44 protein-coding genes (2 of these 44 cut by a window edge) are annotated in these 57,671 nt (G+C 45.2%); 41 read left to right on the forward strand and 3 right to left on the reverse strand.

Going from position 1 to position 57,671, the window contains the following annotated elements; translation table 11 throughout:
- The 3 genes in view from BMW45_RS27770 to BMW45_RS07625 are tightly spaced (at most 1 nt apart) and all read left to right on the forward strand, a layout consistent with a single transcriptional unit that may run on beyond the window.
- Nucleotides 1-154 carry the 3' portion of a hypothetical protein gene (locus BMW45_RS27770; RefSeq protein ID WP_166433300.1) on the forward strand. Its footprint begins 14 nt before the window's first position, so 154 of the gene's 168 nt are visible here — the last part of the coding sequence; its start codon lies beyond the left edge, outside the window; the stop codon is at nucleotides 152-154.
- Nucleotides 147-896, forward strand: a complete 750-nt coding sequence (locus tag BMW45_RS07620; protein ID WP_092241879.1) for an energy-coupling factor ABC transporter permease — start codon at nucleotides 147-149, stop codon at nucleotides 894-896. Before BMW45_RS27770 ends, BMW45_RS07620 begins: the two co-directional genes overlap by 8 nt.
- 1 nt (nucleotide 897) lies before the next feature.
- Nucleotides 898-1,218, forward strand: coding sequence for an energy-coupling factor ABC transporter substrate-binding protein (locus BMW45_RS07625; protein WP_092241882.1), 321 nt, complete (start codon nucleotides 898-900; stop codon nucleotides 1,216-1,218).
- Nucleotides 1,219-1,304: 86 nt separating this feature from the next.
- Here the strand turns inward: BMW45_RS07625 and BMW45_RS07630 are convergent, their stop codons facing one another.
- Nucleotides 1,305-2,207, reverse strand: coding sequence for an ROK family protein (locus BMW45_RS07630; protein ID WP_025230427.1), 903 nt, complete (start codon nucleotides 2,205-2,207; stop codon nucleotides 1,305-1,307).
- 157 nt (nucleotides 2,208-2,364) lie between these two features.
- Between BMW45_RS07630 and BMW45_RS07635 the strand changes: the two genes are divergently transcribed.
- The 14 genes from BMW45_RS07635 to BMW45_RS07705 all read left to right on the forward strand — a co-directional run bounded on the left by BMW45_RS07635 (nucleotide 2,365) and on the right by BMW45_RS07705 (nucleotide 21,554).
- Complete coding sequence (locus BMW45_RS07635) at nucleotides 2,365-3,120, forward strand: exodeoxyribonuclease III (protein ID WP_092241885.1); 756 nt, start codon at nucleotides 2,365-2,367, stop codon at nucleotides 3,118-3,120.
- A 30-nt stretch (nucleotides 3,121-3,150) separates the two neighbouring features.
- Entirely contained in the window at nucleotides 3,151-4,965 is a 1,815-nt protein-coding gene (locus tag BMW45_RS07640) for an ABC-F family ATP-binding cassette domain-containing protein (RefSeq protein WP_092241888.1), read from the forward strand.
- Nucleotides 4,966-5,031: 66 nt separating this feature from the next.
- On the forward strand, nucleotides 5,032-6,867 hold the full coding sequence (locus BMW45_RS07645) for an alpha amylase C-terminal domain-containing protein (protein ID WP_092241890.1): 1,836 nt from the start codon (nucleotides 5,032-5,034) through the stop codon (nucleotides 6,865-6,867).
- 204 nt (nucleotides 6,868-7,071) lie between these two features.
- On the forward strand, nucleotides 7,072-9,144 hold the full coding sequence (locus BMW45_RS07650; protein ID WP_166433301.1) for a BglG family transcription antiterminator: 2,073 nt from the start codon (nucleotides 7,072-7,074) through the stop codon (nucleotides 9,142-9,144).
- Nucleotides 9,145-9,164: 20 nt separating this feature from the next.
- Nucleotides 9,165-9,446, forward strand: a complete 282-nt coding sequence (locus tag BMW45_RS07655; RefSeq protein ID WP_025230422.1) for a PTS sugar transporter subunit IIB — start codon at nucleotides 9,165-9,167, stop codon at nucleotides 9,444-9,446.
- A gap of 23 nt (nucleotides 9,447-9,469) precedes the next feature.
- Entirely contained in the window at nucleotides 9,470-10,822 is a 1,353-nt protein-coding gene (locus BMW45_RS07660; protein ID WP_092241899.1) for a PTS ascorbate transporter subunit IIC, read from the forward strand.
- A gap of 85 nt (nucleotides 10,823-10,907) precedes the next feature.
- Nucleotides 10,908-11,747, forward strand: a complete 840-nt coding sequence (locus BMW45_RS07665) for a transketolase (RefSeq protein WP_092246273.1) — start codon at nucleotides 10,908-10,910, stop codon at nucleotides 11,745-11,747.
- Entirely contained in the window at nucleotides 11,732-12,679 is a 948-nt protein-coding gene (locus tag BMW45_RS07670; RefSeq protein WP_092241901.1) for a transketolase family protein, read from the forward strand. Before BMW45_RS07665 ends, BMW45_RS07670 begins: the two co-directional genes overlap by 16 nt.
- A gap of 319 nt (nucleotides 12,680-12,998) precedes the next feature.
- Nucleotides 12,999-14,684 carry a potassium-transporting ATPase subunit KdpA gene (kdpA, locus tag BMW45_RS07680; protein WP_092241904.1) on the forward strand — a complete coding sequence of 562 codons (1,686 nt, stop codon included), beginning with the start codon at nucleotides 12,999-13,001 and terminating at the stop codon, nucleotides 14,682-14,684.
- A 15-nt stretch (nucleotides 14,685-14,699) separates the two neighbouring features.
- Nucleotides 14,700-16,757, forward strand: coding sequence for a potassium-transporting ATPase subunit KdpB (gene kdpB, locus BMW45_RS07685; protein ID WP_092241906.1), 2,058 nt, complete (start codon nucleotides 14,700-14,702; stop codon nucleotides 16,755-16,757).
- A gap of 14 nt (nucleotides 16,758-16,771) precedes the next feature.
- Nucleotides 16,772-17,347, forward strand: a complete 576-nt coding sequence (locus BMW45_RS07690) for a potassium-transporting ATPase subunit C (RefSeq protein WP_092241909.1) — start codon at nucleotides 16,772-16,774, stop codon at nucleotides 17,345-17,347.
- A gap of 29 nt (nucleotides 17,348-17,376) precedes the next feature.
- Complete coding sequence (locus BMW45_RS07695) at nucleotides 17,377-20,070, forward strand: sensor histidine kinase (protein ID WP_092241911.1); 2,694 nt, start codon at nucleotides 17,377-17,379, stop codon at nucleotides 20,068-20,070.
- Between the two features lie 2 nt (nucleotides 20,071-20,072).
- Nucleotides 20,073-20,783, forward strand: coding sequence for a response regulator (locus BMW45_RS07700; protein WP_092241914.1), 711 nt, complete (start codon nucleotides 20,073-20,075; stop codon nucleotides 20,781-20,783).
- Between the two features lie 105 nt (nucleotides 20,784-20,888).
- Nucleotides 20,889-21,554 (forward strand): DedA family protein, encoded by a 666-nt coding sequence (locus tag BMW45_RS07705; protein ID WP_092241917.1) that lies wholly within the window; start codon nucleotides 20,889-20,891, stop codon nucleotides 21,552-21,554.
- Between the two features lie 91 nt (nucleotides 21,555-21,645).
- Here BMW45_RS07705 and BMW45_RS07710 read toward each other — a convergent pair whose 3' ends face one another.
- A complete protein-coding gene (locus BMW45_RS07710; protein ID WP_092246276.1) occupies nucleotides 21,646-22,128 on the reverse strand; it encodes an S-ribosylhomocysteine lyase in 483 nt (160 codons plus the stop codon).
- A gap of 207 nt (nucleotides 22,129-22,335) precedes the next feature.
- Here BMW45_RS07710 and BMW45_RS07715 point away from each other — a divergent pair, with 207 nt between their 5' ends.
- The 24 genes from BMW45_RS07715 to BMW45_RS07830 all read left to right on the forward strand — a co-directional run bounded on the left by BMW45_RS07715 (nucleotide 22,336) and on the right by BMW45_RS07830 (nucleotide 56,756).
- Nucleotides 22,336-23,118: a GntR family transcriptional regulator gene (locus BMW45_RS07715; RefSeq protein WP_242882949.1), complete on the forward strand. Its 783-nt coding sequence runs from the start codon at nucleotides 22,336-22,338 to the stop codon at nucleotides 23,116-23,118.
- Between the two features lie 95 nt (nucleotides 23,119-23,213).
- Nucleotides 23,214-24,575, forward strand: coding sequence for an NCS2 family permease (locus BMW45_RS07720; protein ID WP_092241923.1), 1,362 nt, complete (start codon nucleotides 23,214-23,216; stop codon nucleotides 24,573-24,575).
- 13 nt (nucleotides 24,576-24,588) lie between these two features.
- Entirely contained in the window at nucleotides 24,589-26,352 is a 1,764-nt protein-coding gene (gene ade / locus BMW45_RS07725) for an adenine deaminase (protein WP_092241932.1), read from the forward strand.
- A 272-nt stretch (nucleotides 26,353-26,624) separates the two neighbouring features.
- Nucleotides 26,625-27,677, forward strand: coding sequence for a siderophore ABC transporter substrate-binding protein (locus BMW45_RS07730; protein WP_092241935.1), 1,053 nt, complete (start codon nucleotides 26,625-26,627; stop codon nucleotides 27,675-27,677).
- Nucleotides 27,678-27,699: 22 nt separating this feature from the next.
- Nucleotides 27,700-28,710 carry an ABC transporter permease gene (locus tag BMW45_RS07735; protein ID WP_242882951.1) on the forward strand — a complete coding sequence of 337 codons (1,011 nt, stop codon included), beginning with the start codon at nucleotides 27,700-27,702 and terminating at the stop codon, nucleotides 28,708-28,710.
- On the forward strand, nucleotides 28,707-29,747 hold the full coding sequence (locus tag BMW45_RS07740) for an iron chelate uptake ABC transporter family permease subunit (RefSeq protein ID WP_025230407.1): 1,041 nt from the start codon (nucleotides 28,707-28,709) through the stop codon (nucleotides 29,745-29,747). Before BMW45_RS07735 ends, BMW45_RS07740 begins: the two co-directional genes overlap by 4 nt.
- On the forward strand, nucleotides 29,744-30,493 hold the full coding sequence (locus BMW45_RS07745) for an iron ABC transporter ATP-binding protein (protein ID WP_025230406.1): 750 nt from the start codon (nucleotides 29,744-29,746) through the stop codon (nucleotides 30,491-30,493). Before BMW45_RS07740 ends, BMW45_RS07745 begins: the two co-directional genes overlap by 4 nt.
- Nucleotides 30,494-30,685: 192 nt before the next feature.
- Nucleotides 30,686-33,292, forward strand: a complete 2,607-nt coding sequence (locus BMW45_RS07750; protein WP_092241938.1) for a cation-translocating P-type ATPase — start codon at nucleotides 30,686-30,688, stop codon at nucleotides 33,290-33,292.
- A 425-nt stretch (nucleotides 33,293-33,717) separates the two neighbouring features.
- Entirely contained in the window at nucleotides 33,718-36,402 is a 2,685-nt protein-coding gene (locus tag BMW45_RS07755) for a calcium-translocating P-type ATPase, PMCA-type (RefSeq protein WP_092241942.1), read from the forward strand.
- A 234-nt stretch (nucleotides 36,403-36,636) separates the two neighbouring features.
- On the forward strand, nucleotides 36,637-38,136 hold the full coding sequence (gene glpK, locus BMW45_RS07760; RefSeq protein ID WP_092241946.1) for a glycerol kinase GlpK: 1,500 nt from the start codon (nucleotides 36,637-36,639) through the stop codon (nucleotides 38,134-38,136).
- A gap of 18 nt (nucleotides 38,137-38,154) precedes the next feature.
- Entirely contained in the window at nucleotides 38,155-38,847 is a 693-nt protein-coding gene (locus BMW45_RS07765) for an MgtC/SapB family protein (protein ID WP_092241949.1), read from the forward strand.
- A 194-nt stretch (nucleotides 38,848-39,041) separates the two neighbouring features.
- Nucleotides 39,042-40,478 carry an NAD(P)/FAD-dependent oxidoreductase gene (locus BMW45_RS07770; protein ID WP_025230401.1) on the forward strand — a complete coding sequence of 479 codons (1,437 nt, stop codon included), beginning with the start codon at nucleotides 39,042-39,044 and terminating at the stop codon, nucleotides 40,476-40,478.
- Between the two features lie 13 nt (nucleotides 40,479-40,491).
- Nucleotides 40,492-41,757 carry an NAD(P)/FAD-dependent oxidoreductase gene (locus BMW45_RS07775; protein ID WP_092241952.1) on the forward strand — a complete coding sequence of 422 codons (1,266 nt, stop codon included), beginning with the start codon at nucleotides 40,492-40,494 and terminating at the stop codon, nucleotides 41,755-41,757.
- Nucleotide 41,758: 1 nt separating this feature from the next.
- Entirely contained in the window at nucleotides 41,759-42,121 is a 363-nt protein-coding gene (locus tag BMW45_RS07780; protein ID WP_092241955.1) for a DUF1667 domain-containing protein, read from the forward strand.
- A gap of 176 nt (nucleotides 42,122-42,297) precedes the next feature.
- On the forward strand, nucleotides 42,298-43,029 hold the full coding sequence (locus BMW45_RS07785) for a glycerophosphodiester phosphodiesterase (RefSeq protein WP_092241958.1): 732 nt from the start codon (nucleotides 42,298-42,300) through the stop codon (nucleotides 43,027-43,029).
- Nucleotides 43,030-43,265: 236 nt separating this feature from the next.
- Nucleotides 43,266-44,165 carry a fumarylacetoacetate hydrolase family protein gene (locus tag BMW45_RS07790; RefSeq protein ID WP_092241962.1) on the forward strand — a complete coding sequence of 300 codons (900 nt, stop codon included), beginning with the start codon at nucleotides 43,266-43,268 and terminating at the stop codon, nucleotides 44,163-44,165.
- 279 nt (nucleotides 44,166-44,444) lie between these two features.
- Nucleotides 44,445-45,092, forward strand: a complete 648-nt coding sequence (locus tag BMW45_RS07795) for a TetR/AcrR family transcriptional regulator (RefSeq protein WP_025230396.1) — start codon at nucleotides 44,445-44,447, stop codon at nucleotides 45,090-45,092.
- Nucleotides 45,085-46,383 (forward strand): MFS transporter, encoded by a 1,299-nt coding sequence (locus BMW45_RS07800; RefSeq protein WP_092241965.1) that lies wholly within the window; start codon nucleotides 45,085-45,087, stop codon nucleotides 46,381-46,383. The genes BMW45_RS07795 and BMW45_RS07800 overlap by 8 nt, the downstream gene beginning before the upstream one ends.
- Nucleotides 46,368-48,689, forward strand: coding sequence for an FtsX-like permease family protein (locus tag BMW45_RS07805; RefSeq protein ID WP_092241966.1), 2,322 nt, complete (start codon nucleotides 46,368-46,370; stop codon nucleotides 48,687-48,689). The genes BMW45_RS07800 and BMW45_RS07805 overlap by 16 nt, the downstream gene beginning before the upstream one ends.
- A 3-nt stretch (nucleotides 48,690-48,692) precedes the next feature.
- Nucleotides 48,693-49,451 carry an ABC transporter ATP-binding protein gene (locus BMW45_RS07810; protein ID WP_092241968.1) on the forward strand — a complete coding sequence of 253 codons (759 nt, stop codon included), beginning with the start codon at nucleotides 48,693-48,695 and terminating at the stop codon, nucleotides 49,449-49,451.
- Nucleotides 49,452-49,749: 298 nt separating this feature from the next.
- Nucleotides 49,750-50,523: a DUF2087 domain-containing protein gene (locus tag BMW45_RS07815; RefSeq protein WP_242882953.1), complete on the forward strand. Its 774-nt coding sequence runs from the start codon at nucleotides 49,750-49,752 to the stop codon at nucleotides 50,521-50,523.
- A gap of 298 nt (nucleotides 50,524-50,821) precedes the next feature.
- A complete protein-coding gene (locus BMW45_RS07820; protein ID WP_092241970.1) occupies nucleotides 50,822-53,674 on the forward strand; it encodes a glycoside hydrolase family 3 N-terminal domain-containing protein in 2,853 nt (950 codons plus the stop codon).
- A 50-nt stretch (nucleotides 53,675-53,724) separates the two neighbouring features.
- Entirely contained in the window at nucleotides 53,725-56,148 is a 2,424-nt protein-coding gene (locus BMW45_RS07825) for a glycoside hydrolase family 3 C-terminal domain-containing protein (protein ID WP_092241972.1), read from the forward strand.
- 14 nt (nucleotides 56,149-56,162) lie between these two features.
- Nucleotides 56,163-56,756 carry a hypothetical protein gene (locus BMW45_RS07830; RefSeq protein ID WP_025230389.1) on the forward strand — a complete coding sequence of 198 codons (594 nt, stop codon included), beginning with the start codon at nucleotides 56,163-56,165 and terminating at the stop codon, nucleotides 56,754-56,756.
- 152 nt (nucleotides 56,757-56,908) lie between these two features.
- On the opposite strand, the gene BMW45_RS07835 is transcribed toward BMW45_RS07830, so the two are convergent.
- Nucleotides 56,909-57,671, reverse strand: partial view of an ATP-binding protein gene (locus tag BMW45_RS07835; RefSeq protein ID WP_092241975.1) — the 3' portion only. The gene runs 569 nt beyond the window's last position; the window shows 763 of its 1,332 coding nt (coding positions 570-1,332); its start codon lies off the right edge, out of view; the stop codon is at nucleotides 56,909-56,911.

Raw genomic sequence — 57,671 nt, forward strand, 5'->3', positions numbered from 1 at the left:
ACCCTGTGAGCGCCGGTCTGATGAGTGGGAATCATCGGAATCAGGTGCTTATTTTATTGGAACACCCTTCGGGTATACCTTTACACCCGATAAAGCGGGGTGGCCCACCCAGAAAACTGTGTGGGAAAACAGAAAGGAGAATGAAAATGAGTAAGAAAGAAAAAAGAGTCATGAAACTAGTCATTGCATTTGCTCTGGCCTTTGGAATTGTTCCAAGCGCCTATGGAATGCACATTATGGAGGGGTATTTACCGGTGGGATACTGTATCGCCTGGGGGGCCATTTGCGTGCCATTTCTGGCAGCGGGATTTTTCTCCATCAGGAAGAGGCTTCAGGAGAACAGGAAAACCATCACCATACTGGCCATGTCGGGAGCCTTTATTTTTGTCATATCATCTTTAAAGATCCCGTCTGTAACCGGAAGCTGTTCCCATATGACAGGAACCGGCCTTGGGGCACTTTTATTCGGGCCGTCCGCAGTCAGCATTCTGGGAATGATCGTGCTGATATTCCAGGCCATATTACTGGCACACGGCGGTCTTACGACGCTGGGCGCCAATACCTTTTCCATGGCAATTGCAGGACCGTTCGTGTCTTTTGGAATTTATAAATTATTAAAAATGCTGAAGGTAAATAAAATGGTCAGCATTTTCCTGGCAGCGATGATCGGTGACCTGTTTACATATTGTGTGACTGCCATTCAGCTTGCACTTGCTTATCCTTCGGAAACAGGCGGCGTATTTGCTTCTGCCGTTAAATTTTTAGGGGTATTTGCACCGACTCAGCTCCCCCTTGCAATTATTGAAGGAATCCTCACCACAGTGATCATCATCACCCTTGAAACATATGCCCTTCCGGAACTGAAGGCAGTTGGATTCTCAAAGGAGGTTCAGTAATATGACCAGTAAAAACAAAACGATCGTAGCAACTCTCCTGATTTTAGCTTTCCTGATTGCAGCGGTTCCCCTCTTTGCCTTAAAGGGAGCCGAATTCGGCGGTTCTGATGATGCAGGAAGCCAGATGATATCGGAGATCCAGGGAACGGAATATGAGCCATGGTTTACACCGGTAATGGAAACCTTCATCGACGGGGAACTTCCCGGAGAAGTGGAAAGCCTGCTTTTTTGCATCCAGACCGGTATCGGTGTAGGTGTTCTTGCCTTTTTCATGGGACGGTTTGTGGAACGGAAGAAGTGGCAGGAAAAAGGGAAATCATGAGATAAGATATGAACCTAATAAGATAAGATCCTGATAGAGGGTGTCTTAGAGGAAAAACACCTTTAAGACACCCTCAAATTACAATGTTATATAAGCATTTCATTTACATGAATGATTGCTCCTAATATATTAGAATCATTGTTATAGCTGCATTTATCAATTTTGGTTGTTATAAATTTCTCGCCTTTAAAATAGCTCTTGCATGTGCTCTGAAACTTTTCTCTGACAGCTTCAATAAACCAGGATTCTTCTGATATTCCTCCGCCGATGCATATGATTTCCGGATTATAAAATACAGCGATTGTCAGCAATTGGATGGATATATAATTAATCCATTCATCAACTGCTTCTATGGCGGTTCTGTCCCCATTTAAATATTTATCACATACTTCATTTCCATAGACAGCCTTATCTTCTAAAGTTAACTTACTGTTGTATATTTTAATTAGAGCTGTCATAGAGCAATAATCCCCTTGACAGTCAAGGGCTCCAGTTTTAAAATTCATGAATGGCAAGTGGTGAAATTCTCCTGCATAGCCATCCTTCCCATAGATAACACCTTTCTCATCACATAAGCACCCACCGGTGCCTGTTCCGATGATTAAAAATGCAGAAGAACGGCTCCCTTTTGCATTTCCCATTTTAAGTTCACAAAGGCCGGCGGCTTTGGCGTCATTGATTGTTGCCACCTTCTTATTTGTCCTTTTTCCTATTTCACAATTAACATTGCTTTCCTTCATGATACATACATTTGCCGCAGCATAAGATTTTACATTGGAATTTTCATCAATGAGCCCTGGAGCACTTACTCCTATATTCTTTATTGAGTTAAGGTCTTTGATATTTAAACATATGTAATCATAAAATTCATGTATGTTGTCAAACTTTTTGGTTTTAGCTTTCCAACGGTCAACAATATGGTACGTTTCATCTGCTAATGCATATTTAATAAATGTTCCGCCTATGTCAATCCCTAAACAATATTCCATATCCCTCTCCTTAGCCCACTGATTATTCTTTTATTCTGTGAAACGAATACTATGGAAACGCCTTTCCCTTCATTATTATTAGAATATCTCAAAAGATGTGGATTCGTCAACGGGAAAATGATATACTATTTCTATCTTTTATACGAGGTGAAAAACAATGAAAAAACTGATTTCTTGGAATGTAAACGGCCTTCGCGCCTGCGTGGACAAGGGCTTTTTGGATTATTTTAATGAAGTGGATGCGGATGTATTCTGTATCCAGGAAAGCAAGCTTCAGGAGGGACAGATCGAACTTGAACTTCCCGGATATCATCAGTACTGGAATTATGCGGAAAAGAAAGGCTATTCAGGGACTGCCATATTTACGAAGGAGATGCCTTTGTCAGTGGCTTATGGAATCGGCGTTGAGGAGCATGACAGGGAAGGCCGGGTGATCGCAGCTGAATATCCGGAATACTATGTGGTTACCTGCTATACCCCTAATTCCCAGAATGAGCTGGCCCGTCTGCCTTACCGGATGACATGGGAGGAGGCCTTCTTTTCCTATTTAAAAAAGCTGGAGGATAAAAAGCCGGTGATTTTCTGCGGAGACTTAAATGTGGCTCATAAGGAAATCGATTTAAAGAATCCTAAAACCAACCGGAAAAATGCAGGCTTTACCGATGAAGAAAGGGAGAAGTTTACCCTCCTTTTGAAAAATGGTTTTATTGACACATACCGTTATTTCAATCCGGAGCTGGAAAGCGTATACTCCTGGTGGTCTTACCGGTTTAGTGCCAGGCAGAAAAATGCAGGCTGGCGCATTGACTATTTCTGCGTATCTGAAAGCTTAGAGGACAGGCTCATAAGTGCGGACATCCATACCGAGGTCTTAGGCTCCGACCACTGCCCTGTGGAGCTTGTGATCCGTTAGAGAGTACCAGACAGGAGAGAACGATAAGGAATGAATTTACTGACGATTGAACATTTAATAAAATCATATACGGAACGTCTGCTTTTTGATGATACCAGCTTCAGCATTAATGAAGGGGATAAGATCGGGCTAATCGGCATTAACGGAACCGGGAAATCCACTTTGCTACGGATCGTGGCAGGTCTTGAAGAGCCGGATCAGGGGACTGTGGTAAAGGGACGGAATTTAGATATCCGTTTTCTGTCTCAGAATCCAGTCTTCCATGAAGGTGATACCATTTTAGAGAGCATTGTCCGGGACAATGAAGGGCATGAGCATGTCTGGGACCTGGAAAGCCAGGCAAAGGCCATGCTGACCAGACTGGGATTTTCGGACTTTGATTCCAAGGTGGAGACCTTGTCAGGAGGACAGAGAAAACGGGTGGCATTAGTCAGCGTCCTTCTTGGGAATACCGACTTACTGGTCCTTGACGAGCCAACCAACCATTTAGACAGCAGCATGGCAGACTGGCTGGAGGACTATTTAAAGCGTTTTAGAGGGGCGTTATTGATGGTAACCCATGACCGGTATTTTTTAGACAGCGTTACCAACCGGATTGTGGAGCTGGATAAGGGAAAGCTTTACAACTATCAGGAGAATTATGAAGGCTATTTAAAGCTGAAGGCAGAGCGTATGGACATGGAGGCGGCCTCAGAGCGGAAACGCCAGTCCATCCTTAAAGTGGAGCTGGAATGGATGCAGCGGGGCGCCAGAGCGCGTTCTACCAAGCAGAAGGCTCATATCCAGCGCTATGAGAATCTCCGTGACCAGGAGGGGATTAAGATCGATCAGACGGTGGAACTGGATTCTGTTTCAAGCCGTCTGGGGCGTACCACAGTGGAGCTTAATGAGATCAACAAAGCCTTTGGGGAAAAGGTTCTGATGAAGGACTTTACCTATGTATTCTTAAAAAATGACCGAATCGGCATCATCGGGCCCAATGGAAGCGGTAAGTCCACGTTGATGAAGATCACTGCAGGGTGGCTGGAGCCTGACGCTGGGACGGTTACCATAGGGCAGACCGTGAAAATGGGATATTTTTCTCAGGAAAGCGAAGACATGGATGGCAGTGTAAAGGTCATTGACTACATCCGGAATGTGGCGGAGTATGTAAAGACAAAGGATGGAAGTGTCAGCGCCTCTCAGATGCTGGAACGCTTTCTGTTTCCCTCAAGTGTTCAGTACACTACCGTCAGCAAGCTGTCCGGTGGGGAGAAAAGAAGGCTATATCTGCTCCGGATCCTGATGGAAGCGCCGAATGTGCTTTTGCTTGACGAGCCGACCAATGATCTGGATATCCAGACTTTAACGATCTTAGAGGATTATCTTGACAGCTTTCAGGGGATTGTAGTCACGGTTTCTCATGACCGGTATTTTCTGGACCGGGTCGTGCGCCGGATCTTTGCTTTTGAGGGCCAGGGCCGGGTGACCCAGTATGAGGGAGGCTTTACCGATTATCAGGCGGCATTTGAGGAGAAATATCCGGAAGGTCTTTCAGGCCAGGCTGAGGAAGCTGCAAAAAGTTCAGAAGCCACGGAAAAGAAGACCAAGGAAAAGCCAAAGGGAGAGAGGAAGCTAAAATTTTCCTTTAAGGAACAAAGAGAATGGGAAACCATAGAGGAGGATTTAGCGGCCCTGGAAGAAAAGATCGAAGCCCTGGACAGGCAGATGGGAGAAGCTTCCAGTGATTACAGCAAGCTGAATGCGCTGATGGAAGAAAAGACAGAGCAGGAAAAGCTGCTGGAAGAAAAAATGGAGCGCTGGATGTATCTAAACGATCTGGCAGAACAGATTGAGAACCAATAAGATGAACGATAAAAGTCAGCAGAAACTATTCCGGGATCGGACCAAGAGACGGAGGAGATAAGCGATATGGTACAGTACAAGATTGCAAAGCACGAGATGGGATCCTATTCTATGGGGCTCTCAAGGGTATCCGGCGGGATCCGCCTGTGTGTGGCTGCGCAAGGAGAGGAATGCAGGGTCCATATCTATAAGGCCGGAGAAGAAACACCGGTTCAGGCCCTTTCCTTTCCTGCAGAGGCCAGAAAAGGCGATGTATGGAGCATGACCATTCTGGGAGAGGATTTTGAAAATCTGGAATACTGCTTTGAAATCGATGGAAAGCTGTTTTCTGATCCTTATGGAACACGTTTTACAGGATGGGAGATATGGGGGGATCTTGAACACGCTTCCACTCATTTAAAAACTCCCATCGAGTTTTCTGATTTTGATTGGGAAGAGGATAAGCCTCTTCAAATTCCATATGAGGACAGTATCATATACCGGCTCCATAACCGGGGTTTTACTAAGCACGCCTCTTCCAAAGTAAAGAGCAGAGGGACCTTCGATGCCATACGGGAAAAGATCCCTTATTTGAAGGAACTGGGCATTACTGCGGTGGAGCTGATGCCAGTGAATGAATTTTCCGAGGTCATCATGCAGGAACCTGTGTATGGAAGCCCTTTTGGTGTGGATAAACCTGTTGGAAAATTGAATTATTGGGGATATACGTCAGGCTGTTATTTTACTCCAAAGGCTTCCTACGCCTCTATAAAGGACCCGGCTTTGGAGTTTAAAAGCCTTGTGAAGGCTCTTCATAAGGAGGGGCTTGAGTTGATCGTGGAGCTTTTCTTTACCGGAAAGGAACCGCCCTCTTTTGTTCTTGATGTGGTTCGGTTCTGGGCGGATGAATTTCATGTGGACGGGATTCATCTGGTAGGAGACCCGCCCTTAGACCTCCTTGAACGGGATCCTTATTTAAGCCGGATCAAGCTGTTTGCGGTTTCCTGGGACCCGGCCTTTGAAGGAAAGGTTAAGCACTTAGGAGAGTATAATGACGGCTTTCTGGTGGATATGCGCCGGGTATTAAAGGGAGACGAGGAACAGATGAAAAACCTTGCATTCCACACCAGGAGTAATCCATCGGGGTACGGCGTCATTAATTATATGGCCAATACCAACGGATTTACCATGATGGATATGGTATCTTACGATACCAAGCATAATGAGGAAAACGGGGAGAAAAACCAGGATGGCAATCCCTATAATTATTCCTGGAACTGCGGAGTCGAAGGGCCGACGAAACGGAAAAAGGTGGTGGAACTTCGGAAAAAGCAGCTGCGAAACGCATTCCTTCTTTTGCTTTTGAGCCAGGGAACGCCCCTTATTATGGCTGGAGATGAATTCGGCAATTCCCAGTCAGGCAATAATAATGCATATTGCCAGGATAATGAAGTGTCGTGGCTGAACTGGAATCTGGTTAAGACCAATCAGGATATTCTGGAGTTTGTGAAGGCAGTGATTGCATTCCGGAAATCTCATCCGGTGTTCCATATGCCGAAGGAGCCAAGGATCATGGATTATCTGGCATGCGGGTTCCCCGATGTTTCCTATCATGGAGTAAAGGCATGGTGCCCTGAATTTGATAATTTCCGGCGTCAGCTTGGAATCTTTTACTGTGGGGAATATGGAAGAAAACCGGATGGGACTGCGGATAACAATTTCTATGTGGCTTATAACATGCACTGGGAGCCACACGAATTTGATCTTCCTAATCTGCCTAAGAAGGAGCAATGGCATGTGGTCTTTCATACGGATAAAGGGGAAGAAAACGGCATGTACCCGGAAGGTAAGGAGCCTGCAGCAGAAGGGAAACGGTTTCTGATTCCACCCAGGTCCATCGTGGTGTTTATGGGAAAGAAATGATCCGTGGTATTTGAAAAAGTTATTTACGGTTATGATGTTTTTGAGGGCAATCAATCGATTGCCCTCATTTTTTATGTATTTTTTATGAGCACATTTTTGTATATTTTTAAATGACAAATTTAGGTATCAATTAAGATAGAAAATAAAGCTTAATTATAATAATTAATGAAAGTCAGTGATATATTGCATAAAAGAGGTGGGGCAATGCAAGTTATTGAAAAGCGCGCGTTCAATTTATTGCAGTATCTGCTGAGTGACAGAAATTTTACTGTTAACAAAGCCATGGATTTATTAGGATGTTCCAAAAGGCAGATTGAATATGATGTGAGTAAGATCAATGAACTGCTGAAAGAAAATGAGATTGATTTAATCAGATTGTCAAGAGGGAGATTTCTGATTAATAAGGAGACAATCGACAAAGTAACGAGGCTAAACCTGCCCCATCAGAAATTCATTGTTAATGGGGAAAATAAAATCTGGATGATCTGTATTCAGATTTTTTGTACAAGGGAACCTTTGGGGTTGAATCACTTTATTACGAAGCTGCAATCAAGCAAGAATACGGTCTTAGGTGATTTAAGAAAAATTGCAAGCATAGGCAGCCAGTACAAGGTGGAATTAAAATACTCACGAAAATCAGGTTATTACTTTGAAGGTGAGCCCATTAAAATCCGATCTCTGGTATTACTGTCAATTATTAACTTAAAAGACAACTTTTTATGTAAAGAGCTGATCTCATTGGCAGTGTCGGACAATTCCTATGCTGCTATATTTGAAGAAACAAAAGACAAGGTAGAGTCCCTGATTAAGGAATTTAATCTGCCGATTATGAAGGAATATCTAATCCTGGTGATCTATTTTATCAGTTTACTGCCCTATCACTGTCAGTCAATTACATACGAATCCCCACTGATCCATGAACCCATGTGGAACCACCTCCCTCTTTATGAAGCTGTAACAGATTTTTATGAGTCACTGACGTTTCATTTGTCCAAAGAAGAGATTGACTATTTATTTGTACTTTTGTTAAGCATGACTTTGGGAGATAACATGTATTTCCAGCTTTACGATCAGGAGAGCATATTTTTACAGGAGATGTGCCAAAGCCTGATTAAACGTTTTGAAGTAATCACAGGAACCGTGGTGCAGAAGAAGGCGGGCATATCAGAAAACATGCTGATGCATTTACGTTTGGCCTATTTTCGGCTGAAGTATGGGATACCGGTAGTGAATCCTGCATTGATGCAGGTTAAAAAAGAGTACGGAGAGGTATTTGACATATGCAGATTCGTACTGGAGCCCTTTGGGGATTATTTGGACTGCTTGATTCCCGATGATGAGATTGCCTATATTGCCTTGCATTTTATGACGGTAATGGATTTACCGGATCAGGATAAGATCAGAAAAAGGGCGATTATCGTTTGCCAGAACGGACTTGCAAGCTCTGTTATGATGAAAAACCAATTAATAAAAATATTTCCCGAAATACACTTTGTGGCTACCTGCAATGCAGAAGAATTCAAAGGGATTCCGCTTGAAACTTATGACATGGTTTTTTCCACTACCGAGGGGATCGATGTGCCTGAAGATAAGTATTTGTTCCTGTCCTCCCCCATTTTAACGGTGGAAGAAAAATTTATAATAAGTGAAGCGGTATATTCTTCGGTATTTGGAATCAAATCAGAAGCTAATTTATCAGTTCATTCCATTTTGGAAATCGTAGAGAAATATGCAGTGATTCATGATCAGAAGGGATTAAGCAGCGACTTAAAGAACCTCTTGCAGAAGAAATATAAAAAAGAAAGCAACAGAGAAGGAGGATTACCTGTGATAAAAGACCTTCTTACGAAGGAAACCATACAATTTGCTTCCCGTGTGAACAGTTGGGAGGAAGCAATCTGGCTGGGAGCAAGGCCTTTATTGGAGAATGGTTCCATAACAAAAGATTATATCAATGCAATGATAGATAATGTAAAGGGCTTTGGTCCCTATATCGTAATATGTCCCTATGTTGCGATCCCCCATGCACAGAATCAAACAGGGGTCAATAAACTGGGAATGAGCTTTTTGAAGCTGGAAGAAGAGGTTTGCGTGCTGGATAATCCCCAAAAGCCGGTTAAGGTATTCATTACCATGGCGGCGATTGATAATCGCACACATTTAAGAGCGCTTGCCCAACTATCTAATATTTTAACCAATGAAGATACCAGGGAACAATTCGTAGCTTGTAACTCAGTGGAGGATGTCATCAAATTGCTTGATATTGATGAGGAATAAAAAAACGAGGTAAATGTCATATGAAGATATTGGCGGTTTGCGGTTCAGGGCTTGGAAGCAGTTTTATGATGGAAATGAATATAAAAAATGTGTTAAAGGAGATTGGGGCAGCAGGAATTGAGGTGGATCACAGTGATTTAGGGGGTGCGACACCGGGAGCGGCAGATATCTTTATTGCAGGAAGAGATATCGCTATGGCAATGACCCATTTGAAAGGGGTCGTAGAGCTTGATAACCTGCTGGATAAAAAAGAACTGAAGGAAAAATTGGAAGAGTCCTTAAGGAAACTGAATGTAATCTAATTGCGCAAAGAGAGGAGAAGACAATGGCTGTTTTAAATATAATACAGGAAATTCTTTCGACCCCTGCAGTATTAGTGGCATTAATTGCATTGATTGGCTTATTGCTTCAAAAGAAACCTGCAGCAGATACCATCAGAGGTACGATAAAGTCATTTCTTGGTTTTATCGTGTTATCGGCAGGAGCAGATGTAATCGTCACATCCCTGGCCCCATTGGGAGGAATGTTTCAGGAAGCATTTCATACGGCAGGAGTTGTGCCAAATAACGAGGCCATTATTGCGGTGGCATTAAAAGAGTATGGCCAGGTTACTGCCCTGATCATGTTTTTCGGAATGTTCGCCAATATCTTAATTGCCCGTATTACCAGGTTTAAATATGTTTTTCTCACAGGACATCATACTCTTTATATGGCTTGTATGATTGGTGTTATCTTGATTACCATTGGCATGTCTACCGCTGCGACAGTCGTAGTGGGAGCGGTTGCCCTTGGAATTGTTATGGTGCTGTTCCCTGCCCTGGCACAGCCGACGATGAAAAAGATAACGAAATCCGATGATGTGGCTTTCGGACATTTCAGCACCATCGGTTATTGGTCTTCTGCAATGATCGGTAAATTAGTAGGGAAAAATTCTAAGTCCACGGAAGAGATAGAATTCCCGAAATCACTTGCATTTTTAAGAGACAGTTCCGTTTCTATTTCCCTGACTATGGTTATCTTTTATCTGATCCTTGCACTCTTTTGCGGACCGGACTATGTAAAGAATAACTGGTCAGACGGAACAAATTACATTATGTTTTCCATTACAAAAGGGATTCAGTTTGCGGCAGGAGTATTTATCATTTTACAGGGTGTGCGTCTGATCCTTGCAGAAATTGTGCCTGCATTCAAGGGTATTTCGGAAAGGCTGATTCCCAATGCGAAACCGGCGTTAGACTGCCCGATTGTGTATACCTTTGCGCCAAATGCTGTATTAATTGGTTTCTTCTCCAGTTTTGTAGGCGGGATCGTAGGTATGATAATGCTTATTCTTACCGGAGGAATCATCATATTGCCGGGAGTTGTGCCTCACTTCTTCTGCGGCGCTACGGCGGGAGTTTTCGGCAATGCCAACGGAGGGGTAAAAGGAGCTGTATTTGGATCCTTTATAAACGGTTTAATGCTGACCTTTGCTCCGCTTCTTTTAATGCCATTGCTTGGTGATCTGGGTTACCAGGGAACAACCTTCTCTGATCTGGATTTTATAGCTTCCGGATTCTTAATCGGCAAAGCCGGGCAATTAGGACCTATAGCTGCCACCATATTCGTATTCGGAGTATTGGCAGTCATGATCGCTGTCTCAATTAAGAAACCTGGGAGAAAAGAATCAGAATCATGATACATAGAGAGGAAGGCTGTAATGCTTGATGGTAGGTTCAGGCATTACAGCTCTTCTGTCAGAGATTAAAGAAAGAGGGATTGGAATGGAGTATAAGGAGCTGCAATTAATAGCCAATGATATCCGCAAGGGAATCATTGAGGCCGTATATAGTGCAGGCTGCGGACATCCGGGAGGGTCTTTATCCGCAGCAGAAATACTGGCATACCTGTTTTTTAAAGAGTTGAATATTAATGAAAAAGACCCGGGAAAGGAAGACCGTGACCGGTTTATCTTATCCAAGGGTCATATAACGCCAGGGTACTATGCAGTACTGGCTAACCGTGGATTCTTTCCTGTGGATGAATTATCGACTTTTCGGAAAATAGGTTCCAGGTTACAGGGGCATCCGGATATGAAGAAAACGCCTGGCGTGGATATGTCCAGCGGATCTTTGGGACAGGGTATCTCCGTTGCTGCCGGGATGGCTTTGTCAGGGAAGCTGTCTTCTAAAAACTACCGTGTCTACGCGCTTGCAGGTGACGGGGAAATACAGGAAGGGCAGGTATGGGAAGCAGCCATGTTTGCAGCCCACAGAGAATTAGACAATCTGGTCGTGATTGTAGATAATAATAATCTCCAGATAGACGGAACCGTTGAGGAGATCTGTTCTCCCTATCCCATTGACAAGAAGTTTGAGGCTTTTGGGTTTCATGCCGTGACAGTCAACGGCCATAACTTTGAGGAACTGGAAGAAGCCTTTCTGACGGCAAAGCAGGTAAAAGGAAAACCAACGGTCATTATTACGAAGACAATAAAGGGAAAAGGCATCTCATTTATGGAAGATAATTTGTACTGGCATAGCGGTGTACTGAATGAAGAACAGTATCAGCTTGCTATGGACGAATTGGAAAGGGAAAGGAAGTTGTTATGTCAGGGATCATAAAGAAGGCAACCAGAGACAGTTATGGCGAAGCATTAGTGGAATTAGGTAATATCCATGAAGATTTACTTGTATTGGATGCTGATCTGGCTTCTGCGACAAAGACCGCTTATTTTAAAAAGGCATTTCCTGACCGACATATCGACTGCGGGATTGCAGAGTGTAATATGATGGGGGTTTCTGCAGGCTTATCTTTAACAGGTAAGATCCCCTTTGCCAGTTCCTTTGCCATGTTTACGGCAGGTCGTGGGTTTGAACAGATACGCAATTCCATTGGATACCCTGGTTTAAATGTAAAAATCGGAGCCACTCACGGAGGGATCTCTGTAGGAGAGGATGGAGCCACGCATCAATGCAATGAGGACTTTGCTATCATGAGGACCATACCGGGAATGGTTGTCATATGTCCTTCGGATGACATAGAAACAAAAGCATCGGTAAAGGCAGCATATAACCATAAAGGGCCTGTTTATTTAAGATTTGGAAGAGTCCCTGTTCCTCCTGTTAATCAGAGGGAAGACTATCATTTTGAGATTGGGAAAGGTGTCGTATTAAAAGAGGGCAGAGATATTACTGTCATTGCAAATGGGATTCTGGTAAATGAAGTGCTTGAGGCAGAGAAGGTATTGGCGGAAAAAGGGCTTCAGGTACAGATAATAAATATCCATACCATTAAGCCCTTGGATAAGGATTTAGTGATACAGTCAGCAAAAAAGACAGCGAAAATAGTAGTAGTGGAGGAGCATTCCATTATCGGCGGTTTAGGAAGCGCGGTGTGTGATGCACTGTCTGAAAATTATCCGGTCCCAGTTTTAAAAATAGGCGTGAATGACGTCTATGGTAGATCCGGCTCTGCAAGGGAACTCCTAAGAGAGCATGAACTGGATTCAGAAAGCCTGGCAAATCGCATACTTAATTTTTATAATCGGAAGTAATACTCTTTTACAATATTTAAAGAAGACACACCGTGGAGGAAGATAGCCTTGGTGTGTTTTCTTATGCAGTTTTTTCGGGGAAGGCTGCATGGAAGCGCTTGACTGAGGGGTGCCGTGTAATCTTGACAACTTCTTGACATGGCACCTTTTCATTTTAACACCGTCTTGATTTTTTCTCTGATATGATTGTGAGCATAGGGAGAAGAAAAATAAAAGGATCAGGAGAGGATATCATGGGAGCTATTTTGATGCTGGTAAGCATTATCGGTGTTTCATTGCTAATTTATTTATTTTATATTTTATTTCGAGGTGATCAGTTATGAGCCAAATTGTTTTGCAGGATATATTTTATATTGCTGTTTTAGTTGGATTGTCCATACCTTTAGGCATTTATATATACAAGGTTATGACAGGGCAGAGGGTATTATTGACACCTGCCCTTGCCCCTGTGGAAAAGGGGATTTATAAGCTTATGGGCATTGACGCCGAGGATGAGATGAACGCAGGGAAGTATGCACTCTCCGTTTTTCTATTCAGCGGGGCAGGCTTTGTTTTTCTTTTCGGTTTGCTGATGCTGCAGGGGATTCTGCCATTTAATCCGGAGGGAATGAAAGGAACCAGCTGGCATCTGGCTTTTAACACAGCCGCCAGTTTTATCTCCAACACCAACTGGCAGTCCTATTCAGGCGAATCCACCCTGTCCTATTTCACCCAGTTTTCAGGCCTTGCCGTCCAGAACTTCGTGTCGGCTGCTACGGGGATTGCCGTCCTCTTTGCCTTAATCAGAGGCTTTGTCCTGAAACAGAAAAAAACCATCGGGAATTTTTGGGCGGACTTAATAAGGTCCTCGCTTTATATCCTGATCCCGATTTCTTTTCTCGTGGCTTTGCTGCTTGTTTCCCAGGGGGTGGTACAGACGTTTGGCCCCTATAAAGAAGTTGCCATGCTGGAAAATGGAGCCTTGCAGACAATCCCCTTAGGTCCTGCGGCAAGCCAGATCGCGATCAAGCAGCTTGGAACGAACGGAGGCGGCTTCTTTGGGATGAACTCCGCGTTTCCGCTTGAGAATCCAACTGCCTTCTCGAACCTGATACAGGTTCTATCCATTCTACTGATTCCTGCGGCGCTTTGCGTAAGCTTTGGAAGGGCAGTAAAAGACGGCAGGCAGGGGCGATCAATTTATATTACTATGATGATCTTCTTTGTCGCAGCTCTTGCTGCCATAACCGTCAGCGAGCAGTTTGCGGCTCCTGTGTTTGAACACGCAGCAGTTTCCGGCAGCATGGAGGGCAAGGAGGTAATTCATGGTGTCGGTGCTTCCTCTTTATGGGCAGTGGTGACCACGGCGGCATCAAACGGCTCCGTGAACGCAATGCACGACAGCCTTACTCCCCTTGGAGGAATGGTTTCCATGTTCCTTATGCAGCTGGGTGAAATTGTATTCGGCGGTGTGGGAAGCGGACTTTATGGAATGCTTGCATTTGTACTCCTTACCGTATTTATAGCAGGCTTAATGGTTGGCCGGACTCCGGAGTACCTGGGGAAAAAGGTAGAACCCTTTGATATGAAGATGGTTTGCTTAATTGTCCTTGTTCCCCCGCTTCTGGCGCTTATAGGAACTTCCGCAGCCGTCTCTATGCATGGTGCCCGGTCATGGTTGACCAATTCAGGAGCCCATGGATTTTCAGAGATTTTGTATGCCTTTTCTTCCATGGCGAATAACAATGGCAGTTCCTTTGGAGGGTTCTACGGGAATACCCCGTTTACCAATATTTTAGGCGGGATCATTATGCTGCTGGTTCGGTTTATTCCCATGACAGCCGTCATTTTCCTAGCCGGCAATATGGCAAGGAAGAAAGCCGTAGCCGTCAGCGAGGGCACATTGTCCACCAGCAATGGTATATTTATAGGACTTTTGATCGGAGTTATCCTTATCATCGGTGCGCTGAGCTTTTTGCCGGCGCTGGCCCTTGGTCCCATAGCCGATTTCTTTACAATGCAGTGACAGAAGGTGATTAGAATGGAAAAAAAGAGTGTTGATAAAAGCATCTTTTATGATGCGCTGAGACAGTCCTTTGTAAAGCTGTCTCCCAGGGTGCAGGTGAAAAATCCTGTCATGCTGGTGGTTTATATAGGAGCAGTCCTGACCGGTGTTTTATATTTTCTTTCCTTTGCAGGACTTAAGGATGAGAATTCGGGTTATACCTTAACCATATCCCTGATTTTATGGTTTACCGTCCTGTTTGCAAACTTTGCAGAAGCGATTGCAGAGGGGCGGGGGCGGGCACAGGCAGACAGCCTGCGCAGTGCCAAAAAGGACGTTAAGGCAAGAAAACTGAAAACGCCATCCAATATAGACGATTATACTGAGGTTCTTTCCAATACCTTGAAAAAAGGAGATATCGTATATGTCAGGGCAGGGGAGCAGATTCCAATGGATGGGGAAGTGATCGATGGGGCAGCCTCTGTGGACGAAAGTGCTATTACCGGCGAATCTGCGCCGGTTATCCGGGAATCCGGCGGCGACCGAAGCGCTGTAACAGGGGGAACCACCCTGGTGTCTGACTGGCTGATCATCGAAGTAACGGCGGAAGTAGGAGAAAGCTTTCTCGATAAAATGATATCCATGGTGGAAGGTGCATCCAGAAAGAAAACGCCTAATGAAGTGGCTTTGCAGATTTTGCTCATAACCCTTACCATTATCTTTCTTGTGGTTACGGCAGCCTTGCGGCCCTTTACCGGCTTTGCAAGCCTCCAGGCAGGATCCGGTTCCGCCATCTCCATCACCAATGTCATTGCCCTTTTGGTATGCTTGGCGCCTACTACCATTGGCGCACTTCTATCCTCCATCGGCATTGCAGGCATGAGCCGCTTAAATCAGGCCAATGTTCTGGCAATGAGCGGGCGGGCCATTGAAGCTGCCGGGGATGTGGATGTTCTGCTGCTTGATAAGACCGGGACTATTACCTTGGGAAACCGCCAGGCAAGTGAATTTCTGCCGGTGGCCGGCGTTACAGAGCAGGAGCTTGCCGATGCGGCCCAGCTTTCCTCTCTTGCGGACCAGACAGCGGAAGGAAGAAGCATTGTGGTTCTAGCAAAGGAACGGTTCGGGATACGGGGCAGGGAGCTTTCGACCCTGGGCGCAAGCTTTGTGGAATTTACAGCAAAAACAAGGATGAGCGGCATCGACTATCAGGAAAACGAGATCCGGAAAGGTGCTGCTGATACCATCAAAGCCTATGTGCTGGAAAAGGGAGGCAACTACCCGGAGGAATGTGAGAAGCTTGTAACGCGTGTTGCCGAGGCAGGAGGCACTCCTCTTGTGGTGGCAAAAAACAATCAGGTAATGGGCGTGGTCTATTTAAAGGACATCGTGAAAAACGGCGTAAAAGAACGTTTTGAAGATCTGCGTAAAATGGGCATCAAGACCATTATGATCACCGGTGACAACCCCATGACGGCGGCGGCTATTGCTGCAGAAGCGGGCGTTGATGATTTTCTTGCGGAAGCTACGCCGGAAGCAAAACTGGCCCTCATCCGTGATTACCAGGCCAAAGGCCATCTGGTCGCCATGACCGGAGACGGCACAAATGATGCTCCTGCCCTGGCACAGGCAGATGTTGCGGTTGCAATGAATTCAGGAACCCAGGCTGCCAAGGAGGCAGGAAACATGGTGGATTTAGACTCCAGTCCTACCAAGCTCATCGATATTGTCCGGATCGGCAAGCAGCTTTTGATGACAAGAGGGTCTTTGACGACCTTTAGTGTGGCAAACGATGTAGCAAAGTATTTTGCCATCATTCCTGTACTGTTTTTCGGCATTTATCCACAGCTGGAAGCTCTGAATTTTATGAGTCTGACCAGCGCCAAAAGTGCCATGCTTTCAGCAATCATTTATAATGCATTGATCATTATTGCACTGATTCCTCTTGCTCTTAAAGGGGTAAAATACCGGGAGATGCCGGCTGAAAAGCTGCTGACAAGGAACCTGCTGGTCTATGGCCTGGGCGGGATCTGCGCGCCTTTTTTCGCAATCAAGCTGATAGATATGATTCTGACCGCTTGCGGTCTTGCATGAGGTGAATAGAAACTATGAAAATCATGAAATTATTAAAAACCGCTGTTATATGCTTTGGCATAATGACCATATTGTGCGGTATCATTTATACGGCTGCAGTTACGGGGGCAGCCCAGCTGCTGTTTCCGGATCAGGCAAACGGCAGCATGATCGTTGTTACCCAAAAGGATGGAACACAAAAGGAATATGGATCTCAGTTGCTGGCCCAGGAGTTTACAAAACCCCAATATCTTATTGGAAGGCCCTCCGGCGTGACAAATCTCTCCCCTGTCAGCAAAGAGCAGAAAACCCTTGTTTTAGAACGTATAAACTGGTGGCATTCCTTTGACCCCGGCAATCAGGAGGATATTCCCATGGATCTGGTTACGGCATCAGGAAGCGGCGTTGATCCTCATATTTCTCCTGAAGCGGCAGAATACCAGGTGGCAAGGATTGCTGCCGCCAGGAATTTAACAGAGGATGAAGTGAGAGGCATTATTAAGACCTGTACAAAGGGGCGCTTTCTTGGATTTATCGGCGAACCGGGTGTAAATGTTTTAAAGGTGAATTTAGCTCTTGATGGTTTGCTGCAGATAAAAAAAGTGGTATGATATCTAAAAAGTAAGGTGGTGGTATTTGGATGGAATCCTTTGATTACAGACCTGACCCTGACGCGATTTTAGAGGATATTCAGACGCATCGGGACCAAAGGCCGGGCAGGTTAAAAATATTTTTTGGATATGCTGCCGGTGTAGGAAAAACCTTTGCAATGCTTGACGACGCCCAGGAACGCCTAAAAAGCGGGATCGACGTTTTAGTTGGCTATATCGAGCCTCATACCCGTCCTGAGACCATGCAGAAACTGCATGGTCTGCCGGTGCTTCCACCCAAAACCGTATCATACCGCAATATAGAGCTAAAGGAATTCGACTTAGATAAGGCTCTGGAACTTAAACCGGAATTGATTCTTGTGGATGAGCTGGCCCATACCAATGCAGAGGGCGGAAGGAATAAAAAACGTTATCAGGACATTGAAGAGCTTTTGGGAGCAGGGATCGATGTTTATACAACTGTGAATGTTCAGCATATGGAAAGCTTAAATGACGTGATCGAGAACATCACAAAGGTCAGGGTCCGGGAAACCGTACCGGATTATATCTTTGACCGGGCGGAGAAAATCGAACTGGTGGATATTGAACCGGATGAACTGCTGCGCCGTCTGGAAGGAGGTAAGATCTACCGAACTGACCGGGCGGAAACGGCCATGCAGAATTTTTTCACACAGGATAACCTGCGGCTTTTGCGAGAGATCGCCCTGCGCTGCGCTGCGGATAAGATCAGCTTGGAGAATCAGAGTGAGCGGAGCTTATCCGATAAAATGGCTAACACCAAGCTGCTTGTCTGCATCGGAGCTTCTCCCTCATCGGCAAAATGCATCCGGTGGACAGCGCGGGCGGCGGAAGCATTTCACGCAAGCTGGGCCGCATTGTACGTGGAGAGTACGGAAAGCGAGGATCTTACCGCTGAGCAGCAGAGGACCATCCGTGCGAACCTGGACCTGGCAGAGAAGCTTGGGGCTGAGCTTGTCAACCTGACTGGACATGATATTGCCGCCACTGTATCGGAATATGCCAAGCTATCCGGTATCACAAACATCGTAGTGGGTAAAAGCAGAAATAAAAAAACACTTAAGAATCTGTTCGACATGGATTTTGAAGATAAGCTTATCTCTCTTTTGCCTAATATAGAAATCCACATCATACCTGGGAGCGCTGCCAAACGCAACTATAAAGAGCCAAGAAAAAAAACGAAACATGACAGTATTCATTTTTCTTGGACGGACACTGTAAAAGCACTCTCTATTTTAGGTGGCGCCACCCTGTTGTCCCTTTGGCTTCACAGGCTTAATATTATGAACCAGAATATCATAATGGTTTATATTTTCTCCGTTTTACTGGTTTCCCGAATGACGGAAGGGTATTGGTATGGAGTTGTTGCTTCTGCGGTCAGCGTACTGACCTTTAATTTCTTTTTTACAGAGCCTTATTACACTTTTAACGCAATCCAATCCGGCTATCCCCTGACCTTTGTCATCATGCTCTTAGTCGCTTTAATTACAAGCGCTTTGACCGTTCGCATGAAAGCGGAAGCCCGGCTGGCCGTGAAAAGAGAACACCGTACTGAAATCCTGTATGAGATCAATAAAAAGTTACTTGCCACAAGGGGCCTTGACGGGATCGTGGCTCTTACAAACGACTATGTGGTTAAGCTGTTTGAACGCTCTATCATATTTTTTACCACGGATCCTGAACAAGGGGAGAATGGTGAAGTAGTGCAGTCGGCTGATGATATCGGTTCCGATGTCTTAAACTCCGCCGATGAAAAGGCCGTTGCCCACTGGGTATTCTTAAACCAGAAGCGTGCTGGAGCAGGAACCGATACCCTGATGGGAGCGGCAGCGTTTTATATGCCGGTGATTTCTCAGGGAAAGGTTCTTGCTGTCTGGGGAATTTCCTGTGGAAAAGGGAATCTTGACCATAATACCCGACTGTTTTTACGCATGATCGCTTCCCAGGTAGCCATGGCCCTGGAGCGGCAGCACCTTTCCGATGAACAACGGAACATGATAGTGGAGTCGGAAAAGGAAAAGATGCGCAGTACCCTTTTGCGGGCAATATCCCATGATCTGCGCACGCCTCTTGCAGGCATCTTGGGTGCCAGCTCCGTGATTCGGGAAAATGGGAAGATGCTTGATGAAAATACCCAGGACAGCCTGATCGCCAACATACAGGAGGAATCACAATGGCTCATACGTATGGTGGAAAATCTGCTCTCCGTGACACGGATCAATGAAGATTCTTCCAATCTTAAGAAAAGCCCGGAGGCAGCGGAGGAGGTCGTAGGAGAGGCCGTAAGCCGTATCAAACGAAGATTTCCCCAGAGTAAAATTCATGTTCATGTCCCGGAGGAATTTTTAGAGGTCCCAATGGATGGAACCTTAATTGTGCAGGTGCTGATAAACCTTCTTGAGAATGCTATTAAATATTCTCCAGCCGATTCTTCCATTGAGGTTCGTTTGGAGAGGGAAGGAACAAGGGCAAAATTCGAAGTGCTGGACAGGGGAAGGGGAATTCTAAGTGAAGATCTACCCCATCTGTTTGCAGGTTATAAACCAAACGAAAACAGGAGCGCTGATTCCTCGAGAGGGATGGGGATCGGTCTGTCCATCTGCAAAACCATTGTAAATGCTCATCAGGGAAACTTAGAGGCTGAAAACAGAAAGGACGGAGGAACGGTATTCCGCTTCACCCTGCCCTTGAAAGGAAGTGAATAAATATGGATATAAAACCAATGGTGCTGATCATTGAAGATGAAGATGCGATTTGCAATTTTATATCTGCCATTCTGACCTCAAATGGTTATCAGGTGGTTAAAGCCAAAACAGGGAAGGAAGGACTTTCCCTGTTTACCTCCCGTGTTCCCGATATCATCCTTCTGGATCTTGGACTGCCGGATATTGATGGTGTAGAGATCCTTAAAACGATACGTCAATGGTCAAAGACTCCTGTGATTGTGGTTTCCGCCCGCGGTCACGAACGTGAGAAAGTGGCTGCCCTTGACTTCGGCGCTGACGATTATATTGTAAAACCATTTGGTACCTCAGAACTTCTTGCCCGGATACGGACGGCAATGCGGCACAGCCCTCAATCGGCCGTCGCAGAAGCTCAGGGGGATGAAACGTTTACCACTGGGAAGCTGGAAATCGATTATAATAAACGGGTCGTATACAAAGATGGAGAAAAAATCCATTTAACACCTATTGAATATAAGCTGTTGGTTTTACTGTCCAAGAATGCAGGCAAGGTGCTTACCCATGATTTTATCATACGGGAAATATGGGGGGTTTATACCGATGAAAGCCATACCCTTCGCGTCAACATGGCGAATATAAGGCGTAAGATAGAGGAAAATCCTGGAGCGCCCCAGTATATTCTTACGGAAATGGGCGTTGGATACCGGATGGTGGAGGAATTTGAAGAAGGGTAAAAAAAAATATATAGTTTGAGTCTAAATGGTTTGATATGCAAATGATTTTGTGATAAAATTCTTTTGTTTTTAAAAAAAGAATACGAAACTTAAGGCGGAAAAATAATGAATATTATAAAATACGGTATTGATGTAATTCTTCATTTAGATAGCTATATGAACTTGATAATCCAACATTTCGGAGCTGGAACCTATTTGATTTTATTTTTAATTATTTTTTGTGAAACAGGACTGGTTGTGACTCCGTTTCTTCCAGGCGATTCCCTGTTATTTGCGTCTGGTGCTTTTGCTGCCCTGGGTTTCCTTGATATCAAGCTATTGCTCCTGATAAATGGTTTAGCAGCGGTACTTGGAGATACCGCAAATTATACACTTGGAAGAACCATTGGCCGCAGGATATATGAAAAAGAAAATTTGAGATTCATAAAAAGAGAGCATCTGATAAAAACTCATAAATTCTATGAAAAACACGGTGCCGCAACTATTATCATAGCAAGGTTCATACCCATTATCCGTACCTTTGCTCCATTTGTAGCCGGAATAGGAGAAATGAAGTATATGAGATTCATCTCATATAATATAGTCGGTGGACTGGCCTGGGTCATACTGTTTACTTTGGGCGGCTATTACTTTGGAAACCTGCCTGCGGTAAAGCATAATTTTACATTTGTTATATTTGGCATCATATTTATATCCGTCATACCAGCAGTTTTGGGATTACTGAAAGAGAAAATGAAGCAAAGAGAAGACCGGAGAGAAGAACGAATATGATTATGGACAAAGACACCCTGTCTAACAATGAATTATTGTCAGGCAGGGTGTCTTTGTCATAAAGATGTGTGGCTCCAGGTAAAAACCGCCCTTAATCTTCAGGATAAATAAGCTGGTCGTCATCGATACCGTACAGCACAGAATCAAGGAATTTTCCAGCCAGGTATTTAGCCATTCCAAGATTCATGTCCAGGTAATTGCCGCAGTCTCTTGCAGCTGCTCCTGGTACCTCGCCTTCAAAATCCCGTATGAACTCATACATTTCCGTGATCAATGGCACAATGTCCCTGGACTTGTAATCACCGGACAGCAGAAGGTAAAAGCCGGTGCGGCAGCCCATAGGGCCAAAGTACAGGATCCGGGAAGTAAAGAATTCATGGTTGCGCAGGAAGGTGGCACCCAGATGTTCAATGGTGTGGATTTCTGCTGTATTCATAACAGGCTCAAAATTAGGGCGGGTCATGCGGATATCAAAGGTTGTAATGACAGAGTCCCCGGCCTGATCCCTGCGGGAGACATAGATGCCTGGAAGAAGTTTTAAATGGTCGATGGTAAAGCTTGTTATTTTTTCCACGGTTATCATGTCCTTTCTTAACATGGTTGCTTACGATTTGCGAGTTACTTATCCCATGATGAAATTATAATAAAAAAAACGTTCCCCTGCAATAGGAAACAAATATAAAAAGCCCGACTTCAAGACTGAATTTGCCGATGGAAAATGGAATGTTATATATTGACAGAAAATCCCCATGTTGATAAAATGATAATATGGTAATACCTTATGAAAGCGAGAGAGAATATGGAACTTCACCCAATGATTAAACCCAATTTAAGCAGCTCAGTTAAGAACTATCTTTATAAGTATATTCGAAGTTTGGATTTAGGGGGAAATACAAAGCTGCCGCCGGAGAATGAACTGTCTTCGAATCTTGGAGTCAGCAGGGTAACAGTGCGCCGGGCATTGGATGAACTGGAGAAGGAGGGGATAGTCCTAAGAATTCATGGAAGAGGAACATTTGTCAATCCGGAAGCTTTAAATATTCAAGTGAATCTTATGCCGGGAGAAGAGTTTTCAAGACTGATAGAATCCTGTGGTTATAAAGCAACCGTTGAAGTTGCGGATGTCAGGAAATTGAAAGCTGAAGATAAGGTTGCACGGATTCTTCAACTGGAAGATGGGGAAGAAATCTATGAAGTTGAAAAGATTTATTTAGCAAATGGAAATCCAGCCATTATCAGCATCGACCGTTTTGCATGCAGCTTGGCAGGAGATGACTTGCAACGAGAGGCAGTCGAAGGGAAATCCACCTTTGATATCTTAAGAAAGTCTGGCGGATGCTTTATTGTTAGAGATAAGATCCGGATAGAAACCATGAACCGCATGGAGATGGAGCAGGAAACCGTTTGCGGGCGGAAGATGGAGTGTGACAGTGTTCTGGTATTTCATGGGATAAATTACAATCAAGATAATAGACCGGTTATTTATGATACTGAGTTTTATGATACGAAATACATAAAATTCAGTCTTCTAAGAGTAAAGAATGTATATGAGGATGAGATTTAGTGAAAGAATAAAGTGCTGTAAAGGTACTTTATTTTTTAAAGAATAATAAGGTAATACCATATTATCATACTAACATATAAGGAGAAGACAATATTATGGGGGATAAGCTGAATCATTTTTTTCATCTTTCAGAGAGAGGGACGAATATTAAAACAGAGATATTAGCGGGAACCACAACATTTTTAACCTGTGTCTACATTGTGGCAGTAAATCCGGGAATCCTGTCGGCAGCAGGGATGGACACGAAAGCAGTTTTCTGGGCAACTGCTGTTGCATCGGCCATTGCCTGCATCTGGATTGGACTCTGGGCGAATCTGCCGTTTGCTCTTGCACCTGCCATGGGACTGAATGCCTATTTTACATATTATGTATGCAACACGCTTGGGCTTCCATGGCAGAATGCCTTAGCTTGTGTGGCAATATCCGGAATTACGTTTATGCTGTTAAGTATATTTAAGGTACAGCAGAAAATCGTGGATGCCATGCCGGACTGCATCAAACATTCGGTGGGTTCAGGAATTGGATTTTTTATCGCTTTTACGGGGCTCATGCAGGCGGGAATTGTTACATCTTCTCCGGATACACTGCTGACGCTGGGGGATTTAGCCAATCCTGGAGCTCTGCTTGCACTATTTGGGATTTTCCTTACGGCGATCCTGGTGATCAAGAAGTTCAGAGGCGCGATCCTGATTGGGATCCTGGTTGTGACTGCGCTTGGCATTCTGGTAAAAGATCCAATGACAGGAATTGCATATACGGTGATTCCGGACCACATCATTTCCTTTGATAATCCAGTGACAGCCATGGCACCTACATTTGGTAAGCTGACGCTAAAGGGGCTGTTCTCAGGAACACCGGAAATGGTGCTGGGAGTAATTTTCGCTATTATCAGTTTCCTCTTTGTGGATCTGTTTGACAGTATCGGTGTCCTTTTAGGTGTTTCATCGAAAGCCGGCCTGGTGGATGAGAAGGGGAATATTCCGTGCGCCGGTAAGGCATTGTTTGTAAGTGCCGGCGGAGCGGCTGTTGGGGCATTACTGGGAACGAATACGGTGACGATTTATGGCGCAGAAAGTGCAACCGGGATTAACGAAGGCGGAAGAACCGGTCTTACCGCCTGTGTGACTGGGGTGCTGTTTTTGTTCACGTTGTTTTTATCACCGTTGTTTCTTATGATTCCATCGATCGCTACGGCGCCAGCTTTGGTTATGGTAGGGATATTTATGATAGAGCCATTAAGGAAGCTGCCACTTGATGATGTGTCCATCGCACTTCCGGTATTTCTTACAGTGGCTTTTATGCCATTTACCTATAATATTGCATATGGAATCCTGTTTGGACTAATTGGATATACCATTGGTCAGGTTGCCGCCGGTAAGGCAAAGGAAATGACAAAGACGGTGTGGGTGTTAACGGTTATCTTTATTGTGTATCTGCTGCTGGAGATTATTTTATAGGAGGGGAATGAATATGAGAACATTTGAGGAAATAAAGAATACGATCGAGACAGGTCTGGGGATGCATCCCTGCGATTTGAAACTGGAACATGTGAAACTGGTAAATGTATTTTCAGGCGAAGTGTATCCCACGAATATATATATTAAAAACAAAAGAATTGTATCCATCGACCCTGATGCAGTTCTGGAAGCGGAACGCGTGCTGGATTGTAAAGGACAATATGCGCTGCCGGGGCTGATAGATGCCCATATGCACTTTGAGTCCACCATGCTTTCCCCGGAAGCGCTGGCTTCCGTAGTAGTTCCCCAGGGAACGACCACATTGTGTGCAGATTTAATGGAAATTGCAAATGTGGCAGGAGAGCAGGGGCTAAGGGCAATGCTGCAGTCTATGAACCGCCTTCCATACAGAATGCTGATTGAAGTCTCTTCCCGGGTGCCAACTGCACCAGGACTTGAGACGACAGGAGCAGTTCTGGGAGCAAAGGAAGTTGCAGACATCATGGATTGGGAAGAAAGCGTCAGCTTGGGAGAACTGGATCCATCTAAGATTCTCTTTGTAAAAGATGAGTACCTCCATAAGATAGCGGATACCCTTTCGCGGAGAAAACTGGTAAACGGGCATGCCATAGGACGCTTGGGGCAGGAACTGAATGTATATGCTTCTTCGGGAATATCTGACGACCATGAATGCGTAAATACCAATGAAATGCTGGAACGCCTGAAGGTGGGAATGAAGGTGTTTATCCGGGAAGGAAGCAGCGAGCGGAACGTGGACGAACTGGTTAAGGGGATTGTTGACAACCGACTGGATACTTCTAATATTATGTTCTGCACCGATGATAAACATGCGAGGGAGATACAGGTGGAAGGACATATTAACTATAATGTGTCAAGAGCTGTGGAACTGGGACTGGACCCGATGGAAGCGATTCAGATAGCAACGGTGAATGCGGCAAAGCATTTCCGCATGGAAGATGAAATCGGAAGCATTACTCCCGGCCGTTTGGCAGATCTTTTCCTTGTGGAAGACTGGCGTATTGTAAAGCCTACCATGGTTATATTTGAGGGAAAGGTGGTTGCAGCAGACGGTGAACTTCTGGAAGAATGCAGGGTGAGTGATTACCCTGAGTGGATTAAAAATACGGTAATCCTGAAAAATGAAATCACTTCTGATTCCTTCCGGGCAGCATCAAAGATAACAGATGGAACGACGAATATTCATGTAATTGATATGATTCCAAGGCAGATCATTAACCATCATATCATAAAAGAAATGAAGGTAAAGAATGGTTCTGTTTTATCGGATGTTGAACAGGATATACTCAAACTTGCAGTTGTAGAACGGTATGGAAAAAATGGCAATGTTGGAGTTGGATTTGTCCGTGGATTCCAACTGAAGAAAGGGGCGCTGGCCTATTCCATGTCCCATGACCACCATAATATAGTGGTAGTAGGGACGAATGATGAAGATATGGCGGTGGCAGTGAATGAAGTTGCCAGACTGAATGGAGGGCTGGCAGTAGCCTGTGATGGAGGGATCTTAAACAGCATGGAGCTGCCGATTGGAGGCCTTATGAGTGAAAAAACAGCGGAAGAAGTGATGGCACAGCTGGATATTCTGAATGCGGATGCAAAAAAAATGGGCTGTGAGATGGAAGCCCCGTTTATGTCCTTAAGTTTTATATCCCTTCCGACGGTTCCAGATCTGGGGCTGACTGATAAGGGACTGGTGGATGTGCTTGAACATAAACTGATTGAACTGGAGTTAGAATAGAGATGAGTTAGTAATACCTTAAGGCCTCTGCATATTTTTGCAGGGGCCTTACTTAGTTAGAATAATATCCGATGTGTTCCCTTGAAAATCAATAGTTTCCAGCACACTGAAATCCAGCACGGTTATCCTATGAGGATTGACCAGAACCAGAACACATTCATAGGTTTGTCGCGGAAAAATCAGTAAAGCAGTTGACAATAATCATTTATAATAATATAATGAAAAAAGTTAGCGTCAACTAACTGAATATATTTATTAAATGAGGAGATGAAATGAAAAAAATCAACGTATTAAAATTAACTACCATTATGGCAGCGGCCGCTTTAATGATGACAGCCTGCTCAAGTCCAAGCACTTCTAAAACTACTGAAACCATTGAGACCACTGAAGCGTCTCAGGCCGCTGAAACCACTGCAGCTGCTAAGAGCGAAGAAGCTTTAACGGTTGAAATTAAAGATATTCATGGCATGGTTACAGTTCCTGTAAATCCTCAAAAGGTAATTTCTTTGGATAATAGAACTTATGAAACATTATCAGACTGGGGAATTAAATTAGTCGCTGCTCCAAAGGGTGTAATGCCGGCGGATTCCCTATATGTAGCCGATGAATCTGTTCTGGATATCGGAAATCACCGCGAACCGAATCTTGAGATTATAGCAGCTGCAGACCCTGACCTCGTAATAATCGGTCAAAGATTTGCGTCCTATTATGAAGAAATAAAAAAATTAGTGCCAAATGCAGCTGTTATTGATTTAAATTTTGATGTTTCTGAGGAAGCGGATACACCTGGAGAAAACTTAGTAAACGGACTTAAGGATTCCACCGTAGCACTTGGAAAAATTTTTGATAAAAACAAAGAAGCTGAACAATTGACAGCTGACTTTGATCAGGCGATCGAAGCTGTTAAATCTGCATATAACGGAACAGATACCATTATGAGTGTTGTGGTTTCCGGTGGTAATATCGGCTTTTCAGCTCCTCATTCCGGCCGTGTTTGGGGGCCGATGTATGAAGTGTTCGGATGGGTTCCGGCATTAGATATTGATAATACGACTTCCGATCATCAAGGGGATGATATTTCTGTAGAAGCGATAGCACAAAGTAATCCGGATTGGATTTTCGTATTAGACCGTGATGCTGCAGTATCTTCTACAACTGATGCGGTTCCTGCTCAGGACGTTATCGATCAATCACCTGCTCTTCAAAACGTAACCGCTGTTTCTGAAGGGCATATCGTTTATGCACCAGCTGATACTTACACAAACGAATCCATACAAACATATCTGGAGTTATTTGGAGACCTTGCAAAGGCTTTGGCTGAATAGTATATAGGAGTATAGCAAAGAGTTGAAAAATACAGCGAAAAAAATGATTGGGGCTGGGAATTCTCAGCCCCAACGTTATTATAACAATAAGAAATGGACAAAACCTTTTATATTAGCGATTATCGTTGTTATTATTTTAGGTATTATATCACTGTTTACCGGAGCTTATGATATACAGGGTCAAGCGGATGGAAGGGATATGTTTTTCATAACGCGGGTACCTAGAACAGCTGCACTCATGCTTACCGGAGCGGCAATGTCAATGTCAGGACTGGTCATGCAGCTTATTACACAAAATCGTTTGGTTGAACCTACAACAACAGGGACGATTGAATGGTCGGGTTTGGGACTTCTCATTGTCTATTTAATATTTCCGGCACCAACTTTAGTTTTAAGAATGACCGGGGCAATCATGTTTTCTTTTATAGGAACTATGATTTTCTTTCTGTTTTTAAGAAGAGTGAAACTCCGTTCGTCTTTGATTGTCCCGATTATTGGGATGATGCTTGGAGCAGTTATTTCTGCATTTTCTACTTTTATAGGACTTACCTTCCAAATGACGCAAAATATTGAAAGCTGGTTTGTAGGCTCGTTTGCAGCCGTTCAAATCGGAAGATACGAATATTTATGGCTGATTATTATAGTTACTGGCTTTATTTTTATTTATGCGGATAAGCTGACGTTAGCCGGTCTGGGGGAAGATGTCGCTACGAGTCTTGGAGTAAATTATAATAAGATAATTATTTTGGGGACCGGTCTTATTTCTATTGCGGTTGGAATTGTTACAGCTGTTATTGGAAATTTACCTTTCTTAGGTTTAATTGTACCCAATATTGTTTCCATGTACAGAGGAGATAATCTTAGGGGTAATCTGCCTTGGGTATGTGTGTTGGGAATGGGCGTAATAACTCTTTGTGACATTATTTCCCGAACAATTATAATGCCCTTTGAAGTTCCTGTCTCTTTGATTCTTGGAACAGTGGGATCAATTGTATTTATTGTTATCTTATTAAGGCAAAGGAGGCTAAGATGAACGGAATAGAATACAATACCGGCCTTCATCATGAACACAGATCAGCGAGAGCTTTTCGTTCTAAAAAAGAAGAAAAAAAATATTGGATATTGTTGATAACCTTGATTGGTTTGGGTGTTTTTGCTTCCTATGGACTTTTGGTTTATAATAATCCAGTTCCAATTGATTCTCCTTCTTTTCTCCCGGTTGTAAGAAGAAGGATGTTCGCTCTTACGGCGATGATCATTTCAGCCGTTTGTCAGAGTTTATCGACAGTCACTTTCCAATCGATTACGAGTAACAGGATTATAACCCCTTCCCTTTTAGGCTTTGAAGCACTTTACTCAACCATTCATACCAGTACCATATTTTTCTTTGGTGCCAGTGCCTTTATTAATTTTAGTGGGATTGGATCCTTTGTATTTCAAGTTGTTGTTATGGTCTTGATGTGCCTGATCCTTTATGGCTGGCTGCTTTCCGGAAAGTATGGAAATTTACAGCTTATGCTTTTAGTTGGCGTTATTATGGGGACTGGGCTGAAGTCTTTATCATCGTTTATGAGAAGACTTCTTGCACCGTCAGAGTTTGATATTTTACAGGCAAGATTGTTTGGCTCTGTCAACAATGCGGATTCTAAATATTTTCCTCTTGCAATTCCGGTTGTAATAATTGTAGCTATACTTCTTCTTGCTTATTCTAAGAAGTTAAATGTTGTGTCACTTGGAAAAGATTGCTCTACTTCATTGGGTGTCAAACATCAAGTTCATGTGATTTATGCTCTGATTTTAGTATCTGTTTTGATGTCAATTTCTACGGCTTTGGTTGGGCCGCTTACTTTTTATGGATTTTTAGTTGCAACTTTAAGTTATCAAGCGGCGCCAACATATGATCACAGATACATTTTTCCAATGTCTCTTGCGATTGGATTTTTGATAATAACAGGTGCTTACTTTTTTATGTACCATATATTCAGGGCTCAAGGAGTAGTTTCAGTTATTATCGAGATGTTTGGCGGAATAGCATTTTTAATCGTAATTTTAAGGAAAGGTACTTTATGATAATAATAGATAATGCCAGAAAGTCGTATGATGAGGTAGAAATAGGACCTTTGGATATTAAAATACCAAAAGCAGGTCTCACTTCTTTGATCGGACCCAATGGTGCTGGAAAATCTACAACACTTTTGATGATTGGAAGACTTTTGGATATGGAAGAAGGCCATATTAAGGTGGCGGATATGGATGTTACTGAATCGAAATCAGAGGACTTAGCAAAAGTTTTGACTATTTTGCGACAGGAAAATCATTTTGTAACAAGGCTTACTGTCAGACAGCTGGCTGGATTTGGCCGTTTTCCTTATTCAAAAGGAAGATTAACGAAAGAGGATGAAGCCATTATTTCTAAATATATTGATTTTTTAGAGTTGACTGATCTGGAAAACAGATATTTGGATGAGCTTTCCGGCGGCCAAAGACAAAGGGCATATGTGGCAATGGTTTTGTGCCAGGAGACGGAATATGTACTTCTTGACGAACCTTTGAACAATCTTGATGTTGCCCGTTCTGTTCAGATGATGGAACATTTGAAGCATGCGGCCAATGAATTTGGAAGAACCATTGTGGCTGTTATGCATGATATTAATTTTGCGGCCAAATATTCTGATCGAATCTGTGCGATGAAAAACGGACGAATTGCCGCTTTTGGCACGGTAGATCAGATTATGGATTCAAACGTTTTGACTAATATTTTTGAAACGAAAATAGAAATTATCGATGGGCCGTATGGGCCTATAGCAATTTATTGAGTTAGTGTCTGCTATCCGGTCCATGTCAATACCAAGCTAAAATCATTCATGAAATTCACTACCTGTCTCATACCATAGTATAGGTTATCAGTAATCGTTTTTCGGATTTCTGATAAAAGGGCTGCCTTTCAGCCCGTCTATCTGATTATCGGAAGCAGTCCGATAATATGAGAAACAGGAAGGAGCGTCAGAATGGAAGAATGGTTTCGTTTATCGGAGGATGAGGCCCTTGCTAAGCTCGGCGCAGGCAGGAACGGCCTGGATTCCAGGGAGGTCCTGAGGCGCAGGCAGACATATGGTCCGAATACACTAAAGAAGGCGGAACGCAAAAGCGCTTTCCAGGTGTTTTTGGACCAGTTTAAAGACCTGTTAGTCATCATCCTGATTATAGCAGCAGTGATTTCTATGATATCTGGTGACGTGGAGAGCACAGGAGTGATTTTTGCAGTGCTTCTGCTGAATGCGATTCTGGGAACCGTGGAGCACCAGAAGGCAGAGAAGTCCTTAGACAGTCTTATGGCCCTGTCGTCACCGGTAGCAAAGGTGATAAGAGAGGGGAAAAAGCAGGAAATCTTTTCGGGGGAGATCGTTCCTGGGGACATACTGCTCCTGGAAGCAGGGGACATGGTAGCGGCAGACGGCCGGATCCTGGAAAATTACTCCCTTTTGGTCAATGAAAGCTCCCTGACTGGAGAATCCATTAATGTGGAGAAACGGACGGGTAGGATCCGGGAAAAGAAGGTACCTTTGGCCGAGCAGACGAATATGGTGTTTTCCGGTTCCCTGGTGGCAGCAGGCAGGGCAAAGGTACTGATCACAGGTACCGGAATGGATACGGAAATCGGCAGGATCGCTTCCCTTATGAATGACACGGGGGAAAAAAAGACACCTCTTCAGGTAAGCTTAGACCAGTTCGGAAGCAGGCTGGCAGCAGCTATCCTGTTTATTTGTGCGGTAGTTTTCGGCCTTAGCATCTACCGGAGGATGCCGGTTTTAGATTCCCTGATGTTTGCCGTAGCCCTGGCGGTTGCAGCGATACCGGAAGCGTTAAGTTCCATTGTCACTATCGTTCAGGCAATGGGCACACAGAAAATGGCTGGAGAGAATGCCATCATAAAGGATTTAAAGGCAGTGGAAAGCCTTGGCTGCGTTTCTGTCATCTGCTCCGATAAGACTGGAACATTGACACAAAACCGCATGACCGTACAGCAAATCTACGTAAACAGCCGCCTTTATCCTCCGGAGCTCTTAAACAAAGAGGTTCCAGTACATAAATATCTGTTGTATGATGCTGTTTTAAATAATGATTCCGCTTACATAGAAGGAAAGCTGTTAGGGGACCCGACGGAAGCCGCACTGGTGCAAATGGCCGAAAGGGTGGGAATAAATGAGGAAGCCATGAAATCCTATTACCCCAGAGCAGGGGAGATTCCCTTTGATTCCAAGAGAAAGCTTATGAGCACCATGCACAGGATCGAAGGAAAAAGGGTACTGTTCACAAAGGGAGCGGTGGATGTGCTGCTTCCCAGGATCAGTCATATTTGGACAGGGGAAGGGATCCGCCACATGAGGGAGGGGGACCGGCAGAACTTAATTGAGCAGAACATGGAGTTTTCCAAACAGGGACTCAGGGTTTTGACTTTTGCCTGCCGGGAAATGAATGAGGATGAAAAGCTGACGGAAAAATCAGAGGCCGGCTATACCTTTCTTGGAATGGTCGCGATGATGGATCCGCCCCGTCCGGAGACAAAAAATGCCGTATTAAATGCCAAAAGAGCAGGCATCCGCCCGGTAATGATTACAGGGGACCATAAGATCACTGCATCTGCCATTGCGGAGAAAATAGGCATTTGGGGAGACGATGATTTGGCAGTCAGCGGACCGGAGCTTGATGATATGTCGGAGGAGGAATTGAGCCGAAAGCTGGAGCATATCAGCGTCTATGCCAGAGTTTCGCCGGAGCATAAAATACGGATCGTCCGCTCCTGGCAGAAAAAAGGCCACATCGTAGCCATGACAGGAGATGGGGTCAATGACGCTCCGGCCTTAAAACAGGCCGACATCGGGGTTGCCATGGGAAAAATGGGGACAGAAGTGTCAAAGGATGCCTCTGCCATGATCCTGACGGATGATAACTTTGCAACCATAATTAAGGCGGTTGCCAATGGCCGTAATGTTTACCGGAACATCCGGAATGCCATTAAATTTCTTTTATCAGGAAATATGGCTGGGATATTATGCGTCTTGTATACATCCTTTCTGGCTCTTCCACCTCCATTTGCGCCGGTTCACTTACTGTTTATCAACCTTCTGACCGACTCTCTTCCAGCCATTGCAATCGGCATGGAAAAGGCGGAGGCGGACTTATTGGCCCAAAAGCCCAGGAATCCCAAAGAAGGAATCTTAACAAAGCGTTTTGTCCTTCAGGTCCTGCTTCAGGGGGCCCTCATAGCGGGCTGTACCATGACCTCTTACCATACAGGCATGGTGACCGGAAGCGAGGCCGCTGCCAGCACCATGGCATTTTCCACCCTGACCCTGGCAAGGCTGTTTCATGGCTTTAACTGCAGAAGCGGCCATTCCATCTTAAAGATAGGATTTAAAAGCAATTTATGGAGCATTATGGCCTTTGAGGCTGGGGCCATTCTTTTGGCAGCGGTTCTATTCATACCAAGGCTTCATACCTTTTTTTACGTGGCAGATTTAAACGCAAGGCAGTTTATCACCATTTTTATATTTGCAATTATTCCTACGCTTGTAATTCAGGCATTTAAGACCATAAGAGAGAGTCTCCATTAAGAAAATAAAGCCGGCAATGTAGGGTGAAAATATTACGCACGGATTTTTCATGAAAAACAAGACTTTCTGCGAAAAAGAAGTGTAATAAAAGATAACTTTTTCGCAGAAATCAATCAAGTATCCAAGCAAAGCCTGCGATGATTTGCTTTTATAGATTCAGGTAGCTTAATCTTTTTATGGACAATCAGAAATGTTTACGCAACAAGTCAGAGGGGCTGGAAGATATAAACTTCCGGCCCCTTTTGGTATGTCTGATGCGGAAAAAATTAATATTTACCTGTTTCTGGTTTGGAGTGAACGATATCCCCAATGCGTTTATTGACAGAAGTGGCAAAAAGATTTAACATAAACTTATGTTTCATTTTCTCCCATGCATTCAGCCGATCATGAAGTTCTGCATAGCACAATTAAATGGAGGATATTATATGAATGATTATTTCAGTAAGGATATCCGGGAGTCTGTCCGGGAGTTGAAAACCGACCTCCTTCAAGGATTATCCGGGCAGGAAGCCCAAAAAAGGCTTGAGGAAAACGGTCACAACCGTCTGCAGGGGGCGGCGGAACGGACCCTGTTTCAGTTGTTCGCTGAACAATTTAAGGATTTTCTCGTAATTATTCTGATTGTTGCAGCTATCATCTCCATGGTTGTGGGAATCGTGCAGGGAGAGGGGATTATTGACAGTCTCGTCATCATTGCCATCGTCATCGTCAACGCGATTATCGGTGTAAATCAGGAAACAAAAGCGAACAATGCGCTGAAGGCTCTTAAGGAAATGTCAAGCCCGCAGGCAAAAGTCATCCGAAACGGAGATATCGTAAGGATGCCTTCCGACGAGCTTGTAACAGGCGATGTGGTAATCCTTGATGCGGGAGATTACATACCGGCGGATGAAAGGCTTGCAGAAAGCTTTAACTTAAAGATCGATGAGGCGGCGATTACCGGTGAATCAGTTCCTGTGGAAAAGAACTGCGAAAGCATACTTCCTGATGATGCGCCTCTGGGCGACCGTGTCAATTCCGCCTTTATGGGAACTGTGATCACCTATGGAAGAGGCAAGGGCATCGTATCCGCAACTGGAATGGAAACCCAAATGGGCAATATTGCCGCCATGTTAAATGAATCCGAAGAGGAGACAACCCCACTTCAAAAGAAGCTTGACAGCCTGGGTAAGGTTTTGGGAATTGTCTGCATCGCCGTATGTGCCATAATTTTTGTCCTGGGACTGCTCCAGGGGGATGAGCTTATGGAAATCTTCATGGTTTCTGTTTCTCTGGCCGTGGCCGCCATACCGGAAGGGCTTACGGTAGTCGTTACCGTAATTCTTGCGATGGGCATGCAGCAGATGGTGAAGTCCCACGCCATCATAAAGAGGCTTTCCGCTGTCGAAACGCTGGGAAGCACAACGGTTATCTGTTCCGATAAGACGGGAACTCTCACTCAGAATAAGATGACCGTGGTCAAGGTATTTGACCATGAGAAAGCTTATGATGTGACCGGGACAGGCTACAGCAGGGAAGGCTCCGTCACCGTAGAAGAAGGCGGCAGGCTATCGTCCAATATTACAGAACTCATAAAGGGCGCCGTACTTTGTAATGACGCGGTCTATGATATAGAGAAAAGCCAAATCATCGGAGATCCTACGGAAGGTGCTATGCTGGTTTTAGGAGAAAAAATCGGTCTCAGCAAAGACCGGTTGAATGAAGAATACCGGAGGGTTCAGGAAATACCCTTTGATTCCGACAGAAAGCTTATGTCCACGTTCCATGAAAAAAACGGAGAACTGACTATTTATACAAAGGGCGCTCCCGATGAGATTTTAAAGCGGTGTACCTACATATATAAGGATGGTGCGGTTTCGGAAATTACGGAGGCTGACCGGAGAAAAATCCTGGAAGCCAATTTAAGTTTTGCAAAAGGCGCATTGCGCGTGCTTGGCGTTGCAAGTAAGGCAGTTGATACTCTCGATGACTTTGACAGCCAGGAATACTCTCTTACCTATCTTGGACTCATGTGCATGATTGATCCGCCCAGAGAGGAAGTGAAGCCGGCCGTAGACGAATGCAGAAAAGCCGGAATCCGTGTGAAGATGATCACAGGGGACCACAAGATCACTGCCAGCGCTATTGCCGGGGATCTGGGAATCATGTCTCCTGGAGAAGAGGCTTTAGAAGGAGCTGAAATACAGCTTCTTTCCGATGAAGAGCTGAGAGAAAAGGTTAAAACCGTCAACGTATTTGCCCGGGTTTCACCAGAGCACAAGGTACGGCTTGTAGCCGCATGCAAGGCAAACGGAGAGATTGTCGCCATGACAGGAGACGGCGTAAACGATGCGCCAAGCCTTAAGAGAGCGGATATCGGCGTTGCCATGGGCATCACCGGAACAGATGTTTCAAAGGAGGCGGCCGATATGATCCTTACGGATGACAACTTTGTAAGCATTGTTCATGCTGTAGAGGAAGGAAGAACCATTTATAACAACATCCGAAAGGTGGTTGGCTACCTTCTCTCCTGTAACATCGGTGAGATACTTCTCATATTTTTGGCAATGCTCTTTAACCTGCCCATGCCGTTGATGCCCATTCACCTCCTTTCCATCAACTTAATCACCGATGCATTTCCGGCCTTTGCCCTGGGAATGGAGGAGAGGGAGCCGGGGATCATGGACCAGAAGCCGAGAGATCCCAATGAATCAATTATTGATAAGAAGATGCGCGTAGCTGTTGCCATGCAAAGTCTTTTCCTTGGTATCGGCGCTCTGACCGCTTTTTATATCGGGCATATCAGCTATAGAGACGTCGAAGGCGGAGAGACCATCGCCCGTACCATGTGCTTTGTAGCCCTTATTTTAGGCGAACTTTTCCGCGCCTACTCAAACAGAAGTGAAAAGAGGTCTATATTCGGAATCCGGCTTTTATCAAACTCTTTCTTGAATAAATGCGTAATCGCTTCCTTTGCATTTTTAGTGGTTGTGGTTTATGTGCCGTTCTTAAACACAATTTTCAGCACGGCGCCTCTTACTCTCACACAGCTAAGCGAAGCAATCGGCTTTGCGGTAGTTCCTACTCTGGGCGGTGAGCTTGCAAAGCTTATTACAAAAAGAATGAAATAGCAACGGGAAGCTGTGCCTTTCAAGACATGAATAAAGATTGAATAAACGCTGGAAATCTTGACATAATTTTTGCTCCATGGTACTATTAAGTATACATAAATAGTTAGCCTAAGAGATGACAGAGCCAGGTGATGAGTGCGGGGAACCGTTCATTTCCGAGGCTCTTTCTTTATCCCTTGAGAAAAGTTTAACAAGGAATAAAATCCGGGGCGTTTACTGGAAGGGGAAGGAACTATGGGAAGATACGTCATTGCCCTGGATCAGGGCACGACAAGTTCCAGATGTATCCTGTTCGATGAGCAGGGGAACATCTGCAGTGCAGCACAAAAGGAGTTTACTCAGATTTTTCCGGAGCCGGGCTGGGTGGAGCATGACCCTATGGAGATATGGTCCTCACAGCTTTCCGTGACCATGGAGGCCATGGGAAAGATCGGGGCCCATTACAGCGATATAGCTGCAATCGGGATCACGAATCAGAGGGAGACAACGGTAGTCTGGGATAAGGAAACTGGGGAGCCGGTCTATCATGCAATCGTGTGGCAGTGCCGAAGGACCGCGGACAGAATCGAGAAACTAAAGCATGACGGCCTGGATGGGCTCATTGTTGAAAGGACGGGACTGATCCCTGACGCTTACTTTTCAGGAAGCAAGATCGAATGGATCCTGGATCATGTAGAAGGGGCACGAGAACGGGCAGAACGTGGGGAACTTCTGTTTGGAACCGTGGATACCTGGCTGATCTGGAACTTAACCAAAGGCTGCATCCATGTGACAGATTATACTAATGCATCAAGAACCATGCTTTTTGATATACACAGAAAGTGCTGGGATGAGGAGATTCTAAACTATTTCCACATTCCCAGATGCATGCTGCCGGAGGTAAAACCATCAAGCTGTATTTATGGCTACACATCTTCGGATGTCATGGGAGGAAAGATTCCCATTGCAGGAGCAGCAGGCGACCAGCAGGCAGCTTTGTTTGGCCAGTGCTGCTTTGAGGCAGGGGAAGTAAAGAACACCTATGGAACCGGTTGTTTCCTTCTTATGAACACAGGAGAAAGGGCGGTAAAGTCCGAACATGGGCTTTTGACCACAATAGCTGCCAGTGACCAGGGAAGCATCCAGTATGCCCTGGAAGGAAGCGTGTTTGTGGCAGGAGCTGCCGTACAGTGGTTAAGGGATGAGATGCGGATGGTTCGTTCTGCCGCCCAGACAGAGGAATACTGCCGTGCTGCGGGGGATACAGGGGGCGTTTATGTAGTACCGGCATTTGCAGGACTTGGGGCACCTTATTGGGACCAGTACGCAAGAGGGACCATTGTGGGAGTAACCAGAGGAACCAGCAAGGAGCAGTTTATCCGGGCAACGGTGGAATCCATGGCTTATCAGGTCTGCGATCTCATTGAGGCTATGGAACAGGATTCGGATATTCATTTAAAGGAGTTAAAGGTGGACGGGGGCGCCTGTGCCAACAATTTCCTCATGCAGTTCCAGTCGGATCTGTTAAACACAGAGATCGTAAGGCCGGAGTGCATTGAGACGACTGCTCTTGGAGCCGCATACCTGGCCGGACTTGCGGTGGGCTATTGGAAGAGCCGGGAAGAAATCAAGGCAAACTGGAAGGTATCTAAGGCCTTTGACAGCCAGATGGAAGGGGAACACCGGAAGAGGCTGGTAAAAGGCTGGAAGAGGGCGGTAAAATGCGCACTCTACTGGTCTGAAGAAGAGGAGTAAAACTTGGAGGGGTAAGATTTGGAGGGTACATATTTATTGTTTGGGGGAATTACCTTATCATACGTCATGATCCAGCTGGAATATATGCTGCGTATTATAACGGCGGGGCTATTAGGGTTTTTGATCGGCAGTGAGAGAAAAAACCGGAATAAATCGGCTGGTATCCGGACCCATGCCATCGTGGCGATCGGTTCAGCCCTCATGATGGTGGTATCAAAATATGGGTTTCCGGACATTCCAACCAGCGACGGAGCCAGAATCGCGGCCCAGGTGGTCAGCGGAATAGGTTTTTTAGGTGCAGGGGTTATATTTGTGCGGAACAATCTGGTAAACGGACTGACGACGGCAGCCGGGATATGGGCTACCGCCGGAGTTGGGCTGGCTCTTGGGGCGGGCCAGTACATTGTGGGCATATTGTCTGCGGTTCTCATCATCGTCATGCAGACCATGACCCATCGGATCAGCTATTTTGCTCAGGTGGCTTCCTGCGGCTGCCTGAAGATGACCATAGCACAAAAATCCGGAGCAGTTAAGAACATGGAAGAATTTCTGGAAAAGGAAAAGGTTGAGATTGCTTCTGTGAAGATTAATAAAAATAAAAAAGATGAGATCAAACTGGAATTTGAAGTGATTTATCCGCCGGGTTTTGACAAGGGAGCCCTGCTTTCCAAACTGGCAGAAGAGAATTCAGTCATGGCAGTCAGCGAATAGAGGGAGGGAATCCCCTGACAGAAAAATCTTGACAATCCGGTCTGGATTGTGCTAGCATTAAAGTAATAAAATATAAAACCTTGAGATGAAAGAGTAAGGGAATTGAACGGAGTGATCCGTTTATTTTGCCTTACTCTTTTTTTGTATGAATTCCATTAAATAGGGTGACCATTACGGATATGGAGGAGAAGAACATGAAGGAAATGAATTACGATGCAGCGATCATTGGCGGCGGCGTAATCGGCTGTGCAATTGCAAGAGAACTGGCCCGCTATGACCTTAGCATTTGTGTTATTGAGCGGGAGGAAGATGTTTGTTCCGGTACTTCAAAGTCGAACAGTGCCATTGTCCACGCAGGATATGATGCGGTACCTGGATCCTTAAAGGCGAGATTTAATGTGGAAGGCAATCATTTAATGGGAGAGCTTTCAGAGGAACTTGATTTTCAGGTGATTCGAAATGGCTCTTTGGTACTCTGCTTTTCAGAAGAAGATATGCCCGCTCTTAAGGAACTTTATGAGAAGGGCGTAAAAAACGGAGTCCCCGGCTTGTCCATTCTTTCCGGCGATGAGGTGAGGGCCATGGAACCCAATGTGGCAGAGACGGTAGTGGCCGCATTGTATGCTCCTACTGGGGGGATCGTATGCCCCTTTGGTTTAACCATTGCACTGGCGGAGAATGCCTGCGACAACGGTGTAGAATTTTTATTTAACACTGAGGTAATAGAAATTGAAATGGCGGAAAATGGCTATGACCTAAAAACCGGGGAGGGGATCATACATGCAACCTATGTGATCAATGCAGCCGGTGTTTATGCCGACGTATTCCATAATATGGTAAGCGAGGAGAAGATTCACATCACGGCTAGAAAGGGAGATTACTGCCTGCTGGATAAGGAGGCAGGAACCCATGTGTCCCATACCATCTTCCAGCTTCCAGGCAAGATGGGGAAGGGGGTTCTGGTGACCCCTACGGTCCACGGCAACCTGCTGATTGGGCCTACAGCAATCAATGTGGAGGATAAGGAAGGCGTCGGAACAACCGCGAAGGAACTGTCGGATATAATGGAGAAGTCTGCCTGGGGAGTAAAGAATATTCCGCTCCGCCAGATCATCACCTCCTTTTCAGGCCTTCGCGCTCATGAAGATGGGGATGACTTTATCCTGGGTGAGATTTCTGATGCCGCCGGCTTCTTTGATGCGGCAGGCATTGAATCACCGGGTCTTACAAGCGCTCCTGCCATTGGTGTTTATATAGCAGGTCTGGTTGCTGAAAAGGCAAAGGCTTCCCGAAAGGAGAATTTTAAGGTCACCCGAAAGGGAATCCTGGATCCTCAGAAGCTGTCTTTTGAGGAACGGGCAGAGCTTATTAAGAAGAATCCTCAGTACGGCACCATCATCTGCCGCTGCGAAGGGGTAAGCGAGGGAGAGATCGTGGATGCCATTACCAGGACTCTTGGAGCGGTTTCCTTAGATGGGATCAAACGCCGCGTCCGTGCCGGCATGGGACGGTGTCAGGCCGGCTTCTGTGCCCCTAAGACCATGGAAATCCTGGCAAGGGAAACGGACAGGAAATTGGAAGATATCTGCAAGAACAGACCCGGCTCCAATATAGTGACCGGTCATAAATAAGGAGGACAGCAACATGGCAGAGCATGATATAGTAATAATCGGAGGCGGTCCGGCTGGTCTTGCTGCGGCAGTAGCGGCGAAAAAGGCGGGCATTACGGATATATTAATCCTGGAAAGGGAAGCTTGCCTTGGCGGCATCTTAAACCAGTGCATTCATAACGGTTTTGGCCTGCACACCTTTAAAGAAGAATTAACAGGCCCGGAATATGCGGCCCGTTACATAGAGATGGCGGAGTCGGAACATATCCCGTATAAATTAAATACCATGGTTCTTGATATTAACAAAGATAAAGAAGTGACGGTCATTAACAGGGAAGATGGCCTGGCAATTATAAAGGCAAAAGCCATTATTCTGGCCATGGGATGCAGGGAGCGCCCCAGAGGTGCCCTTAACATACCGGGCTACCGTCCGGCAGGAATCTATTCCGCAGGCACTGCCCAGAGATTAATGAATATCGAAGGCTTCAGCGTGGGGAAAGAAGTGGTGATCTTAGGCTCCGGAGACATCGGCCTCATCATGGCAAGGCGTATGACTCTGGAAGGAGCTAAGGTGAAGGTGGTGGCAGAGCTTATGCCTTATTCCGGCGGCTTAAAGAGAAATATCGTCCAGTGCCTGGATGACTATGGAATTCCCTTAAAGCTCAGCCACACGGTAATAAGCATTGAAGGAAAGGAACGGTTGACAGGAATTACCCTTGCCAAAGTCGATGAAAACAGAAAGCCGATTCCAGGCACAGAGGAATATTATAGCTGTGATACCCTTCTTCTTTCCGTAGGCCTGATTCCGGAAAATGAGCTTTCCAAAGGGGCAGGCGTAAAGATGAACCAGGTGACGTTTGGTCCCGAGGTAGGTGACCAGCTGGAAACCAGCAGCCCGGGTATCTTTGCCTGTGGTAATGTGCTTCATGTTCATGATCTGGTTGACTATGTATCTGAGGAAGCCGCCTTAGCAGGAGCAAACGCTGCCGCCTATGTAAAAGCGGATGGAGAAAAAGAGACGGCTCGCGCAGTAGAACTGAAAGCTGAGAACGGAGTCCGCTATACGGTACCTCAGAAGATTGACGTAGAGAACATGAAAGATAAGGTTACAGTCCGTTTCCGTGTGGCAGATGTATATAAGGACCGGTTTATCAGTATTTATTATGATGATGTAAGGATTTCCCACAAAAAGAAAAAAGTCCTGGCTCCCGGTGAGATGGAGCAGATTGTATTAAAGAAAGACAGCTTTAAGGAATATCCGGAGCTTAAGAGAATTGTTGTCTGTACGGAGGTGGAATGATATGGAGGTAAGAGAACTGATCTGTATCCGATGCCCTTTAGGCTGCCCGTTGACGGTGAGCATAGAAGGGGACCAGGTAGGAGTAACAGGGAATTCTTGCGGCCGCGGGGAGGAATACGGAAAAAAAGAGGTTTTAAGCCCTACCAGAGTGGTGACATCCTCGGTCCGCGTCCTGGGTGGTGACTTAGAAATGGTACCGGTTAAAACAAAGCTGGACATACCTAAGGACAAGATTTTTGCCTGCATGGAGGAAATCCGAAAGATGGAAGTTTCCGCACCTGTTTCCATTGGAGATGTGATCATTCCTGACTGTGCCGGAACCGGCGTTTCCATCGTTGCTACAAGGAATGTTGAAAAGTTGTAAAATAATTTCATAAAAAACCTCGTAATTACCGTAAGCGGTCTGAAGCCTTATTGGAAGCCTGCGGATTTACGAGGTTATTTTGCATAAAACAGGTATAACCTATAGAAAATTTATCCAGGAAATGATATACTGAAAAGAGATTTCCGGAAAGAGGTTAAAAGGAAAGAGGGGTTGATATGAAGGTATTTGCACACAGGGGATACAGCGGAAGGTATCCGGAAAATACCATGCTGGCCTTTCAGAAGGCGGCAGAGACTGGCTGTGACGGGATCGAACTGGATGTACAGCTTACAAAGGATGGAACGGTGGTTGTGATCCACGACGAAAGCATTGACCGGACCACGGATGGAACCGGCTTTGTGAAGGATCTTACCTATGAGGAACTGAAAGAATTCAATGCAGATGCTGTCTGCGGAGGGATTCATGGATTTGTGCCTGTTCCGACCTTTGAAGAATACTGTATATGGGCAAAGGATCAGGAACTTGTTACAAATATCGAAATCAAGACAGGCGTATATTATTATGAAGGCCTGGAAGAGAAGACCCTGGAACTTGTACGTAAATACGGGCTCGAAAAAAAGGTCATCTTTTCTTCCTTTAACCATACTTCCATAATCCGCTTAAAGGAGCTTGCTCCTGAGATCCCATGTGGCGCGCTGCTTGAACAACCGGGCCTTGGAAATGCAGGATACTATTGCGACCGGTATCATTTTGAGTGCTACCACCCAGGAGTAAAGGGATTAACAAAAGAGGCTGTGGACAACTGCAGAAAATACGGAATTCAGGTGAATGTTTGGACGGTGAATGACATGTCCGCGTTGGAACAGGTCTATGAATGGGGCTGTGACGGTGTTATCAGCAACTTTCCGGAGATCTGCAAGAGGTGGGTCCAAAGCAAAGAACGATAGATAAAAGATAGCAGGAGTGAGGCGTCTGGTTTCCGGAGACCGCAGCTCCTTTTATCTTGTATGGAAAAAAGAACGTTAAAATATGCTTTTCTTCCTTATAAAATCAAGAAAGGGCAAAAATTGCCTTGACGGTGGGGGAAAGGATTGATAAAGTAGAACGAGATCCATATATTGTGGGTGCGGATGCAATCTCCACCACAAAGGAAGAGCTATGGTTCATGTAAAAGGAGGATGTTATGAAATTAGTTACATACGAGGTTGACCGGAGAAAAGATATCGGGGTAGTGAGTAAGGACGAGATGTGGATCTTTCCTCTCAGGGCATTTGGTATGGAGTATAAGGAGATGCTGGAGGTTATCAAAGGACTTTCTCAGTCTGAGCTTGACCTGCTGGAACATGCCTCTGGCCTGGATCCTTACAACAGCAACGTCATCGGAGCTGCTATGATGAAAGAGGTCAGGCTGCTGGCGCCCATCCGGACACCGGAGCAGGACATCATCTGTTTGGGGCTTAATTACATGGAACATGCCGAGGAGTCTGCCCGCTTTAAAAAAGAGGATTTTGATGGGAAGCGCCCCAATGCTGTTTATTTTTCCAAGAGAGTGAATGAGGCGGTGGATCCTTACGGGGAGATTTTAAGCCACAGTGATATGGTGGACAGCCTGGATTATGAGGCAGAATTAGGCGTTATCATTGGAAAGGATGCAAAAAATGTGGCGCCGGAACAGGTAAAGGACCATATTTTCGGTTATACCATCATCAATGATGTCAGCGCCCGCAACGTGCAGAATGCCCATAAGCAGTGGTATTTTGGAAAGAGCCTTGACGGGTTTACCCCCATGGGCCCCTGTATTCTGACTGCAGGTTCCATATCCTATCCGCCGGAGCTTGGCATTCAGTCCAAGGTAAATGGAGAGCTGAGACAGGACAGCAATACCCGGCTCATGATATTTAATATAAACCATATAGTCAGCGAGCTGTCTAAGGGGATGACCCTTAGGGCAGGTACGATCATTTCCACCGGAACGCCTAAGGGTGTTGGAATGGGATTTGAACCGCCGAAGTTTTTAGTGGCAGGTGATGAAGTGGAATGCCTGATCGAGGGGATCGGGACCATAAAAAATAAGGTTGTGTAAGATAAAATAGGAATGCTGCTCATTTATTGAGCAGCATTTTTTTATGTCACAGTAAGAAATATATCACAGTAAGAAAGAAACTTCTGCTGAGGGAATTTCTATAGGTAGAATACTGCCTTTGCTAAATAATGCAGGTCTGCAAACTTCAAATCGATATGACGCCATACGGCTATGTATCGCAACATATTAAAAATTTAATATTGACACTAACAGTGCTGCATCCTATAATTAGTATTAGACTGAACGTCAGTCTAATACTAATTATTGAGGAGTAATGTTATGCGAATTATAAAAGACGCTGATGTGCGTAAGAATGAAATACTGGATGCTGCCGCAGACCTTTTTAACAGTGATGGCTTTGATGGAACGACCATCAGCGCCATTATAGAGAAAGCCGGAATTGCGCGGGGAACGATATACTATCATTTCAAATCAAAGGAAGATATTTTGGATGCACTTATTAATCGGCGCAATACGGAGTTTTTGACTGCAGCCAGGCAGATTGCTGCGGATAAAAGTATTCCTGTGTTGGAACGGCTGGTCAGAACTTTTATTGCCATGAATGGTGATAAAGATGGAAAATCAGAGCTTACCCGGCAGATGCACAAGCCGCAGAATGCTTTGATGCATCAGAAAACACATCAGGCAATGATGGAAGGCATCCCGCCTATTCTTATGGAAATTATTGAGGACGGTATCAGTGAGGGTTTATTCAACACCCCTTATCCCTATGAGAGCTTGGAAATGGTTGTGGCTTATATCAATGCGGTTTTTGATGATTACGCTGAGAAGCTTACAGGTGAAGAACTTTTGGGAAGGGTTAAGGCGTTTATATTTAATCTGGAAAGATTGTTTGGCGCAGAACCGGGAAGATTTGACAGGGTGATAGAACTATTTCAAATGGATGGAGGAAGCGCCTATGAATAAGAACACGGGAAAACCATTTGTAAAATTTCTCATGCTGTGCTCCGGCAGCTTTGTCGCCGCCATAGGCAGCGGCATTACATCTTTCGGGCTTGGCGTATATGTATTTGAGCAGACCGGGCTTGCGTCCTCCAGTACACTGATTATCTTGTTGGCTTTTTTACCGGGACTCCTGCTCACTCCGTTTGCAGGGGTGCTTGCGGATAAATACGACCGCAGGCTTTTAATGATACTCGGCGATGGGCTTTCTGCTTTGGGGCTTATCTATATCCTGATTTGTATGATGAATGGCCCAGCGCTGCTTTGGCAGATCGGAATAGGCGTTACCATCAGTTCGGTGTTTTCTTCACTCATAGAACCGGCGTTCAAAGCGACAATTACTGACCTGCTGACAGAAGAATACTCAAAAGCAAGCGGACTGGTACAATTATCCGGTTCCGCAAAGTTTTTGATCTCGCCGCTCATCGCGGGGTTCCTGTTACAGGTTTCAGATATAAAGCTTCTGCTTATGATAGACATTTGCACAATCTTTCTGACCGTAATGGTGACGTTTGTGGTACGAAGGGGGCTTGCTGCCAAAGCTTCCGGATATAAAGAATCTTTCTTCCACGAGTTTAGAACCGGATTTACTGCGCTCACCCAAAACCGGGGCGTGTTCACACTGGTTTTATCGGGAATCGGCATCTCTTTCTTTTTAGGCTGCATCCAGTCACTTTATACACCAATGATACTTGGATTTACCGACAGTTCGGTGCTGGGGGCTGCCACTACGATTTCTGCCATGGGTATGCTGGTAAGCAGCCTTATTCTTGGCATGGTTCCCATAAAAAAGGGCTTTACACAAATGCTTTTTGCCTCGCTCTTTTTTGCCGGTATCTTTATGGCAGGCTACGGGTTTAGAGAAAACATTATTTTAATCTGCATTTTTGGTTTTCTCTTTTTTTCAATGCTTCCATTTGCAAACACAAGCATTGATTTTCTGATCCGTACCAATATCAGCAACGATGTGCAAGGCAGGGTTTGGGGACTGATCGGTATTATCTCCCAGCTAGGCTATGTGATTGCTTACAGCATTTTAGGTCCGCTTGCCGACTATGTATTTATCCCTTTGCTGGCAGAGGATGGCGCGCTGGCAAATAGCATGGGAAAGGTAATCGGCGTGGGAAGCGGCAGAGGTATTGGATTATTGATTATGATAGCAGGTCTGCTGTTATCTGTAACGGCCATTCTTTTATACAATATTAAGTCCGTCAGGGGGCTGGAGCGGGGAGGTGAACTGTGTACAGAAAAATAATAATAAACGATGTAAGGAAAAGCAAACTGATTACAATCACCATAACCGCGTTTATTTTACTTGCGGCAATGCTTACCTCCCTTGCCGCGATATTATCGGTGAATTTGTTCTCTGCGATCAACAACATGATGTTAAAAGCTCAAACGCCGCATTTTATGCAGATGCACTCCGGCGATATTGATATGGAACGGCTTTCTGCTTTTGCAGATACGGAAAAGAATGTAGAAGATTTTCAGGTGCTTTCCTTTCTCAACATTGAGGGCGCAGAGATTGTCATTGATGAAAACTCCCTCGCAGGTTCCGTGCAGGATAACGGCCTTTCGGTGCAGAGCAAACTCTTTGATTTTCTGCTGGATTTGGATGGCAATATAATTTATCCGGCCAAAGGAGAGATCTATGTTCCCATTTACTACATGAAGCAGGGGATGACAAGTATTGGCGACAGCATAACCATTCATGGTGTTTCCTTTACGGTAGCTGGTTTCCTGCGGGATTCTCAAATGAACGCTTCCATGATTTCCTCCAAGCGGTTTCTTATCAATGAAAGTGATTTTGAAAAAATCAGGGAATTTGGAAAGCTGGAGTATCTGATAGAGTTCCGCTTCAGCGACAGTTCCGCTGTTTCCGCTTTTGAATCCGGCTATATTGCCGCAGGACTTCCGGCAAACGGGCCTCCCGCCATCACCCATTCGCTGTTTAAGCTGGTAAATGCCCTTGATGACGGTATGATGATAGTGATGCTTATCCTTATCAGTGTCCTTGTAATCATGATCAATTTCCTGTGCATACGTTTTACCCTGATTGCCAAGATAGAAGAGGATTACCGGGAAATTGGCGTATTAAAAGCCATCGGCCTGCAGGTTGGAAGCATCAAAAAGCTTTATCTGGCGAAGTATGGCGCTCTCGCTGGAATTGCCAGTATAACTGGATTCATCTCGTCTCTGTTCGCAAAAGAGCCTTTGATGGAGAATATTCGCCTGTATATGGGCGAGAGCAGCAGTTCCGGCCTCGGCACGGCATTTGGAATGGTAGGCTCAGGGGTTATCTTTTTCGTGGTGGTGCTTTATGTGAACGGCGTTCTGGGCCGCTTCAAAAAAGTATCAGCGGCAGAGGCCATACGCTTTGGAGCACCCCAGAGTGGCGCCAAAGCTGCGAAAAGCTTTCGGCTATCCGGCAGCAGGGGACTCCCGCCGAATATTTTTCTTGGCATAAAGGATGTGCTTTCCCGAAAAAAGCTTTACAGCACAATGCTTTTGGTGCTTGTTATTTCCTCGTTTCTGATGATTGTGCCTCAGAATATTTATAATACCATCTCCCAAAGAAACTTTATGACTTATATGGGCATTGGCGAATGTGATATGCGAATTGATATCCAGCAGACGAACGATATTGCGGGAAAAACAGCGGAGATAGCCGCTGTGATGGCGTGGGACACAGATATTAAAAAATACACGGTGCTGACCAGTTATATGTTTGATATGCAGATGGAGGACAGCACCACTGAAAAGCTCAAGGTGGAACTTGGCGACCAATCAGTGTTCCCTATTGAGTATTCAGCCGGCAGAGCGCCGCAGAGCGAATCGGAAATCGCTATTTCATCATTAGTTGCGGGCGATCTCGAAAAAGGGCTAAATGACATTATCATGCTCATTATTGACGGTCAGGAGAAGCGGCTTACCATAAGCGGGATATATTCTGATATCACCAATGGCGGCAAGACGGCAAAGGCCGTTTTTAAAACCAGTCAGGACAGTATTCTATGGAGCATTATTCCGGTAAAATTACAGGCTGATGCTGCCACAGATGAAAAGATAACCCGATACAAGGAGCAGTTTTCCTATGCCAAGGTATCAGATATAGATGAATACATCGGCCAGACCTTTGGCGGGATTGCTGATGCGGTTAAAAAGGCTTCTTACGCCGCCATTGCCGCTGCCGCAATACTCACCGTGCTGGTCACTCTTCTCTTTATGAAAATGCTTGTGACAAAGGATAGATATTCTATCGCCGTTTTAAAATCCCTCGGCTTTAAAGAAGCAGATATTTGCCGGCAATATATGGTGAGACCGGCTGTCGTACTGGCCGCCGGCGTTTTAATAGGAACTGTCTTGGCAAACACTTTGGGAGAACTGGTGGGCATCGGTTTGATTTCAACCTTCGGTGCATCCACGTTCCGTTTTGATATAAACCCGTTGTTTGCATACCTGTTTTCCCCCGCTTTAATGGCGGTTTGTGTCTATCTGGCAACACGGTTTGGAATTTCGGATATCTCCGGCCTGAAGATATCGGAATATATAAAGGAGTAGCCTATGAAGAAAATTTTAAGCGGAAAAAATATGATAAAAACTTATGGCATAGGACGGGAAGCGCCCAATGTACTCAATGGAGTAAATATAGAACTATTAACCGGAGAGTTTGTTGCAGTGATGGGGCCGTCCGGCTGCGGAAAGTCTACGCTGCTCTTTGCGTTAAGCGGTACAGATACCATCAACAGCGGTTCTATCCAATTTGACGGTGAGGACCTGACCCGGCTAAATGAAAACGCACTGGCAGATATTCGCAGAACAAAGATGGGATTTGTATTCCAGCAGCCTGCCATGCTGAAAAATCTGAATATTCTGGATAATATCATTCTTTCCAGCTTACTGGAAAACAGAAGAAATGCCGCCGGCATTATCAAAAAAGCGAAGACATTGTTAGAAAAAACCGGCATAACCGGGCTGGAAGAAAGAGATATTACCGAGGTTTCCGGCGGGCAGCTCCAACGCGCCTGTATCTGCCGCGCCCTTATGAACGAGCCGGAGATTTTATTTGCTGACGAACCTACCGGCGCACTTAACTCGAAATCGTCGGATGAAATTATGGAACTGTTTTCAAATATTAACAAAAATGGTACGGCTGTTTTTCTTGTGACCCATGACGCAAAAGTCGCATCCAGAGCTGACCGCGTATTATTTATGAAAGACGGTGCTGTTAAGTCCGAGCTTTTTTTGAAAAAGTTTAACGGACGTGACATGGAAAACCGAATGAATCAGGTTATTTTGCGGATGAGGGATTTTGAAATATAGGTTACGGGCGCTTATTACATATTTACAGTAAAACTGCCTGATGCAATTAAATCCAACGGGAAGAAAATGCCTATGGCATTCGGGTAGAATCCGGCGATGTTTGAACCGTACTTAAAGGGAGACTCACTGATGATATTCGCTTAAAAACAAACAAAATTAAATAATGTTTGCTTATATATAGACATTTTTTAAATTATACTATATAATAACCATTATTATGGGTATCCTGATATTTGAATACAGGAAATAAAGAAAAGGAATTATATGCATTGTTACGATGCATGGAATGGATATAATCATGAAAAAGTTGTTTGACAGAAAATCTCTGTGGCAGGCTGGACCCGAAGAATTAATGAGTGGATATTATGAAGATGATGATTCCGTTTACTGTTTAATTTGCAATGAGCATTATACCAAGGGTGAGATTTATTCCTATGATGGTCATTTTTATGATGCATATAAAATGGCTGACATCCATGTCGAAGAAAAACATGGGTCAATGCTGAATTATTTGATGAATATGAATCCTTCTTTTATAGGCTTATCAAAGCTGCAGCACTCTATATTAAAATTGATGACAGAGGGCTTATCCGATAAAGAAATAGCTGCGCAAAAAGGCATTTCTTATTCGACGGTACGGAATTACCGCTTTAAGCTTCATGAACATGAAAAGCAATCAAAACTGTTTTTAGCAACAATGGAACTGCTTCATAAAAAGGAGGAAGCTATGAAATCAGAAAATGATGCAACAGAGTTTTATGATGCTCATAAAACTGCAACAATGGTGGATGACCGGTATGATGTTACCATAGAAGAAAAGACAAAGATCTTGTCCAGATATTTTGATAAAAGCGGGGCGGTAAAGCAGTTTCCTTCAAAGGAAAAGGCTAAAATCGTGGTTCTACGTGAAATAGCAGCTAAGTTTTTACCAGGAGTCCATTACAGCGAAATTGAAATCAACAATGCTTTGAAAGAGATATATCATGATTTTCCATATATCAGACGGCTGTTAATCGAATACGGCTTCTTTTGCCGCACGGATTCCGGCTCTGAATATTGGCTCAAGGAGTAAACTCAATTGTTATCTTACCATAATTCTATTATAAAAATCCGGAAGAAAATCTGAACATAAGATTTTTTTCCGGATTCTGTTTATATCCGGAATGTTTTCTTTTTGCAGATTCCTCACTTTCACCCCCCCTCCTCATAAACCATAGGAATAGCCCCGGCCGGACAGGACAAGCCCATTGCTAATTATGCAGAAAATATGACCGGTTATGCAAAAAGCCGCCCTGAGAATCCATAGTATGCTAAAGTGAAGTACATATCACGCAGCTTGTGGTAATTTTTTATGGAGGAGGATGAAAGAAATGTTACAAATCAACATCGATGATGTATTAAAGATCGTCAACCTTTGTGTGCCGTACCTCATTGGATTCGCCATTGCAGTTGCAGCAGCAGTGGTGGTTATGGTTGTATGCAGGAACAAGAAAGCTGCAACCCGGTATTTAATCCGGAGCCAGGGGCTCATGGCTATTGTGCTTGCCGTGGTTATCGTAGTAAATATGATATGCTGGGGCCCAATGTCCAGCCTGATTTCCCTTGCAACCGGCAGCGGGACGATTTCAAAAGAAACCTCAGACAAAGCAACAGAGCTTTGTACCAGAATTGCGGAAGAGGGGATCGTTCTTTTGAAAAATGAGGAAAACTTACTTCCCTTAAAGGCTGATTCCAATTTAAACGTCTTTGGCTGGGCTTCCACCAATCCATGCTATGGAGGTACCGGTTCAGGCTCCCTCTCTGACGCATATGAAACCATATCTCTGCTTCAGGGACTTGAGGATGCAGGATTTAAACTGAATACCGGGCTGACTGATTTCTATACCGCATACCGGGGTGACCGTCCCAATGTGGGGATGTGGGAACAGGACTGGACACTTCCGGAGCCTTTGAAGGAATCCTACAACAGTGAGCTGTTGGCAGATGCAAAGGCATTTTCTGATACGGCGCTTATCGTGATTACCCGTGTAGGAGGGGAAGGAGCCGATCTCCCTACTGATGTCAGCGCAGTTACTTATACGGATAATTCTGCGGAATATAAGGATTTTGAGGCCGGCGAGCATTATCTGCAATTAAGCAGGACGGAAAAGGACATGGTTGATCTGGTGTGTTCCAATTTTGATCATGTTGTTTTAGTTTATAACGGGGCAAACGCCATGGAGCTTGGCTTTGTCAATGATTACAGCCAGATAAAGAGTGCCATCTGGTGTCCGGGAACCGGTCAGTCCGGCTTTGCGGCACTTGGTGAAATCGTAAGCGGTACGGTCAACCCCTCAGGAAAAACAAGTGACACCTTTGCCGCGGACTTAACAGCAACCCCTGACTATAATAACTTCGGAAGCTTTATTTACGATAACATGAATGAATTCGCAGGTAAGGCATTTAAGGGAGAGGCAACCTATCCCAGCTTTATCAATTACGTGGAAGGCATTTACGTTGGTTACCGTTTCTATGAAACTGCCGCGGAGGAAGGACTGATCGATTACAGTAAAACAGTGCTTTATCCCTTTGGATACGGCATGTCCTATACCACTTTTTCTCAGGAAATGGGGAATCTCACAGAAGCAGACGGCACGATTTCTTTTGATGTTACCGTTACCAATACCGGAGACAAAGCAGGAAAGGATGTAGTGGAGGTCTATTACAATCCGCCCTATACAAACGGAGGAATTGAAAAGGCTTCTGCAAACCTGATTGCATTTGATAAGACAGATCTCCTGGAGCCGGGCCAGTCCCAGACCATTGCAGTCTCATTCCAGGCGGAAGATATGGCATCCTACGATGCAGCCGGGAAGGGCGCTTATGTCCTGGAAGCAGGGGATTATAAAATCTCGATCCGGACCGATTCCCATAATGTCATCAAAGAACAGATTTATACCGCAGCTACGGAAACCATATATGATGAAGCCAATCCCCGCTCTACCGATAAGGCGGCTGCGGAAAACAGGTTTGCAGATGCCAAGGGAGAACCGGCTTATTTATCCCGTGAAGACGGATTTGCAAATTATAAAGAGGCTACGGCAAAGCCTGCAAACTTAACCATGCCGGAAAAATATAAGGCTACCTTTGTAAACAACAGCAATTACGATCCGGCAGCTCATAACAATGCTGAGGATATAAATCCGGTAACCGGCGCAAAGAATGGACTGAGCCTTGCCGCCATGCGGGGGATGGATTATGACGATCCACAGTGGGAGAAGCTTCTTGACCAGCTGACCGTGGGAGAAATGGATACCATGGTCGCCATCGGAGGTTATCAGACGTCAGCAGCTAAGAGCGTGGATAAGGTGGGTACCGTGGATTGTGACGGACCGGCCTCCATTAACAATAACTTTACAGGAACCGGCTCGATTGGCTTTCCTTCCGCAGTATTGATTGCAAGTACCTGGAACCGTGATATTGCAGAGGAATTCGGGGAAAGCATCGGTAAGATGGCTGACGAGATGAAGGTATCCGGCTGGTATGCACCGGCTATGAACACTCACCGTTCCTCCTTTGCAGGCAGAAACTTTGAGTATTATTCTGAAGACGGAATCCTGGCAGGCAAAATGGCGGCCAGTGCCATCGAAGGTGCAGAACATCATGGAGTATATGCTTATATGAAACATTTTGCCCTTAATGACCAGGAAACCAATCGGAACAACATGCTTTGTACCTGGACTGGCGAACAGGCAATCCGTGAGATTTATTTAAGACCATTTGAAATTGCGGTAAAAGAAGGCGGAGCAAAGGCAGTAATGTCTGCATTTAACTACATTGGAACCGAATATGCAGGCGCTTCCGATGCACTGCTTAACAAGGTGCTTCGGGATGAATGGGGCTTCCGCGGCTTCGTGCTCACAGATTATTTCGGAGGATACGGATATCAGAATGCTGATCAGGAGATCCGGAACGGCAACGATGCCATGCTGGTAGCCTATGATACGGAAACCAACCATTTAAAGGATACGTCCAGCGCTACAAGCCTTCAGGCCATGCGTAAGGCATGTAAAAACATTATGTATACGGTAGTAAACAGCCGTGCCTACGAAGGAAATAATGCAAAGGGCGGAATGCTTCCATGGCAGATCGCAGCCATCGTGGCTGATGTGATTCTGGCAGCAGGATTTATAGCTTTGGAGGTAAGAATCATCAATGCCTATAAAAAGAAACGGGAATCATAGGCAGCAGTTTAAGAGGGGGAAAACTCATCTAATGTCCGGAGGAAAATGACATGAAACATACTGATATCATTGAAAAGATGACAATAGAAGAAAAGGCGGCCATTTTAAGCGGTAAGAATGTATGGCAGTCCCGGAACATCGACCGTTTGGGAATCCCTTCCATATTCTGCGCTGATGGCCCACATGGAATCCGGAAGCAGGCAAGGGAAGGGGATCATCTGGGATTAAATGCTTCCCTTCCGGCCACCTGCTTTCCTACGGCAGCGTCCATCTCCAATAGCTGGGATATGGACCTTTGCCGTGAGATCGGGGAAGCTCTGGGAGAGGAAGCCTCGGCCCTGGATGTGAATGTCCTGTTGGGGCCTGGCCTTAATATTAAGAGAAGCCCCCTTTGCGGAAGGAATTTTGAATATTTTTCCGAAGATCCTTACTTGTCCGGAAAACTGGCGGCAGCCTACATAAAGGGCATTCAGAGCCAGGGAGTGTATGCATGTCCCAAGCATTTTGCAGTCAACAGCCAGGAGCTGCGCCGCATGGCTATGAATTCCGTGGTGGATGAAAGGACTTTAAGAGAGATTTATCTGGAGGGCTTTGAGATTGCGGTGAAAGAGGGCGGGGCAAGATCCATTATGACCAGCTACAACGAGGTCAACGGTGTCTATGCCAATGAAAATGAGCATCTTCTAAAGGATATCCTGCGGGGAGAGTGGGGATTTGACGGCATCGTCATCACCGACTGGGGCGGTTCCAATGACCATGTGAAGGGGGTGGCAGCAGGGTCTAACCTTGAAATGCCTTCCCCCGGTCTTCATTCTGCCAGAGAGCTGATCGCAGCAGTGGAGAATGGCAGTCTTTCCATGGAAGAGCTGGAGACTAACGTCGACGATTTGCTGGAGGCGGTGCTTGCTCTTACCGGGAACCGGGAAAACAAGGGAAAATCCTTTGATAAGGAAGGACATCACAAGCTGGCGCAAAAGGCGGAAGAGGAGAGCATCGTGCTGCTTAAGAACGAGGATGAGCTTCTTCCGTTAAAACCCGGCTGCAAGGTGGCGTTAATCGGTGACTTTGCCTTCACCCCCCGTTATCAGGGGGCAGGATCTTCCCTGGTAAACCCAATCCGGGTGGAAAATATGGAGGAGATGATAAGGGATTATCCTTTGGGTGTGGCTGGTTGTGCCAGAGGCTATTCCCGTGGTGGAAAGACTGATGTCACCTTAAGAGATGAGGCCTTAAAGCTGGCTGCCCAGGTCGATGTGGTGCTATACTGCTTTGGACTTGATGAAATCAGTGAATCAGAGGGGATGGACCGAATCCATATGGGAATCCCCCGGAACCAGATCAGCCTGCTCACTGCGTTGTCAGAGGTAAACCCCAATGTAGTTGGAATCTTAAGTGCAGGTTCTGCCATAGAAATGCCGTGGCAGGAATGCTGCAAATCCCTCCTCCACGGTTATTTAGGCGGAGAAGCCGGACCGTCCGCCATGCTTCGCGTAATAACCGGAGAAGTGAATCCTTCCGGCCGGCTGAGTGAGACTTATCCCCTGCGGCATGAGGACACTCCGGCTTACCGGTATTTTCCCGGAGCAGAGCGCTGCTCCCAGTACCGGGAGGGTATTTATGTGGGTTACCGATATTATGATACCGCAAAGGTAAAGGTGCAGTATCCTTTTGGCTATGGGCTGTCCTATACCACATTTTCCTATAAGAACCTTGAGGTATTGGAGAATGAAGTCCGTTTTACCCTGACGAACACGGGAAGAGCTGATGGTAAGGAAGTTGTCCAGCTTTATGTGGGAGGACCTAAGGGCAGGATATTCCGGCCTGAAAAAGAGCTGAAGGGCTTTAAAAAAGTATTCTTAAAGGCCGGAGAAAGTAAAGTAATCTCCATCCCCTTTGATGATAAGACCTTCCGGTACTGGAACAGGCTGACAAACCGTTTTGAGGTGGAGGGCGGCGTTTATTCCATCTTCATCGGTGCAAATGTAGCGGATATCAGGATGCTTCAGACAGTGACCCGGGAAGGGACCACGGAAGATTGGCCTTATAAGGCGGAAACCCTTAAATCTTATTATACCGGCAGGATCAGTCAGGTGCCTGAGAAAGAATTTGAAACTCTTTTAGGGCATCCGGTTCCTGAGGGAAAATGGTCTGGAGATTTGAGCTTAAATGATGCACTCTGCCAGATGTATTATGCCAAAAGCCCCTTGGCGAGACTGGTCTGGCGGATTCTGACAGGTTTGAAAAACAAGAGCGAAGAAAAGGGTAAGCCGGATTTAAATCTCTTATTCATTTATAACATGCCGTTCCGCGGGATCGCCAAGATGACCGGAGGAGCAGTCAGCATGGATATGGCGGAGGGGATGGTTTTGGTAGTGAACGGCCATTTTTTCCGCGGAATGAGACGAATCATCGGCGGGTACTTTGCCAATGCAAAAGCAAACAGAGCTTATGAGAAAAAGCTCTCCGATAAATAGAAGGGAGGGAGCACATGCTGTCACGAATAAAAGCCGGATGGAAGGCCTTTGCGGGTAACCATCCGACCTTAGCACAATTTTTAATATTTTTTCTCGTGTCCAACGGAGTTACAGTATTGCAGATGATTTTAATGCCGGTTTTCCGAAATATTTTCGGAATGACTTCCCTGGTGGATACTAACTTCCAGATATGGCATGTGGGCTCCAATCTGGACGGCACGCCCTATTATATATTTAATTACGGAGCGGGTGCGCTTTCCGCCGGCGGGGGCGGAGGACTTGCGTATTTTCTGGCAGTGGAAATTACCATGGGAATCGCTCAGGTCATCAACTTTTTTCTTCAGAGGAATGTTACCTTTAAAGCCAATAACAGCGCAGCAAAGGCAGCGATGTGGTATGTGATCGCTTATATCATCATCACCATTGGTGCAGCCGCTCTGCAGGGCCTTTATAAGGCCCCTGTCTATCATCTGTTCATGAACGGTTTAAACCTGGGCGGAGGGGGAGAGACCATTGCAGATGTAATTACCATGCTGATCAATTCTGCGATTTCCTTCTGGGTGTTCTTCCCCATCTTTAAAGTCATTTTTAAAAACAATGATAAATAGGCGGAACCCGTAAAAGAATTGTAAATGCATTAATAAATCAGGCAGCCCGTATGAATTTAGTTCATACGGGCTGCCTGATTTTATTATACTTAAGCACGTTTTATGCCGTTAAGCAGAGAAGTAATGGTAAGTCGAAAGCACTGCCATGCTTATTAATGGACGGCCAAAGTCTCTTCCTGGATCGGTATGAGAAGCTGAAGGCGGAACCAGTTATCACTGGAAGAGATGGTCATTGAACCGCCGTATTTTTCCACTGCGGCCTGAATGCTCTTTAAACCGTACCCATGATATAGTTTATTACTTTTTGTGGTGGGAGGAAGAACACCGGTCACCATGGCCAGCTGGTTTTCCAGATAATTTTCGCACTGGATCATTAAAAAGTGGTTTCGTTTGAATATGGAGAGATTGATCAGCCTTTTTTCCGGATCTTCATACTGGGAAACACATTCAATGGCATTATCCAGAGCATTCCCAAAGATGGAACAGATGTCTTTTACATGAAGAAAAGAAATCAGTTTTCCATCGGCCATGCAGGTTAAGGTGATCTTATTCTGGGCGCAGTAGGTACTTTTGGTGGTCAGAACCACATCTAATACCTGATTCCCTGTATTGGCCATAGCCTCTTGGGTGAGAATGGCTTTCTCCATTTCCGATAGGTATTGTTCCCGCTTTTCCGGATCTTTTTCCGCCCGGATGGCAATCATGTAATGCTTTAGATCATGGAATTCCCGTCTTAACAGTTCCATGTTGTCAATGGCCATGCGGTACTGGTCATACTGACGCTGTAAGACTCCGTTCATTGCATGGTTTTCGCTGCGGACCTGCAGTTCTTTTCTCCTGTTCTGCTGGGCAAATAGCATCAGGAGCCCTCCGAAATCCACCAGGGTCCTTACATAGAGCAGAGAACTGGTGGCA

The organism is Lacrimispora sphenoides, assembly GCF_900105215.1.
Taxonomy (GTDB): Bacteria; Bacillota; Clostridia; order Lachnospirales; family Lachnospiraceae; genus Lacrimispora; species Lacrimispora sphenoides_A.

What these genes read in the sequence shown, in the direction of transcription:
- BMW45_RS07700 (WP_092241914.1), top strand. Translation starts at nt 20,073, where the DNA reads ATGGATATAAAACCAATGGTGCTGATCATTGAAGATGAAGATGCGATT.
- BMW45_RS07770 (WP_025230401.1), top strand. Translation starts at nt 39,042, where the DNA reads ATGAAGGAAATGAATTACGATGCAGCGATCATTGGCGGCGGCGTAATC.
- BMW45_RS07620 (WP_092241879.1), top strand. Translation starts at nt 147, where the DNA reads ATGAGTAAGAAAGAAAAAAGAGTCATGAAACTAGTCATTGCATTTGCT.
- BMW45_RS07630 (WP_025230427.1), bottom strand. Translation starts at nt 2,207, where the DNA reads ATGGAATATTGTTTAGGGATTGACATAGGCGGAACATTTATTAAATAT.
- BMW45_RS07740 (WP_025230407.1), top strand. Translation starts at nt 28,707, where the DNA reads ATGAACGGAATAGAATACAATACCGGCCTTCATCATGAACACAGATCA.
- BMW45_RS07670 (WP_092241901.1), top strand. Translation starts at nt 11,732, where the DNA reads ATGTCAGGGATCATAAAGAAGGCAACCAGAGACAGTTATGGCGAAGCA.
- BMW45_RS07690 (WP_092241909.1), top strand. Translation starts at nt 16,772, where the DNA reads ATGAAAATCATGAAATTATTAAAAACCGCTGTTATATGCTTTGGCATA.
- BMW45_RS07655 (WP_025230422.1), top strand. Translation starts at nt 9,165, where the DNA reads ATGAAGATATTGGCGGTTTGCGGTTCAGGGCTTGGAAGCAGTTTTATG.
- BMW45_RS07730 (WP_092241935.1), top strand. Translation starts at nt 26,625, where the DNA reads ATGAAAAAAATCAACGTATTAAAATTAACTACCATTATGGCAGCGGCC.
- BMW45_RS07650 (WP_166433301.1), top strand. Translation starts at nt 7,072, where the DNA reads ATGCAAGTTATTGAAAAGCGCGCGTTCAATTTATTGCAGTATCTGCTG.
- BMW45_RS07810 (WP_092241968.1), top strand. Translation starts at nt 48,693, where the DNA reads ATGAAGAAAATTTTAAGCGGAAAAAATATGATAAAAACTTATGGCATA.
- BMW45_RS07695 (WP_092241911.1), top strand. Translation starts at nt 17,377, where the DNA reads ATGGAATCCTTTGATTACAGACCTGACCCTGACGCGATTTTAGAGGAT.
- BMW45_RS07640 (WP_092241888.1), top strand. Translation starts at nt 3,151, where the DNA reads ATGAATTTACTGACGATTGAACATTTAATAAAATCATATACGGAACGT.
- BMW45_RS07775 (WP_092241952.1), top strand. Translation starts at nt 40,492, where the DNA reads ATGGCAGAGCATGATATAGTAATAATCGGAGGCGGTCCGGCTGGTCTT.
- glpK (WP_092241946.1), top strand. Translation starts at nt 36,637, where the DNA reads ATGGGAAGATACGTCATTGCCCTGGATCAGGGCACGACAAGTTCCAGA.
- BMW45_RS07830 (WP_025230389.1), top strand. Translation starts at nt 56,163, where the DNA reads ATGCTGTCACGAATAAAAGCCGGATGGAAGGCCTTTGCGGGTAACCAT.
- BMW45_RS07715 (WP_242882949.1), top strand. Translation starts at nt 22,336, where the DNA reads ATGAAAGCGAGAGAGAATATGGAACTTCACCCAATGATTAAACCCAAT.
- ade (WP_092241932.1), top strand. Translation starts at nt 24,589, where the DNA reads ATGAGAACATTTGAGGAAATAAAGAATACGATCGAGACAGGTCTGGGG.
- BMW45_RS07820 (WP_092241970.1), top strand. Translation starts at nt 50,822, where the DNA reads ATGTTACAAATCAACATCGATGATGTATTAAAGATCGTCAACCTTTGT.
- kdpB (WP_092241906.1), top strand. Translation starts at nt 14,700, where the DNA reads ATGGAAAAAAAGAGTGTTGATAAAAGCATCTTTTATGATGCGCTGAGA.
- BMW45_RS07790 (WP_092241962.1), top strand. Translation starts at nt 43,266, where the DNA reads ATGAAATTAGTTACATACGAGGTTGACCGGAGAAAAGATATCGGGGTA.
- BMW45_RS07755 (WP_092241942.1), top strand. Translation starts at nt 33,718, where the DNA reads ATGAATGATTATTTCAGTAAGGATATCCGGGAGTCTGTCCGGGAGTTG.
- BMW45_RS07780 (WP_092241955.1), top strand. Translation starts at nt 41,759, where the DNA reads ATGGAGGTAAGAGAACTGATCTGTATCCGATGCCCTTTAGGCTGCCCG.
- kdpA (WP_092241904.1), top strand. Translation starts at nt 12,999, where the DNA reads ATGAGCCAAATTGTTTTGCAGGATATATTTTATATTGCTGTTTTAGTT.
- BMW45_RS07660 (WP_092241899.1), top strand. Translation starts at nt 9,470, where the DNA reads ATGGCTGTTTTAAATATAATACAGGAAATTCTTTCGACCCCTGCAGTA.
- BMW45_RS07745 (WP_025230406.1), top strand. Translation starts at nt 29,744, where the DNA reads ATGATAATAATAGATAATGCCAGAAAGTCGTATGATGAGGTAGAAATA.
- BMW45_RS07645 (WP_092241890.1), top strand. Translation starts at nt 5,032, where the DNA reads ATGGTACAGTACAAGATTGCAAAGCACGAGATGGGATCCTATTCTATG.
- BMW45_RS07785 (WP_092241958.1), top strand. Translation starts at nt 42,298, where the DNA reads ATGAAGGTATTTGCACACAGGGGATACAGCGGAAGGTATCCGGAAAAT.
- BMW45_RS07750 (WP_092241938.1), top strand. Translation starts at nt 30,686, where the DNA reads ATGGAAGAATGGTTTCGTTTATCGGAGGATGAGGCCCTTGCTAAGCTC.
- BMW45_RS07815 (WP_242882953.1), top strand. Translation starts at nt 49,750, where the DNA reads ATGAAAAAGTTGTTTGACAGAAAATCTCTGTGGCAGGCTGGACCCGAA.
- BMW45_RS07800 (WP_092241965.1), top strand. Translation starts at nt 45,085, where the DNA reads ATGAATAAGAACACGGGAAAACCATTTGTAAAATTTCTCATGCTGTGC.
- BMW45_RS07825 (WP_092241972.1), top strand. Translation starts at nt 53,725, where the DNA reads ATGAAACATACTGATATCATTGAAAAGATGACAATAGAAGAAAAGGCG.
- BMW45_RS07705 (WP_092241917.1), top strand. Translation starts at nt 20,889, where the DNA reads ATGAATATTATAAAATACGGTATTGATGTAATTCTTCATTTAGATAGC.
- BMW45_RS07720 (WP_092241923.1), top strand. Translation starts at nt 23,214, where the DNA reads ATGGGGGATAAGCTGAATCATTTTTTTCATCTTTCAGAGAGAGGGACG.
- BMW45_RS07795 (WP_025230396.1), top strand. Translation starts at nt 44,445, where the DNA reads ATGCGAATTATAAAAGACGCTGATGTGCGTAAGAATGAAATACTGGAT.
- BMW45_RS07665 (WP_092246273.1), top strand. Translation starts at nt 10,908, where the DNA reads ATGGAGTATAAGGAGCTGCAATTAATAGCCAATGATATCCGCAAGGGA.
- BMW45_RS07625 (WP_092241882.1), top strand. Translation starts at nt 898, where the DNA reads ATGACCAGTAAAAACAAAACGATCGTAGCAACTCTCCTGATTTTAGCT.
- BMW45_RS07635 (WP_092241885.1), top strand. Translation starts at nt 2,365, where the DNA reads ATGAAAAAACTGATTTCTTGGAATGTAAACGGCCTTCGCGCCTGCGTG.